Annotated in this window: 77 protein-coding genes and 1 tRNA gene; 10 read left to right on the forward strand and 68 right to left on the reverse strand. The window is 52.8% G+C overall.

Annotated elements, in window-relative coordinates:
- Positions 1 to 36 precede the first annotated feature (36 nt).
- From DI14_RS06285 to galU, 3 genes are read right to left on the reverse strand one after another with little or no spacing between them, the layout of a single operon-like run.
- Entirely contained in the window at positions 37 to 1,368 is a 1,332-nt protein-coding gene (locus tag DI14_RS06285) for a glycosyltransferase (RefSeq protein WP_034806705.1), read from the reverse strand.
- A complete protein-coding gene (locus DI14_RS06290; RefSeq protein ID WP_034806848.1) occupies positions 1,365 to 2,573 on the reverse strand; it encodes a glycosyltransferase family 4 protein in 1,209 nt (402 codons plus the stop codon). Before DI14_RS06290 ends, DI14_RS06285 begins: the two co-directional genes overlap by 4 nt.
- 21 nt (positions 2,574 to 2,594) lie before the next feature.
- Positions 2,595 to 3,476: a UTP--glucose-1-phosphate uridylyltransferase GalU gene (gene galU / locus DI14_RS06295; protein WP_034806708.1), complete on the reverse strand. Its 882-nt coding sequence runs from the start codon at positions 3,474 to 3,476 to the stop codon at positions 2,595 to 2,597.
- A 1,368-nt stretch (positions 3,477 to 4,844) separates the two neighbouring features.
- Here galU and DI14_RS15430 point away from each other — a divergent pair.
- The 5 genes from DI14_RS15430 to DI14_RS15435 are packed head-to-tail and all read left to right on the forward strand — an operon-like array spanning position 4,845 to position 6,095.
- Positions 4,845 to 5,006: a hypothetical protein gene (locus DI14_RS15430; protein WP_160165638.1), complete on the forward strand. Its 162-nt coding sequence runs from the start codon at positions 4,845 to 4,847 to the stop codon at positions 5,004 to 5,006.
- A gap of 43 nt (positions 5,007 to 5,049) precedes the next feature.
- Positions 5,050 to 5,322 carry a hypothetical protein gene (locus DI14_RS06305; protein ID WP_034806713.1) on the forward strand — a complete coding sequence of 91 codons (273 nt, stop codon included), beginning with the start codon at positions 5,050 to 5,052 and terminating at the stop codon, positions 5,320 to 5,322.
- Positions 5,319 to 5,594, forward strand: a complete 276-nt coding sequence (locus DI14_RS06310) for a hypothetical protein (RefSeq protein ID WP_034806716.1) — start codon at positions 5,319 to 5,321, stop codon at positions 5,592 to 5,594. The genes DI14_RS06305 and DI14_RS06310 overlap by 4 nt, the downstream gene beginning before the upstream one ends.
- A gap of 55 nt (positions 5,595 to 5,649) precedes the next feature.
- Positions 5,650 to 5,895, forward strand: a complete 246-nt coding sequence (locus tag DI14_RS06315) for a hypothetical protein (protein ID WP_034806718.1) — start codon at positions 5,650 to 5,652, stop codon at positions 5,893 to 5,895.
- A gap of 35 nt (positions 5,896 to 5,930) precedes the next feature.
- Entirely contained in the window at positions 5,931 to 6,095 is a 165-nt protein-coding gene (locus tag DI14_RS15435) for a hypothetical protein (protein WP_160165639.1), read from the forward strand.
- Between the two features lie 38 nt (positions 6,096 to 6,133).
- On the opposite strand, the gene DI14_RS15000 is transcribed toward DI14_RS15435, so the two are convergent.
- The 57 genes from DI14_RS15000 to DI14_RS06570 form a co-directional block, all read right to left on the reverse strand.
- On the reverse strand, positions 6,134 to 7,042 hold the full coding sequence (locus tag DI14_RS15000) for an N-acetylmuramoyl-L-alanine amidase family protein (RefSeq protein WP_051622607.1): 909 nt from the start codon (positions 7,040 to 7,042) through the stop codon (positions 6,134 to 6,136).
- Positions 7,039 to 7,314 carry an SPP1 phage holin family protein gene (locus tag DI14_RS06325; protein ID WP_034806720.1) on the reverse strand — a complete coding sequence of 92 codons (276 nt, stop codon included), beginning with the start codon at positions 7,312 to 7,314 and terminating at the stop codon, positions 7,039 to 7,041. The genes DI14_RS15000 and DI14_RS06325 overlap by 4 nt, the downstream gene beginning before the upstream one ends.
- A 12-nt stretch (positions 7,315 to 7,326) precedes the next feature.
- Complete coding sequence (locus tag DI14_RS06330; protein ID WP_034806723.1) at positions 7,327 to 7,707, reverse strand: hypothetical protein; 381 nt, start codon at positions 7,705 to 7,707, stop codon at positions 7,327 to 7,329.
- Between the two features lie 267 nt (positions 7,708 to 7,974).
- Positions 7,975 to 8,625 (reverse strand): GDSL-type esterase/lipase family protein, encoded by a 651-nt coding sequence (locus DI14_RS06335; protein WP_160165640.1) that lies wholly within the window; start codon positions 8,623 to 8,625, stop codon positions 7,975 to 7,977.
- 127 nt (positions 8,626 to 8,752) lie between these two features.
- Positions 8,753 to 11,158: an SGNH/GDSL hydrolase family protein gene (locus DI14_RS06340; RefSeq protein ID WP_034806729.1), complete on the reverse strand. Its 2,406-nt coding sequence runs from the start codon at positions 11,156 to 11,158 to the stop codon at positions 8,753 to 8,755.
- Complete coding sequence (locus DI14_RS06345) at positions 11,155 to 11,463, reverse strand: hypothetical protein (protein ID WP_034806732.1); 309 nt, start codon at positions 11,461 to 11,463, stop codon at positions 11,155 to 11,157. The genes DI14_RS06340 and DI14_RS06345 overlap by 4 nt, the downstream gene beginning before the upstream one ends.
- Entirely contained in the window at positions 11,460 to 12,062 is a 603-nt protein-coding gene (locus DI14_RS15005) for a hypothetical protein (RefSeq protein WP_051622611.1), read from the reverse strand. The genes DI14_RS06345 and DI14_RS15005 overlap by 4 nt, the downstream gene beginning before the upstream one ends.
- Complete coding sequence (locus tag DI14_RS06355) at positions 12,059 to 13,243, reverse strand: baseplate J/gp47 family protein (RefSeq protein WP_034806735.1); 1,185 nt, start codon at positions 13,241 to 13,243, stop codon at positions 12,059 to 12,061. The genes DI14_RS15005 and DI14_RS06355 overlap by 4 nt, the downstream gene beginning before the upstream one ends.
- The gene (locus tag DI14_RS06360) at positions 13,233 to 13,595 is read right to left on the reverse strand and encodes a hypothetical protein (protein ID WP_034806738.1); all 363 of its coding nucleotides are present in this window, start codon (positions 13,593 to 13,595) and stop codon (positions 13,233 to 13,235) included. The genes DI14_RS06355 and DI14_RS06360 overlap by 11 nt, the downstream gene beginning before the upstream one ends.
- Positions 13,592 to 14,047 (reverse strand): hypothetical protein, encoded by a 456-nt coding sequence (locus tag DI14_RS06365; RefSeq protein WP_034806741.1) that lies wholly within the window; start codon positions 14,045 to 14,047, stop codon positions 13,592 to 13,594. The genes DI14_RS06360 and DI14_RS06365 overlap by 4 nt, the downstream gene beginning before the upstream one ends.
- Positions 14,047 to 14,907: a hypothetical protein gene (locus DI14_RS06370; RefSeq protein WP_034806744.1), complete on the reverse strand. Its 861-nt coding sequence runs from the start codon at positions 14,905 to 14,907 to the stop codon at positions 14,047 to 14,049. Before DI14_RS06370 ends, DI14_RS06365 begins: the two co-directional genes overlap by 1 nt.
- Positions 14,900 to 15,262, reverse strand: coding sequence for a hypothetical protein (locus tag DI14_RS06375; protein WP_034806746.1), 363 nt, complete (start codon positions 15,260 to 15,262; stop codon positions 14,900 to 14,902). The genes DI14_RS06370 and DI14_RS06375 overlap by 8 nt, the downstream gene beginning before the upstream one ends.
- Positions 15,263 to 15,272: 10 nt before the next feature.
- Positions 15,273 to 15,854 carry a phage baseplate protein gene (locus tag DI14_RS06380; RefSeq protein WP_034806748.1) on the reverse strand — a complete coding sequence of 194 codons (582 nt, stop codon included), beginning with the start codon at positions 15,852 to 15,854 and terminating at the stop codon, positions 15,273 to 15,275.
- On the reverse strand, positions 15,854 to 18,181 hold the full coding sequence (locus DI14_RS15010; RefSeq protein ID WP_051622613.1) for a phage tail tape measure protein: 2,328 nt from the start codon (positions 18,179 to 18,181) through the stop codon (positions 15,854 to 15,856). The genes DI14_RS06380 and DI14_RS15010 overlap by 1 nt, the downstream gene beginning before the upstream one ends.
- 4 nt (positions 18,182 to 18,185) lie before the next feature.
- Positions 18,186 to 18,320: a hypothetical protein gene (locus tag DI14_RS15675; RefSeq protein WP_255344263.1), complete on the reverse strand. Its 135-nt coding sequence runs from the start codon at positions 18,318 to 18,320 to the stop codon at positions 18,186 to 18,188.
- A 58-nt stretch (positions 18,321 to 18,378) separates the two neighbouring features.
- Positions 18,379 to 18,648, reverse strand: a complete 270-nt coding sequence (locus tag DI14_RS06390) for a hypothetical protein (RefSeq protein WP_034806750.1) — start codon at positions 18,646 to 18,648, stop codon at positions 18,379 to 18,381.
- A 65-nt stretch (positions 18,649 to 18,713) separates the two neighbouring features.
- A complete protein-coding gene (locus DI14_RS06395; protein ID WP_034806752.1) occupies positions 18,714 to 19,121 on the reverse strand; it encodes a hypothetical protein in 408 nt (135 codons plus the stop codon).
- A gap of 13 nt (positions 19,122 to 19,134) precedes the next feature.
- Positions 19,135 to 20,127, reverse strand: a complete 993-nt coding sequence (locus DI14_RS06400; RefSeq protein ID WP_034806754.1) for a DUF3383 family protein — start codon at positions 20,125 to 20,127, stop codon at positions 19,135 to 19,137.
- 14 nt (positions 20,128 to 20,141) lie between these two features.
- Positions 20,142 to 20,606, reverse strand: a complete 465-nt coding sequence (locus tag DI14_RS06405; protein ID WP_051622615.1) for a hypothetical protein — start codon at positions 20,604 to 20,606, stop codon at positions 20,142 to 20,144.
- Positions 20,603 to 20,965: a hypothetical protein gene (locus tag DI14_RS06410; RefSeq protein ID WP_034806755.1), complete on the reverse strand. Its 363-nt coding sequence runs from the start codon at positions 20,963 to 20,965 to the stop codon at positions 20,603 to 20,605. The genes DI14_RS06405 and DI14_RS06410 overlap by 4 nt, the downstream gene beginning before the upstream one ends.
- Positions 20,966 to 20,977: 12 nt before the next feature.
- A complete protein-coding gene (locus DI14_RS06415) occupies positions 20,978 to 21,472 on the reverse strand; it encodes a hypothetical protein (RefSeq protein ID WP_235193415.1) in 495 nt (164 codons plus the stop codon).
- Positions 21,473 to 21,578: 106 nt separating this feature from the next.
- The gene (locus DI14_RS06420) at positions 21,579 to 21,962 is read right to left on the reverse strand and encodes a phage head-tail connector protein (protein ID WP_051622617.1); all 384 of its coding nucleotides are present in this window, start codon (positions 21,960 to 21,962) and stop codon (positions 21,579 to 21,581) included.
- A complete protein-coding gene (locus tag DI14_RS15440; RefSeq protein WP_160165641.1) occupies positions 21,959 to 22,111 on the reverse strand; it encodes a hypothetical protein in 153 nt (50 codons plus the stop codon). The genes DI14_RS06420 and DI14_RS15440 overlap by 4 nt, the downstream gene beginning before the upstream one ends.
- A gap of 36 nt (positions 22,112 to 22,147) precedes the next feature.
- Positions 22,148 to 22,963 carry a N4-gp56 family major capsid protein gene (locus DI14_RS06425; protein WP_034806758.1) on the reverse strand — a complete coding sequence of 272 codons (816 nt, stop codon included), beginning with the start codon at positions 22,961 to 22,963 and terminating at the stop codon, positions 22,148 to 22,150.
- Positions 22,964 to 22,989: 26 nt separating this feature from the next.
- Positions 22,990 to 23,577 carry a DUF4355 domain-containing protein gene (locus tag DI14_RS06430; RefSeq protein WP_034806760.1) on the reverse strand — a complete coding sequence of 196 codons (588 nt, stop codon included), beginning with the start codon at positions 23,575 to 23,577 and terminating at the stop codon, positions 22,990 to 22,992.
- 72 nt (positions 23,578 to 23,649) lie between these two features.
- Entirely contained in the window at positions 23,650 to 23,802 is a 153-nt protein-coding gene (locus tag DI14_RS15445; protein WP_160165642.1) for a hypothetical protein, read from the reverse strand.
- A 32-nt stretch (positions 23,803 to 23,834) separates the two neighbouring features.
- Positions 23,835 to 24,047 (reverse strand): hypothetical protein, encoded by a 213-nt coding sequence (locus DI14_RS06435; protein WP_034806762.1) that lies wholly within the window; start codon positions 24,045 to 24,047, stop codon positions 23,835 to 23,837.
- A gap of 1 nt (position 24,048) precedes the next feature.
- A complete protein-coding gene (locus tag DI14_RS15015; protein WP_051622619.1) occupies positions 24,049 to 24,960 on the reverse strand; it encodes a phage minor head protein in 912 nt (303 codons plus the stop codon).
- Complete coding sequence (locus tag DI14_RS06445) at positions 24,957 to 26,288, reverse strand: phage portal protein (protein WP_051622621.1); 1,332 nt, start codon at positions 26,286 to 26,288, stop codon at positions 24,957 to 24,959. Before DI14_RS06445 ends, DI14_RS15015 begins: the two co-directional genes overlap by 4 nt.
- Before the next feature lie 12 nt (positions 26,289 to 26,300).
- Positions 26,301 to 27,578 (reverse strand): PBSX family phage terminase large subunit, encoded by a 1,278-nt coding sequence (locus DI14_RS06450; RefSeq protein WP_034806763.1) that lies wholly within the window; start codon positions 27,576 to 27,578, stop codon positions 26,301 to 26,303.
- Positions 27,575 to 28,066, reverse strand: a complete 492-nt coding sequence (locus DI14_RS06455; protein WP_034806765.1) for a terminase small subunit — start codon at positions 28,064 to 28,066, stop codon at positions 27,575 to 27,577. The genes DI14_RS06450 and DI14_RS06455 overlap by 4 nt, the downstream gene beginning before the upstream one ends.
- 483 nt (positions 28,067 to 28,549) lie before the next feature.
- Positions 28,550 to 28,729 (reverse strand): hypothetical protein, encoded by a 180-nt coding sequence (locus DI14_RS06460; RefSeq protein WP_034806767.1) that lies wholly within the window; start codon positions 28,727 to 28,729, stop codon positions 28,550 to 28,552.
- Positions 28,729 to 29,286: a dUTP diphosphatase gene (locus DI14_RS06465; RefSeq protein WP_034806769.1), complete on the reverse strand. Its 558-nt coding sequence runs from the start codon at positions 29,284 to 29,286 to the stop codon at positions 28,729 to 28,731. The genes DI14_RS06460 and DI14_RS06465 overlap by 1 nt, the downstream gene beginning before the upstream one ends.
- Positions 29,283 to 29,435 (reverse strand): hypothetical protein, encoded by a 153-nt coding sequence (locus tag DI14_RS15450; protein WP_160165643.1) that lies wholly within the window; start codon positions 29,433 to 29,435, stop codon positions 29,283 to 29,285. The genes DI14_RS06465 and DI14_RS15450 overlap by 4 nt, the downstream gene beginning before the upstream one ends.
- Positions 29,436 to 29,533: 98 nt before the next feature.
- The gene (locus DI14_RS06470) at positions 29,534 to 29,737 is read right to left on the reverse strand and encodes a hypothetical protein (protein ID WP_034806771.1); all 204 of its coding nucleotides are present in this window, start codon (positions 29,735 to 29,737) and stop codon (positions 29,534 to 29,536) included.
- Entirely contained in the window at positions 29,734 to 30,141 is a 408-nt protein-coding gene (locus tag DI14_RS06475; RefSeq protein WP_034806772.1) for a hypothetical protein, read from the reverse strand. The genes DI14_RS06470 and DI14_RS06475 overlap by 4 nt, the downstream gene beginning before the upstream one ends.
- An 89-nt stretch (positions 30,142 to 30,230) precedes the next feature.
- Positions 30,231 to 30,734 (reverse strand): Holliday junction resolvase RecU, encoded by a 504-nt coding sequence (locus DI14_RS06480; RefSeq protein ID WP_051622623.1) that lies wholly within the window; start codon positions 30,732 to 30,734, stop codon positions 30,231 to 30,233.
- Complete coding sequence (locus DI14_RS15455) at positions 30,734 to 30,904, reverse strand: hypothetical protein (protein ID WP_160165644.1); 171 nt, start codon at positions 30,902 to 30,904, stop codon at positions 30,734 to 30,736. The genes DI14_RS06480 and DI14_RS15455 overlap by 1 nt, the downstream gene beginning before the upstream one ends.
- Positions 30,901 to 31,314: a DUF3310 domain-containing protein gene (locus DI14_RS15205; protein WP_235193416.1), complete on the reverse strand. Its 414-nt coding sequence runs from the start codon at positions 31,312 to 31,314 to the stop codon at positions 30,901 to 30,903. The genes DI14_RS15455 and DI14_RS15205 overlap by 4 nt, the downstream gene beginning before the upstream one ends.
- On the reverse strand, positions 31,311 to 32,300 hold the full coding sequence (locus DI14_RS06490; RefSeq protein WP_034806775.1) for a helix-turn-helix domain-containing protein: 990 nt from the start codon (positions 32,298 to 32,300) through the stop codon (positions 31,311 to 31,313). The genes DI14_RS15205 and DI14_RS06490 overlap by 4 nt, the downstream gene beginning before the upstream one ends.
- Complete coding sequence (locus DI14_RS06495) at positions 32,297 to 32,944, reverse strand: helix-turn-helix domain-containing protein (RefSeq protein WP_034806777.1); 648 nt, start codon at positions 32,942 to 32,944, stop codon at positions 32,297 to 32,299. Before DI14_RS06495 ends, DI14_RS06490 begins: the two co-directional genes overlap by 4 nt.
- On the reverse strand, positions 32,925 to 33,371 hold the full coding sequence (locus DI14_RS06500; protein WP_034806779.1) for a hypothetical protein: 447 nt from the start codon (positions 33,369 to 33,371) through the stop codon (positions 32,925 to 32,927). Before DI14_RS06500 ends, DI14_RS06495 begins: the two co-directional genes overlap by 20 nt.
- Positions 33,368 to 33,856 carry a hypothetical protein gene (locus tag DI14_RS06505; RefSeq protein ID WP_034806781.1) on the reverse strand — a complete coding sequence of 163 codons (489 nt, stop codon included), beginning with the start codon at positions 33,854 to 33,856 and terminating at the stop codon, positions 33,368 to 33,370. The genes DI14_RS06500 and DI14_RS06505 overlap by 4 nt, the downstream gene beginning before the upstream one ends.
- Positions 33,841 to 34,020, reverse strand: coding sequence for a hypothetical protein (locus tag DI14_RS06510; RefSeq protein ID WP_152545878.1), 180 nt, complete (start codon positions 34,018 to 34,020; stop codon positions 33,841 to 33,843). The genes DI14_RS06505 and DI14_RS06510 overlap by 16 nt, the downstream gene beginning before the upstream one ends.
- Positions 34,017 to 34,175, reverse strand: coding sequence for a hypothetical protein (locus tag DI14_RS15460; RefSeq protein ID WP_160165645.1), 159 nt, complete (start codon positions 34,173 to 34,175; stop codon positions 34,017 to 34,019). The genes DI14_RS06510 and DI14_RS15460 overlap by 4 nt, the downstream gene beginning before the upstream one ends.
- Positions 34,176 to 34,189: 14 nt before the next feature.
- On the reverse strand, positions 34,190 to 34,396 hold the full coding sequence (locus tag DI14_RS06515; protein ID WP_034806785.1) for a hypothetical protein: 207 nt from the start codon (positions 34,394 to 34,396) through the stop codon (positions 34,190 to 34,192).
- 23 nt (positions 34,397 to 34,419) lie between these two features.
- Positions 34,420 to 35,430, reverse strand: a complete 1,011-nt coding sequence (locus DI14_RS15020) for a DnaD domain-containing protein (protein ID WP_051622625.1) — start codon at positions 35,428 to 35,430, stop codon at positions 34,420 to 34,422.
- A gap of 19 nt (positions 35,431 to 35,449) precedes the next feature.
- On the reverse strand, positions 35,450 to 35,875 hold the full coding sequence (locus DI14_RS06525; protein ID WP_034806787.1) for a single-stranded DNA-binding protein: 426 nt from the start codon (positions 35,873 to 35,875) through the stop codon (positions 35,450 to 35,452).
- The gene (locus DI14_RS06530; protein WP_034806790.1) at positions 35,872 to 36,060 is read right to left on the reverse strand and encodes a hypothetical protein; all 189 of its coding nucleotides are present in this window, start codon (positions 36,058 to 36,060) and stop codon (positions 35,872 to 35,874) included. The genes DI14_RS06525 and DI14_RS06530 overlap by 4 nt, the downstream gene beginning before the upstream one ends.
- Positions 36,047 to 36,697 carry an ERF family protein gene (locus DI14_RS06535; protein ID WP_034806792.1) on the reverse strand — a complete coding sequence of 217 codons (651 nt, stop codon included), beginning with the start codon at positions 36,695 to 36,697 and terminating at the stop codon, positions 36,047 to 36,049. Before DI14_RS06535 ends, DI14_RS06530 begins: the two co-directional genes overlap by 14 nt.
- A 12-nt stretch (positions 36,698 to 36,709) precedes the next feature.
- Positions 36,710 to 37,201, reverse strand: a complete 492-nt coding sequence (locus tag DI14_RS06540) for a siphovirus Gp157 family protein (protein WP_034806793.1) — start codon at positions 37,199 to 37,201, stop codon at positions 36,710 to 36,712.
- A complete protein-coding gene (locus DI14_RS06545) occupies positions 37,198 to 37,494 on the reverse strand; it encodes a hypothetical protein (RefSeq protein ID WP_034806794.1) in 297 nt (98 codons plus the stop codon). The genes DI14_RS06540 and DI14_RS06545 overlap by 4 nt, the downstream gene beginning before the upstream one ends.
- 1 nt (position 37,495) lies before the next feature.
- Positions 37,496 to 37,675 carry a hypothetical protein gene (locus DI14_RS06550; protein WP_034806795.1) on the reverse strand — a complete coding sequence of 60 codons (180 nt, stop codon included), beginning with the start codon at positions 37,673 to 37,675 and terminating at the stop codon, positions 37,496 to 37,498.
- Entirely contained in the window at positions 37,672 to 37,857 is a 186-nt protein-coding gene (locus DI14_RS06555) for a hypothetical protein (protein WP_034806796.1), read from the reverse strand. The genes DI14_RS06550 and DI14_RS06555 overlap by 4 nt, the downstream gene beginning before the upstream one ends.
- Positions 37,858 to 37,946: 89 nt before the next feature.
- On the reverse strand, positions 37,947 to 38,204 hold the full coding sequence (locus DI14_RS06560; protein ID WP_034806797.1) for a helix-turn-helix domain-containing protein: 258 nt from the start codon (positions 38,202 to 38,204) through the stop codon (positions 37,947 to 37,949).
- A gap of 13 nt (positions 38,205 to 38,217) precedes the next feature.
- Positions 38,218 to 38,922, reverse strand: a complete 705-nt coding sequence (locus DI14_RS15210) for a BRO family protein (protein ID WP_081825837.1) — start codon at positions 38,920 to 38,922, stop codon at positions 38,218 to 38,220.
- 16 nt (positions 38,923 to 38,938) lie between these two features.
- On the reverse strand, positions 38,939 to 39,190 hold the full coding sequence (locus DI14_RS06570) for a helix-turn-helix transcriptional regulator (protein ID WP_051622628.1): 252 nt from the start codon (positions 39,188 to 39,190) through the stop codon (positions 38,939 to 38,941).
- 122 nt (positions 39,191 to 39,312) lie between these two features.
- Here DI14_RS06570 and DI14_RS15025 point away from each other — a divergent pair, with 122 nt between their 5' ends.
- From DI14_RS15025 to DI14_RS06585, 3 genes are all read left to right on the forward strand, one after another.
- Positions 39,313 to 39,744, forward strand: coding sequence for a helix-turn-helix domain-containing protein (locus tag DI14_RS15025; protein ID WP_051622629.1), 432 nt, complete (start codon positions 39,313 to 39,315; stop codon positions 39,742 to 39,744).
- A 445-nt stretch (positions 39,745 to 40,189) separates the two neighbouring features.
- Positions 40,190 to 40,648, forward strand: coding sequence for an SHOCT domain-containing protein (locus tag DI14_RS06580; RefSeq protein ID WP_034806798.1), 459 nt, complete (start codon positions 40,190 to 40,192; stop codon positions 40,646 to 40,648).
- Between the two features lie 80 nt (positions 40,649 to 40,728).
- Positions 40,729 to 41,898: a site-specific integrase gene (locus tag DI14_RS06585; RefSeq protein WP_034806800.1), complete on the forward strand. Its 1,170-nt coding sequence runs from the start codon at positions 40,729 to 40,731 to the stop codon at positions 41,896 to 41,898.
- 66 nt (positions 41,899 to 41,964) lie between these two features.
- Here the strand turns inward: DI14_RS06585 and eno are convergent, their stop codons facing one another.
- The 8 genes from eno to DI14_RS06625 form a co-directional block, all read right to left on the reverse strand.
- Positions 41,965 to 43,257, reverse strand: a complete 1,293-nt coding sequence (eno, locus tag DI14_RS06590) for a phosphopyruvate hydratase (RefSeq protein WP_024370414.1) — start codon at positions 43,255 to 43,257, stop codon at positions 41,965 to 41,967.
- On the reverse strand, positions 43,248 to 44,825 hold the full coding sequence (gene gpmI, locus DI14_RS06595) for a 2,3-bisphosphoglycerate-independent phosphoglycerate mutase (protein WP_051622630.1): 1,578 nt from the start codon (positions 44,823 to 44,825) through the stop codon (positions 43,248 to 43,250). The genes eno and gpmI overlap by 10 nt, the downstream gene beginning before the upstream one ends.
- On the reverse strand, positions 44,826 to 45,578 hold the full coding sequence (gene tpiA / locus DI14_RS06600) for a triose-phosphate isomerase (RefSeq protein WP_034806802.1): 753 nt from the start codon (positions 45,576 to 45,578) through the stop codon (positions 44,826 to 44,828).
- Between the two features lie 18 nt (positions 45,579 to 45,596).
- Positions 45,597 to 46,781 carry a phosphoglycerate kinase gene (pgk, locus tag DI14_RS06605; RefSeq protein WP_034806805.1) on the reverse strand — a complete coding sequence of 395 codons (1,185 nt, stop codon included), beginning with the start codon at positions 46,779 to 46,781 and terminating at the stop codon, positions 45,597 to 45,599.
- A gap of 98 nt (positions 46,782 to 46,879) precedes the next feature.
- Positions 46,880 to 47,887: a type I glyceraldehyde-3-phosphate dehydrogenase gene (gap, locus tag DI14_RS06610; RefSeq protein WP_034806807.1), complete on the reverse strand. Its 1,008-nt coding sequence runs from the start codon at positions 47,885 to 47,887 to the stop codon at positions 46,880 to 46,882.
- Between the two features lie 58 nt (positions 47,888 to 47,945).
- Complete coding sequence (locus DI14_RS06615; RefSeq protein ID WP_081825840.1) at positions 47,946 to 48,974, reverse strand: sugar-binding transcriptional regulator; 1,029 nt, start codon at positions 48,972 to 48,974, stop codon at positions 47,946 to 47,948.
- A 110-nt stretch (positions 48,975 to 49,084) separates the two neighbouring features.
- A complete protein-coding gene (locus tag DI14_RS06620; RefSeq protein WP_034806809.1) occupies positions 49,085 to 49,342 on the reverse strand; it encodes a glutaredoxin family protein in 258 nt (85 codons plus the stop codon).
- On the reverse strand, positions 49,343 to 50,479 hold the full coding sequence (locus DI14_RS06625) for a Fis family transcriptional regulator (protein WP_034806877.1): 1,137 nt from the start codon (positions 50,477 to 50,479) through the stop codon (positions 49,343 to 49,345).
- A 123-nt stretch (positions 50,480 to 50,602) separates the two neighbouring features.
- Between DI14_RS06625 and DI14_RS06630 the strand changes: the two genes are divergently transcribed.
- Together DI14_RS06630 and clpP are read left to right on the forward strand one after the other, a co-directional pair.
- Positions 50,603 to 50,675: transfer RNA gene (locus DI14_RS06630), tRNA-Arg, on the forward strand.
- 152 nt (positions 50,676 to 50,827) lie between these two features.
- Positions 50,828 to 51,403, forward strand: coding sequence for an ATP-dependent Clp endopeptidase proteolytic subunit ClpP (gene clpP / locus DI14_RS06635; RefSeq protein ID WP_024370422.1), 576 nt, complete (start codon positions 50,828 to 50,830; stop codon positions 51,401 to 51,403).
- Positions 51,404 to 51,433 lie beyond the last annotated feature (30 nt).

The following is a 51,433-nucleotide window of genomic DNA, read 5'->3' on the forward strand; positions in this document are numbered from 1 at the left end:
TAAAAAAAGACCGCGGCCAAAACCGCAGTCTTCTCGTTATGCTGGTTTTGGCGCACCGTCTTTCATAATCGGCAACTTGCGGTCTGCGACGTTTGCGTAGACGTCCAAGAGTGCCTCTTTTTCCAAATCCCAGTTATATTGTTCACGCGCCGTCTTCGTGTTCGCTTTGACGCGTGCGTAGAGCGCTTCATCTTCGAGCAGGCGGTTGACACCGTCCGCGATCGACTGCGGGTCGTGCGAGTCGACGACGACCCCGACATCGTTCCCGGCGACGACCCGTTCGATTTCAGGGAAATCGCACGAGACGACCGGCACTTCGGCCATCAAATATTCGAACAACTTGTTCGACGAGGCCGAATAATGGTTGAAACAGACGTTATTCAACACTTGGAAGCCGAGATACGCGTTCATCGTATAATACGGTAACACCTCGACCGGTACTTTGTCAATCATCTTGACGCGGTCCGCCACGCCTTCGTCCTCAATCATCTGCTTGATTGTCGGCTTCAGTCTCCCGTCCCCGATCATGACGAGCGTCCCTTCCTTGAAATCTTTCGCCGCGAGGATGAGTTGCTCGAGACCGCGACCGGCTTGGATACCGCCTTGGTACAACAAGATTTTCTCATCGCTTGGCAAGCCGAGCAACGCGTGCAAGTCTTTCCGGAGCGAGAAGTCGAGCGGACGATAGAACGGATAGTTGTGGAGCACGTACGGATAGAAACCGTAAAGCGTCTCGTTATGCGCCGCGCGCGTATGGTTCTCGACCATCATCGTGTCGACGTACGGCAGGAGCCAGCCTTCGAGGTTACTTTGGATGTAGCCGTAACCGGTCCGGTCCGTCTGGACTTCGTGCGAGTCGTAGACGATCTTCCCTTTGTTGACGAGCTTCCCGGCGATCAACGCTTGCGGGAGCGTGTTCAAGTCGTTGGCATGATAGAAGTCATACGACTTCTTCGTCGAGGCGAACACCATCTCGAGCATCGCGCTCAAGTTGACGATGTTTTTCCGGACCGGTGGGAGCAGAATCGCGCCTGCCGCGGCACCGAGGCCGAGCATCGTGAACGGCGCGAGGACGAACAGTCCGGCTCCGATGAGTCCGGCTCCGATTTTACGCGTCGTCTTCTGTGTGACCCACGTCCGGGCCGATTTGAGCGCCTTCATCCCGTTGACGAGAATCGACGGTTGGCGCTTCACGCGGATGACACGGAATCCTTCCGGACGCATCTCTTCAGCCGGGAGCTCTTTATTCTTCGGGTCTTGGAGGGCAATCAAATCGACCTCGTAGCCCGCCTCGGCGAGCGCCGAGCATTCGCGAAGGACGCGGGCGTCATTCGTAAAATGGTTCCATACAAACATACATACCTTCATCGTGTTTCCTCCATCGTTACTTTTTCTATCACGTCTTCGAGGACGTGTATGTTGTTTTCCCAACACAGATTGTCTTTCACATAACGGACGCCGTTTCGGCCGTACTTCTCGCGCAAGTCGGGACGTTCGAGCAGTTTCCGGAGCATGAGCTCGATCTCGTTAATGTCACGCTTCCGTGACACGTAACCGACCTCCGCCGCTTCGATGACATTCGCCGCATGGCCTGACACCGCCGCGACGATCGGTTTGCCGACCGCCATATAATCGATCAGTTTGCCCGGGATGACCGTATCGAACACTTCTTGCTCGATCAAGCTGACGAACGCGACGTCCGCATTTTTAATCGCCTGGAACGCCTCCGTCCGTGGCATCGCTTCGAGGAACAGGAAGTTTTTGAAGCCGCGAGCCTTAATCGTCTCCTTCAACTCGTTCTTCCGGTAGCCGTAGCCGATCAATTTGAAATGGACTCGCGGCTCGTCACGGAACCGCTCCGCGAGCTCGAGCAAGAGCGACACGTCTTGGGCGAGGCCCATGTTTCCGGCGTATAGAATCTCCATACGGTCGTCCTCGGGGACGGTCCGCTCGAGGTTGCGCTCGCTCTCGCGAATCGAGTTCGGCATGTAGTGCATGCGCTCGTTGTCGACGCCACGTTGGCGCAAATAGCTACGGAACCCTTCCGAGTTGATGATGATTTCATCGGCCGCCTTATACAACCGCTTCTCAAACCAAAACGCCGGGGCGAGCATCCAGTCGTGTTTGAACACGCCGACGCCTTTCACCGACTCCGGCCAGAGGTCACGGACGTCCAAGATGAACGGGACGCCATACTTCCGTTTCGCATACACACCGACGAACGCCATAAAAAAAGACGGGGTCGTCGCAAAGACGACATCCGGTTTCGAGTCGAGCTTTTGGACGGCAGCGACGCCTTTAATCATCTGTTCCAAAAACAAAGCGAGCCGGCTCACCATGTTCGACGTATGTTTGCGCTTCTTCGTGATGAGCCGCTTGATGAACGGCTGATTGTTGAGCGCGTGATCGTTCCAGAACCGGTCGTCTTGATACAAGTTGAAGTTCGGATACGACGGCGCGGCCGTGATGACCTCGACGTCGTAGCCACGTTCTTTCATGAGATGCGTAATATTTTGCATCCGGTTGCCAGCACTGCCGATCTCCGGATAATAGTTTTGACAGACCATTAACATTGTTTTCAAAAGTAACACACCTTACTGTTGTTCGAGTTCGTCCACGAAACGCTTCAAGAGCGTGTGGACGTTAGGTTTCAATTCCGGGTCGCACAAGGCGTGGGCGATCGTCGCCTCGATGAAGCCGATCGGTTCCCCGACGTCATAGCGACGGCCCTCAAATTCATAGGCGTACACCGTCTTCGCCTCGTTCAATCGGGCGATGGCGTCCGTCAGTTGAATCTCGCCCCCGGCACCGACTTCTTGGGCCGCGAGCGTCTCGAAGACGTCCGGCGTCAAGATGTAGCGACCGAGGATGGCGAGGTTCGAAGGGGCCTCCTCGACCGGCGGTTTCTCAACGAACGTCCGGACCGGGATCAGCTTCCCTTCGACGGCAAGCGGGTCAATTATACCATATCGTTTCGTCATTTCATACGGGACGCGCTGCACGCCGATGATGGCACGTTCGTGGCGTTCGTATTGCTCAATCAACTGCTGTGTCGCCGGTACGTCCGACTCGATGATGTCGTCCCCGAGCAGGACGGCGAACGGCTCGTCGCCGATGAACTTCCGGGCACACCAAATCGCATGGCCGAGTCCCTTCGGCTCTTGTTGGCGTATGTAGTGGATGTTCGCGAGGTTCGACGAGTGACGGACCGACTCGAGGAGCTCCGTCTTCCCTTTCGCTTCCAAGTTTTGTTCGAGTTCGATGGCGCGGTCGAAATGGTCCTCGATGGCGCGCTTGTTCTTCCCGGTTACGATGATGATGTCCTCGATGCCCGAGGCGACCGCTTCCTCCACGATGAATTGGATCGTCGGCTTGTTGACGATGGGGAGCATCTCTTTTGGCATCGCCTTCGTCGCCGGCAAGAAACGGGTGCCGAGCCCCGCGGCCGGGATGATGGCTTTCCGTACACGTGTCATAAGCATTCGCTCCTTTATTCGTTATGTAGAGAGTATACCCAAAATTTGTTCAAACCGACACAAATGAGAGGTCATGACAAGGAAATCATGACCTCTCTAATTTAAATTAGTATTAAAGAAGATATATAAAGTTTAGACTATACTCTTTGAAGTGATATTTTTGTCTTCCTCACCCATTGTATTAGATTGGTTATTAGCTTTCGTTTTTACAATTTGAATCAGAGTATCTACAGCTACAAATGTAACGAAAACTTCTTTTATAACATTAAAATTTTCCAATGATTGTCCAAAAATTTCAGTCATGTTATTAAAGGTTGAATAATTATATATTGCATAAATTAGAATCATTATGGAGTAGGCGTATATTCGGATAAGTCTTTTAGTCATAGCAACGGTCAATATTTTTTCTTTGAATACGTCTACTTCAAAAAGGTTGAAAGAGTAATGCATAATTTTATCGCCATAATATGCGTATAAAAGAACAGTTAACACGTTGAGAAAATACAATAGCCCGTCGCTCTGCAGAAAATCGATGTCAAAATACTCACCTACTAATTTTGAAAAGAGTGTTGGGGAAAGATAAAATAAGAAAAATGTTAGAACTGGCAAAAGAAATGAAGTTAAGTGATTTATGTAAAATACTAATATGACAGGCTTACATAACAAGTTCACTACTTTTTCCATAGCTGATATGGAATAGATTTGGTTCAACGCATTTAATAATAAAACTACAAAAAAGTATATGAAGAAAATTAGGATTGTTTTTTCAAATATACCTGATGAATTATTTAAGAAATCAAATAAAAAATAATTAAAACCATAAATATAATAAAAGATATATAATCCATTTTATTTTTTGACACTTTTAAATGCACACCTCCTATTTTAATTTTCAACTTATTCTTTATCTTATTCAATACAACCATTGTTCCAATAACTGTACTAGAATCTACCTCTTAACTTCAACAAATTTACAACCGTAAAGTTTAAATACTTAAATAAACTTTTAATTTCTTATATCGTAAATAATTATTTTGGAGACATCCTTATCACTCCAGGATAACGTCTCATCGTCTGATGGACGTCACCTCTCCTCACAACAAAAAACAGGCCCGCCACAAGGCGGACCTGAAAATAATCAATTATTTTTTGAGGTTGTAGGGAACGTGTAGGAGTGGTCGGGATGGGCATGAACAAAACGCGGTACCGTTGAAATCACCTTACGAAACAACAAGGATAATGAGGGATGAAAACGTGCAATCCGATGTGCAATGTGCAATAAGTGTGCAATTTTCGAAAGTTTCCCTTCCTTATATAGGGGGTAAAATACTTATGTCGGTCGGCTAGTCAACTAGATAGGAGGTATCTATGAAAATCGCGGTCATCGGTGGGACCCAAGCAGCGATCAAGGGCACGGCGGAAGAAATTCAGGAATTATTACGAAAGTTGAGAGCGGAAACGGTGGAATCCAACGGTTCTGTGACCAAATATGTGAGCCACAAGGAGAATCGATTGAACGTGGCGAAGTGAGCTCTCGACAGAGGGCTTTTTATTATGTATAGGGGGAATCATCATGTGGACCATCATCGACAAACAAATCGTGCCGGGCCATTTCTGGGGCGAGTACAAGGCAACGCGACAATTATATGCCTCCTTCGGGGAGACGGACGTCTTTCTAAGAGGCCCTCACGATCCGCTCGTGGTGCTGACACCGCTCGATGAGCATACATATCAACTCACGGCCGTCGGCTTCGACCCGTCCCATCACGAGGATATGTGGCAAATGGACCGCGGGGACAAGAAAGTCTCGCTTCAAGCATTTCTCGAGCATGAGGGTGTACTATGAGGCCGCGTGTTAAACCGGTGCGGCGTGCGAGCGTGGAGGAGTTGCTGTGGATCCAAGGGCGACTGGTGTCCGCACTCGAGACGAAGGACGTCATCTTTAGCGTCCAGAAACTGTTGAAGGAGCGCGTCCTGCTACACGTATCGCATGAAGGGAATCGGTACGCCGTGTACCTCAACTTTCGGACGGGCCGGTTCTCGACGCCAAAAGATTTAAAAAACAAAATTATTTTACATAAAAGTGTTTACAAAGTTATCGTTTATGGTAATATATAAGTAACAAGAGATAACAAAGTTATCACTTAACCCAAACTCAAAGGAGACGATACACATGGCAACTTACACAATCAACTACCACACAGGCGTGACAGAGGAATTTGAGGGCACACTCGAAGGAGCGAAGCAGTCGGCACTCGAAGGTATCAGCTACACGCAAGAACACGTCAGCATCGAGCAGGACGGCGAGCAAGTGACCATCGCACGTTGGGTCGGTGTCGAAGCGGACGAGGACGACGAAGTGTTGGTCCACGTCGGCGACGGCTTTTACCAGAACTGGAGCGACGAGTTGGGGGAGTAATCCCCCCGCTCGTTGGGATCAAGGAATTCGCGGAGTTGCTCGGCTGGGACAAGGCCCGGCTCTCCACGAAGTACAATCGACAACGGACGGGGGCAAACGTGCGGCCCCTCTTGCCGGAACCGGTGCAGGTGTTGGCGGCGACGCCAATCTGGACACTAAGGCAAGCACAAGCGTATAAACGCCTCGTAGACGGCAAATAAAAAAAGGCCCCACTCGATTGAGTGGGGCTTCGTCGTGGTTATACGTCTTCGATACGGATGTTCTTCGCCTTGCCGTCCAATGCCTCAGAGACGCCGCGGAGGACACTGTCTTGTTGGCTGAACGCGCCGACCTGTTTGCCGTCGACGATGACGCGTTTGAGGGACGGCTTCACGTCCGGTGGTTCCGCCCTCGGTGGCTCAGACTTTTTTACGGGCACATAGTCGAAGTTCGCGCCCGATTGCGATGGGAGCCACTCGCCCGAGAAGAGTTGATACCATCCGTTCTTGACGGCATAGACGTGACGGGTCTGCCCCTTTCGGACGACTTGACCGGTCTGCGTGCCCCATTCGGGACGAGCATAGGCAGGGACGTCCTGCTTCGTGATGAGTGAGCCGATCTTGACGGCGCTTGCCGGTGGCTTGACGACTTGCGGTACGATTGGTTTCGGGTTCTTCAATTCCTCGTAGCGTTCAGCAATCGCTCGTTTAAAGGCAGCGCCTCGTTTTTCGTCCAAGATGCGGTGCGGGCAGTTCTTGCCGCTCCATTCTTGGTGATACTTCACGGCGGAAGGTGGCAATCCCAATTGGACCAACACGTGTGCGGTGTATTCAATCGCATTTGCCTCCGCCTCCTCGTAACGTTTCCCGCCCGACTTCGAGTAACAAATCTCAATCCCGATTGATTCACGGTTACCTTTCCCTTCGAGCCCGTCGCCAGCATGCCACGCGTTACGGTTGAACGGGATGAGTTCGACGACCTCAACATCATCGACGGCGACGTGGAAGCCGGTCTCCTTCGGGTTGCTCAACATGAAATTGGCTTCGTTCTTCGCTGGTGCATCGTTCCACGTGTTGTGGATCGTGACGTATTTCGGGGTCATCGCATACGGCGCTTTCAGAGGATATTTGCTTTTCGGCAGCCATTGTTGGCGGATATCATAACTCATTCATCTCCCTCCTTCGCTACCGTGATTTCTTCTTTGACACGTTTCACTTGGTCATACAGGAGTTGCGCTTCTTGCGCCTCTTTTGTCACGTTGTTGTTTTTGTACCAGACATAAAGCGTCCCGACCGCTCCGATGACCGTGTTCACGGCGGCTGTGACCTCTTCGTCCGAAAAGGGCATGGGATTGTAGCCGAGCGAGAGCAAGAATGCGTTTAAGAGCGCGTAGAACGGGACGACGAGCCGGGCGAAAGCGGCGATGCGTTGGTTATCCATTGATATTCCTCCTTATTGAAAGAGCCTGACGATTTCTTGGAATCCGAGGGATCCGGCGAGAATGGTACCCGTCGCGGCGAATAGGCCGACCATGATTTCTTTGAAAATTTGCAACTTTGTCTTGCGAAGTTCGTCGCCTCGTTCGGCCGCCGCTTGGTCATACGCTTCCATCTTCTCGATGTGCGACCAGAGTCGGTCGGTGACCTTCGACATCTCTTCGCGCGACTTCGACCCTTCGGCCTGCACCGTGTTCTTCAACTCGGAAAATTGAAGGTTCATGCCATCGACTTTTGCCGTGAGCAAATCAATCTTGTGGTCGCGCTGTAAGGCATCCATTTTGAGTTGCGTAATCTCGACACTGTGCTGCTGTACCGTCTCATGTAAGCGATCCATTTCTGTGTTCACCTCCACTCTGATACCTCCCTCATCATTTACCGCAGCTGTTTAGACCTAGTTCATCCAAACGTCGCTTGACGCCAGTGCGATATGCAGTAGGGACGTCCGACAGGCAGATTGATGTGAAGCGTACGCGCATGTACCAGTAGTATTCCATTGATAATTGACCCCTTTGGCTGTGTTTTTAGTGTGTGCGGGTAAAAGAAAAGCGCCCCAAGAGGAGCGCTTGTTTTATGGCGTATAATCATCCGACTGCGTTATAGATTAGTTTATATAAAATTTAATCATCTCTTTCCATTTGGCGTACCCCTCACCATTCAAGTGGATGCCGTCTAATGTGAAATTTTTGTTTAGTTGACCGTTTTCCGAGAAGCCATCGTGCAAATCAATATACTTATAGTCGAATTCAGCAGCAAGTCGTTTTATAACCACATTAAGGTCATTAACAGCACCGTTATCAATCGCTTCGCCATAAATATCACTATTAACGTGTAGAACACTCTGAACATAAACCTGCGTTTGTGGCGAATTTGTTTTTATGGCGGTAAGTATACCTCTGTAATCATCGCTGATTTCAGACAGCTCCCGTTTTGCGTATAAATCATTTATCCCGATCATCAGAAACACTTTTTTTGGACTTTTTTCTGCCACGCTTTTAATCCGGTTCAGAACACCTTCTGACGTATCACTGTTGATACCACGATTGTATATCTTTACTTCTGGGAACATTTCTCCAAAGAGCCCTCTTTGTGTGATGCTGTCGCCAACAAAAACAACTCCATCCGCAGATGTTGATATTGGTTTAAACAAACTCATTCTTTCTGTGTAATATGGATTATCGAAATAATCCTGCTCTTCATTTTTTATTTTTGATAGGACGTACTTACCTCCTGTACCAAACAAGCCAATACTCAAAACTGCCGCCATTATTATGTTTAAACCGAGTGATAAAAAAGTATTTTTTTCACAATTAAACCCTCCAAAACGTTCTTATTCTATACATATAATAACATTTTTAGAGGGTATTTGGTCATATTACATGCTAAGCTATACTGATTTGGAATTTTGAAGGTCGAGACGTATCGCCACCCCAAGTCAAAATCAATTCTTTCGAAGTCCAATCAACGTTGATGGCGGCCAACGTCCGCTCCGTCGGGCTCGCGGTAATGTTGATGCGGTTTGGCGCACTGACAAACCTAGATGACGTGTTAAGACCCATAACGAACGTATACGTTAAAATACTATGTTGCGTGTTATAGATGGTCAGTTTCAGCGGGGTGTCGTTCCACGTCATACCGAGTTGTGGTTGCGAGTAATCAATGTTCAACAACTTTTTCAAATCATCTAATTTCACTCTCGTCTCGGTTACGGAGGGTTGGCTTGCTTGATAGGTAGGGTAAAACACGCCGTCATAAAAACTTGATTCCAACGTCGTTTTGTTTGTCACCAATAAGCTTTTAAGAATATCAAAGTGGGTGAACTCGATGCCATGAAGATATAGGTTCTTAGACCCGGTGTTGATATTCTTGATTTTTAGGGTGTGCCACCCTTTTGTTGCGATTTGCAAAGAGATCGCGTCGGCTCCGGCTAACGATGACTTGTTGATGGTTTTCCACGCGCCAGTCAAATCTTTCGAAACAGTTGGTGGCATGACTTTTTGTGCATTCGTTCGTCCCACCGCCGTCGCAATGCTCGTTTTGGCTTGCTCGATTCCAAAGTCAAGTTCGAACGATGCTGTCAAGTCTCCGCTGATCTGGAAGTATGGTAAGACGATTAAGTCGTCCGTATCCGCATAAAATGAATAGATTACTTCTCCACCTTGTGAAAGGTTAGCCACCCATCCGTCAGTTTCTACCGTCGTCGTCTCCGATGGGACAGGCGTTCCGCCGGCGACTTCTAAGTTCGCGCTTGTGATTGTGTAAATGTTATCGCGTTGTAAACTCGTCAAAAGTTTCGAACCGATGGTCATCTTGAGCGGCGCATAAACGTTCGGACTCAATACCGCAGCCGCGATTCGTGTTCCGAGAATGTTATACCCCTTGCCATTAAGGTGTACGGTGTCCGTGTAAATGCTACGGTCGTAGTTTCGCAACATCTCATCCCCGTCAAGTACAGGCAGGTCAAATTTTTCCGCAAAGGCATCCAATGCTTTGCGGAAAGTGCTGATATCTAGTCCAACGTTACCTGACGCAATGATTTTGGTTGGAGATAGCAACAAAACGGCGCTCCCTTGCAAAATTGTCTTTATGACCAATTGTTCGTACCAGTAAAAATAAGCACTCAAGTCTCCGTTGATGTTGGAGTAACTTTGCGCGTCGTTGATGCCGTAGTCGATGATCGTCAGGTCTGCGTTACTTTTACTTTTCCAACGGTTAAAACCATCTTGCACCGAATCACCGCTATATCCGCGGTTTTCGACAGTAGTTGACGGGTTCACTACTGAAAGTCGTGATAATAACGCTTCGGGGTAAGTGACGCTTGCTCTTGTCTGCGTGTGGACCACATTATCTACATTAGTTGATGTGTCGGCAGGACGTTTGTCTGCGCTTACCGTGTCGTGGCCATATGTCAAACTATCGCCTTGCGCCACAATTTTGACAGCTTCTTTCCGTCGGAACTTCTTCATGAAATTCCCGTATAGAACGATTTGTCTCTGTCTGATGTGTTCAAGATCAATTTTTTGATTAGCGACGTATGATGTGCCTAGAATGTTAACTGCTAATTGTACTGTCGCAATATCCGCCAACTGCGACGTAAGGCGAGTGTCGAGCGCATTGATTGCGTTCGGGTCCATCGTCTGGATGAGCACCCATGCCGTCCCGTCGTAACGGTAGACGTTGCCCGTGTCTTTCGTTTGCCGCGTGTCGCGTGTTTGAGGGCTTTCGAGCGCATTGAGCGCCGTCAAGTTGTTCACCGGTTCCTTCCAGTTGAGGTTGGCCGTGAGCGCGCCCGTTGCAGCATCGTTCGCTTCGTCTGCCGCTTCGTTTGCTGCGAGCGTTGCCGCCTCAGCTGCCTGCACTTGTTCGATAAGGTCCTCAGACAACGCTTGAGACGCGCTGAAATAGACCGCCTCGACGACCGTTCCGACCTCCAATCCTTCCGAGAGCGTGAACCGCGTCGGGCTCGTCTCTGTAAAGTCGATTCCAGAGCGCTGTTTGATCCCTGAGATATAGACGTCGATGCGTCCTTGGTCGACGAGGTATGCTTTCGTCAAGTTAAAGACCGTCTGCCCCGCTGTCGCCGCGAACGTCTCCGAGCGTCGTGTCACGTTGGCTCGTAGCTTCTCGAACAGGTCGGCGTTCACCGGCGTGCCTTCTTCGATGATCTGCGCAGGATTTTCAATCCATGTCGGAATCAGGTCGACAATTCCTGGTGAGACTTGGACCTGTCGGAACCTGTTGGGATGCTCAACAATATGGTCCTTAAATTCGATATTGTAGTCCATCATTCAGACCCTACCTCCTCGATGACAAATTCAAAACGGGTATAGACGTTACGGGTCGTCGGCTTCGTGAGCGGAGCGTTCCGCTCGAGCATGACGGACCCATTTTTGTGGATGATTTGTAATTTGGTCAATGTGCGGATCCCCGTCGGAATGCGCGCCCAGATAAAGACCATGTTTGCATTGCGCTCGACCTTATAAATTGGCACGTCGATCGTTCCCTCGCCCTGCACATGGAGACGGGCGAAATCCGGCATGTCGGCAAAGAATTGTTGAATCTCGTCCATCGTGGACGGTGTAATGAGTATCATCCTTGAATCACCCCTGTCAGATTTTGATTACTAGCTGTATATAAACCGAGCATGACGCTGCGGGTTTGGATGTCTGTGATGTCCGACTTGAATTGAAGGCGTGAGCGCGGCTGATAGACCTCGATATAGAGGCGGACGCCGACCGCCATGACCCGTTTCAACAATTGAAAGTTGAGGTTCAAGCCCTCGTTCATGGTGCTCTCGACGACCATGACAAGGCCGGCCGGCTCATAATCATAGCGGTCGATATTCCACGTCTCTGCGATGGAGAGGACATCCTGGCCGTAGAGCGCCCGAGCCATCGAGATGACAGTGTTGAGGTCGCCTTTTGACAGGTTCGCCCGAAGCGCCACCTTGAGCGCCTCCCGATATTGCTCATCGTTCTGTCCGAGGCGCGGTTCCCCGACGTTCTTACCGATTTCATCAAGCGACCAACCGTACGCGTCGTCGATGATACGGGCCGACTCGATGGCAGCAAACACTTCATGCAAGCGATCAAACTGTTCCGCGACTAATGTGATGTATTTGTTGATGTTCGAGCCTTCCGTCTTTTTGTAGACGTCCGTGAGGAGACGGATCATGTCCTGCTTGATACTCATGATACCGTCACCTTCAATGCGTCTGTTTTGGCGACCTGGCGGCTACTGATGGCGATGTTGCTTGTCCCTGTCGGTGCCGGCGTAGTGCCGAGCTTGACGACGACATCTTCAATTCCATCGACCTGGTGGGCGGCTGCCACGATACGAGTGAGGATCACATCATCACCTAACCCAAGCCCCAGGTATCCATTGCCATCCGCATCCGTCCCGCCGATGTATTTAACGATGTTCGTCTCGACTTTGGCATAACCATCGGCCGGGAAAAACTCGTTCGTCACGAGCGTCACATCGACGTACACCTCAACCGTCTCCGGGCGGTCGAACCCGATGATGTGCGCCCCACCCATCGAGTCGGCGATGACCGTCTCAATTTCTCCAAAGGCACGGATGCCCGCCGGTTTGGTGTCGTAGATTGTCTGTGCGATGGCTGAATCGGTGCCGCCGAAGACGAATGTCGCGAATGATTTTGGCGGGACGCCGTTTAATTCGGTCATCGTATCATTTTCTTCGATGAGCACCGTCTGAACCCCCGGGAGGTCGAGCACGGATGCCCGTAATGCCTCGAGTGTCGACGCCCCACCTTGTGCGAGTGACTGGTCGTAACGAGCCCGGAAATCTTCGTCGGTCTCGTAGTTACGGCCGTTGAGCGCCGGGTTGCCGTTGGTCACGCTCGTGACGCCTGTGATCGGTGTCGTGATTACCGTCAACATGCCAGACCCGACGTTCCCGGAGATGCCTGGCTGATCGGCCGACGCTTCCACATCCACCGTGCCGCCCGTTCCGATTGCGACGTCATATGTCGTCTCGAACAGGATCCCGCTCTCGGTCTGTACGAGAAAACCGGCAGGCACTTCCGTCCCTGAGTCTCCGGTAATTGTGAGTGTGACATAGGCATATTGTTCACTCTGGCGTGTGATGCCGATGTTGTTGCCCAGACGGTCGAGCGAGACGCCGTCCGCCTTTGATACGAATGCCGAGTTGTAGACGTTCTCTGCGACTTCCCATAGTTTCGCGAAAAACCACCCGAACAGACCGTTGAGAATACCGAGGACTCCTTTATCGGACGTGTTGACGTCATCCCCGAACAACTCCTTAGCCCGGTTGTCCATGTCGCCCCGAACCTCTGAATAGTTCGGTCGTTTAAAACCAACTTCGGTGACGCCCTTGTTGTTATCCGCCATTCAAAGCCACCTCCTCTAATGCGATTGTATCCCCGTCCGACTTGAGCGCCACGAAACTGACGAGCAAGGTACGGGTCGATTTATTTAAAGCGAGATCGATCGTCTCTACGGATTCGATTTGTGGATGTGATGTGATGACGTCGATCAAGGCGGTTCGGATCGCTTCCTCATTGGTCGGCTTCGATTCGAACGGTTCTCGGTCGAGACCCATGTCGACGTCCAGGAACCACTCTCCCTTTGCCGTTTCCAATTCTGTCCGTAGCGTCTGGGCCAGTTCTGCGTCTCCGTCAACAAGCAGCACATCTCCCTTCGAAAGTAGAAAATCACCATCTTTCAGCAGTAGGTTCTTCATGTGAGCTGATACCCCCCTATAATGACCGCGTCGACGAGGCTGTGCGTGCGGTGCGAGTCTGGGTCAAATGGTTTGTTTTGTAGATTGTCGAGCGCCCGATCCGCAAAGGCGACGAACACGATGTCGTTCGGTTTGAAAGATGGAATCATGACGAACGGTTCGCGTGACGAAAGGGTTGCATTCGCCCCATTCACGTTCGTGCCATCCGCTAATAGACCGCTTATATTGACACCGCTTGACGCCAGCTCGTAACGCATACCAAGCACCGGCACTTTTTCGATAGGCGGGTATGATTCCGCGTTGCCATCCCGGTCGACCGACTTGAACAACAATTCAATGACCGCCTCCTGTTTGGCCTTGTCATACGAGAGGATGCGGGCAGGTGCGAACGTATGAATGGATAGTTTGATATGACGGGCGAACCCGTCGAAGAATCTTGTCTCTTTCGCCATCAGACCACCTCAAATTCTGTGTGGAAGTTGTTTCCGTCCGCGACGTGGCGACCCTTCCTCGCACGATACTTCCCATTTGCTGTTCGTGACTTGATTCGGATAGCTGAACCCGTCGTGATGCGATGTTGGAGCAGACAAGAACCTTTATAACCGCGTATCCCGTCCTCTTCAAATGGTTCCGGGCTACCGATCATTCCGGTTTCGTCGGACAGTTCGAACCGCTCGTCCGTCCCTTCGTTGAGCGGACGAATGACAAGCTTTCCGCGCCGATGGTACATCACGGACCCGCAATCCCGAATGACCTCCTCTAAATTGTTGAGCACCAGCCCCGTGACGACGTAGCCCTTCTTGTATTCTTTGTTCTTCTTGAGTTTTGGGGGAGCCGCCAACTTGATACCAAGCACCGAAATCAATTTCTTCACGATGACATCCGCCTTTGTGCCTGGTTTGAAGGTGATCTGTAGCTTTTGCTTCTTCCCTTTTGCCGCCGGATCAGCGGACGAGGCGTTCACTTTGATACGAGAAAAGTCCTCGCCTTCCAAAACATAGATTGATGTGATTTTGTCAACGCCATCACGCCGCGTCAGAACTCGCGACACTTTACCGGAAGCGATGACCCCGACGTCGCCTCGATAGCCCGCCTCGAGCGTGCAGGATACGCCACGTTTGATTTTAGAGACACTATCTTTCGATAGGTTTAATATTTCAATCTTCGTCTCGTTCGGTTTCGGGTCGTCGTCGAACGGCACCTCGAATCGAATCTCAAGGCCCTCGTCTCCTTCGTTTGTAAAGGTCCCTTTATAGGAACCGGTGTCGATTTTGACGCGCTTTATTCGACCAAACAGCATCTTGTTACTCATCGGCGTCCACTTCCTCTGGTGGTCCGTCATCGACGTATAAGAACACCGTCTCCCCAAAGTTGTCGAAGGAGATGCGACGTTCCTGACCACCTAGGTCGAGTGGGACGAGTGTAGGTGCCGGCAATTCCTTCATGACGAGGTCTTTCCAAAGCGGTGCGCCTAGCGACATCTTCTCGCCGAGCACAACGGGTACTTCATTCCCCTCGTCGTCTGATTTGTAGATGTCGACAGTAAAAAAATCACCCGTCTCGTTATAATCAAAGCCGAGAATGAAGGTCTCAACCCCAAGTACGACGTCGAAAGAGACCGGAAGTCCCTCTTTGTCCACGTCGATGATGTCATATACACTTCTCATTTCGACCACCTCATTTCACTCGTAGCTTTACGTTGATTGGTATGGATCTGTCCGGGTACTTATTCCATGTTCGCAATTGTTGGATGGATGAGCCGTAGCGTTTCGAAAGTCCCCAGTATGTGTCGCCTGGCTTCACCGTATGATAGGTAGCGGGGGATGGTCGCGTCTTCTTCTGCGTTGGTTTCTTCTCCCCGCCTTTAGTCGGTGGTTTGACCGACGGTTTTTTCTTTGGCGGGGCTTTGACCCATGGACTTTTGGCGATTCGGACCTTTCGGAGCACGACACTAACCGCCACACCATTCATGATTTCCGCTGTGTAATCCCGAGAGATATCGAGAATCACGACGTTATCGACCGCCGAACGACCGACATATTTGACGAGTTTTCCGATGCGTTGATAGCCTTTCAGCTTTTCCATACGGGTCTTGTGGTCTTCCCCAATCAGATAGACCGAGAGGGACACGATATCCGGTTTCTTTTCAATATGGTCGGTGAATGGTTCACCTTGCTCAACACCGTACTCGGTGGCGTTGACGGATGACTGTAGATTTTCTTTCTCGACGTGAATGATTACGTCTCCTAGTTTTGCCATTAGTACGCCACCTCCGTGTCATAGAGTTCTGTGAGACGGGAGAACATATCCTCGAGCACGTCGGAGATGTCCTGTGTTTGCCCATTATTGCCACCCTGTACCGTGATGTGTGGAGAGAAGGTGATGCTCCGGCTCGTTTGCGTCCGTGAGTTGTTGACGCTCTGCTCCGGCGTGTAAGACGCCGCTCCCGCAATATTCTCAGACGACTCAGACACCATTGGAATGTTCTTCTCCATCCCGATTGCCATCCCCTCACTCGTCCACGCCCCGATTTCCATCATGACGCGAGACGGAGAAGCAACGCCGAGGAATCCGGCCACCGTGTCTTTGATACCCGTCGCAATCTCTTGGGCTTTCTTCAACACGCTCTCGCCCATGTCCGCAATCCCGTTCAAGAGACCGCTCATGATGTCCGAGCCGATGCTGTACAGGTCGATTCCGCCTAGGAATTCGGTGACGTTGTTCCAGATGTTCTGGAAGGTCTCATACACCGTATTTAGAACCGTCGTGACGATTTCGAGAATCGCATTGAGCGCCGCATCGATGACGGTCGTCCATAACGTGCGCCCGGCTTGGACAATCCCGGCCACGGCATCAAACGCCGCTGACCAGTTGCCAGTGAACACGGCCGCGAAGAAGGTAATGATGCCAGTGATGACGGCAATCGCGCCTTGGATGAGCGCCGTGATGAGTGACCACGCCAACTGCACGATGGTGGTGGCGATGGACCAAATCCCTTGGAAAATCGGAAGCCATGTCTGGAACAGCATAACGAGGTAGTTGGTGATATTTTGAGCGGCCGCCATAATCATGACGCCGTTCGTCTGCCACCACGCGAGCAATTGCGTACCGATACCTTGGAAGAACGTGACGACGGCCGTGAGCGCTGCCGTGAGCTGTACTTGAAGCGCCGACCACAACGTCATGACGGCGTTTCGGAACATCTCGGACTTCGCCCAGAGGACACCAAACGCGACACCGAGCGCCGCGATTCCTGCGATGGTCAAGGTGATTGGAGAAGTGAGAACTGCCAAAGCTGTCGAAAGGATAGCTGCGACGCCGCCCATTGTAGCGATTGCGGTGACGACCCCGCCTGCTGCCATGAGTAAGACACCGAGCCCTGCAATCAATAAGAAGACGACGGCGGTAAGGGCCGCCCCGATTGCAATCGTGCTCTGTATGCTCGGCGGCAACGAGTTGAACGCGCCGACGAGATTTCCGACGACACCCGCTACGACAATGAGCGCCGGAGCCAATGCGCTACCGATTGAGATTTGAGCGGTCTCGATGGACCCCTTCATCTCATCAACCGCACCCTTCAAGTTGTCTTTCATGGCAGTAGCCGCCTTATCCGACGCCCCTGCGCTATTCTCGAGCGACTTGGTGAATTTGTCGATTTCTGTCGGACCCGCTGCCATCAAGGCAAGGAAACCGGATGATGCTTCCGTCCCGACGAGACTCGCGAGGGTCGCTGTCTTCTGGGCGTCGGTCATACCTTCCATGGACACACCTAGGCTTTCGATGACACCGGACAACCCGATAAACTTGCCGTTGGCGTCTGTCATTTCGATGCCCATCGCTTGCATCATCTTCGAGTTTTCTTCAGACGGATTGAGGAGGGCCAAGAGTCCTGCGCGTAAAGCGGTACCGGCAGATGATCCATCTAATCCTGCGTTGGTCATGATCCCGATGCTCGCCGATAATTCTTCCATCGAGACGCCAAGGTTTGCCGCGACGGGTCCTGCATACTTGAGCGCATAACCCATGTCATTGATATCCGCCGCCGAGCGGTTTGCTGTCTCGGCTAAGATGTCCGCGACGCGTGCGGCTTCTGTTGCCTCTAAACCGAAGATGTTGATGGCTGATGCCATTGTCTCGGCTGTGAGTGCCATGTCCGCACCTGATGCCTCGGCCGCACTGATAACACCAGGCATCGCACCCAAGATGTCGTCGACTGTAAACCCAAGTGCGGCGAGTCCCTCCTGTGCCACGGCGACTTCGCTCGCTGATTTCGATGTGCTCGCCCCCAAATCAAGAGCGGAGTCCCGTAAGGTGTCGAGTTCACTACTTGTCGCACCAGCAATCGCACCTGTCCGCGACATTTGGGCATCGAAATCCATCGCCGTATTGACGGCAACACCAAGACCGGCGACAATCGCACCGCCCGCCACACCAAATCCAGCTGCCATCATCTGACCGGCTTGCGTGAGACTTGCGCCCATGTTTTGGGCATTGCCTGTAATGTCGTCAATCTCGCGGTTCAAATTGCGGAGCGGGTCGGCGTCCGCCATGATGTCGATAATGACTTCCGTGTCACGTAACGCCATGCTGTCACCCCTTTTTCTTCCTAGATTTCTTCTGCGCCTTGTTCTCAGCTTCTCGATAGATATCGAGAGCGGCGTTGGCTTCCATCATCGTGTCCGTGTCCATTGCCATCGCTTCGGAATAGGTGAACTTCTCAGACATGACGAGACGCCAGAGCGCCCATTGCGAGTGCGCCTGCTTGCGGTAATAGGCTTTGGGCTTAGGCTTTTCCGTTAAGAAAGAGTGACGCCTCTTTAATCAATTCGTTAAAGTCGGATGCCCCCAAGTCTTCAGCCGTCTCCCAAGTCACTTTCGGTTGGACGATGACGTGCTTCATGAGTTCTTCGTAATACTTCTCCTCATCAAGTTGCCCTGTGTGGTCTTTCGCGCGACCGCGTAGTTTGATGGCTTCACGGACACCCGGATGTTGTAACGTAAATTCTTTCTCACCGATCGTGACGTTCTTCTGTTGATTTTGGTTTGCTGACATGTGCAAAAGCTCCTTTTTCGTTGGAATATAAAGAATGGCGGCCTTGCGACCGCCTTTGGTTGCCATTATTGACCGCCGACCGTGTAGTCGAAGACTTGGAACTCGAACTCGCGTTCAGAAATCTCGTCCGAGAACTCGACGTCTGCCGGCTTCTTGACCATGGCGCGGGTGCCGCCGACTTTCTCGGCGTTCTCCCCGTTCGACTGTGCCCAGACCGCAACTTCTTTCCCGCTGTTTGCGAGTGAGTTGAGGTACAGGACGTCCGGTGAGCCTTGCATGAGCATGACCGTGATGGTACCGAGCGAGTTGTTTCGTTTCGCGACGCCAACATCTCCTTGAGCGGAGACTTTCGTGTCGAAGTTGTCCTCGTCTTTCTCGGCCTCGACCATCGACCCTTCGGCAAAGCCCGTGATAAAGCGCCCGTCGACGACAAGCGTCACGAGTGCGGCGTCATATGTGTACGTGTTAGCCATGTGTGGACCTCCCTTAGATTAGAATCTCGCCTTTGATCGGGTCGACGCGATGAATCGCCCCAGCCAATGCGAATTGGAATGATAGACCCTTGTAGACACGTGCCGCTCGGTCCTGTGCGCTCGATTGGTCGCGTGTGAGCGCTTGAATCGTGTAGTCCGGTTGCCCGTCCTCACGTTGCGCGATGATGCCTTGACCGAACGCCCGTTGAAGCGTCGTCGTCGCGGATGCCTCGATAAGCGAGATGCCCCGTGCGTCATACGGCACTTTCGGTGCGTTCTGGAGCGCGTTCTGCACCTCGTTCTCCATGTCCACCTTGACGAAGTCTTGCCCGTGAAGCGCGTCGATGTATTCACCGGCCGCGTCGATGCCATCTGAGAGTTGCGCTTTACCCGCTTTAAAGACGTAGGCGATCGCGTTATCTTCTTCGATGAGCGTCAACTGGTCTTCCGTGAGATAACGGGCCGTGATGCCGGCGAATCCACCTTTGAACTTCCATGTGATGCTACCGACTTCGAGTGAGCCGAGCGCACCGACTGCTGCCGCATCCAGATGCTCCCCGACGACGTTGTGGTCGAAGATGATGGTACGAAGCTTGCCAGCGAGGGCTTCACGCCCGGCGTTGTCCGATACCTGCGCGGCGAAGAACTTGAAGTCTTTACCTGCAACGAGTGTCGCCACATCGAGTTGATCCGCTGCCAAGTCGTTGGCCAAGAGTACGAAGTGCCACGCTCGGTTATAGTGCTGTTCCAACGCAATCGCAGGTTCACCCGCTTCATACGTAGCGACCGCGACTTTAGCTGGGCGGTCTTGTTGTGCGAAGATAGCTTGCGCTTTCTTGTATGCGTCCGTCGTATTGGCGAAATCAGCCGCCAACAATGTGAGGGATGCATACTCTTTATACGTGCTCGCACCTACCTTCTCCGCAAGGATGAGTGGTGTGCCCAATCCGATACGCGGCGCCGGTTGTGCGACGTCGATTTGTACGACGACATCTTGTAATGGCATGTGAGTGCCTCCTTTTAGTTGATGGTGTTTATGTCAACCGTCTCGATTGCGTCGAGCGGTCGTGTCGAACTGACGTGCGTCCGTAATCGGACGTCGAAGCCGTAACGCCGCTCCGTGTCGATCGTGAGGAACGTGTCGCGGTTCGTGAAGCCGTCGATACGGACGACTGTTAGCCCGGCATCACCGAGCGTCTGGCGTCCCCCGATAGCTTTGAGCAATTGCACGGACTGTTGGGCCAGTGTCATCGCTTCGATATTGCTCTTGGAGTGCCATGTGAGCGATACGACGAATTCGACCACCTCGTCCATCGCGTCCCCGATGTAGTCCGTCCGCTGTGGCAGATACGGACTAGGCACCGAGTACGTGCAGAATGGATAGGCGGGCTGTGTCGCGCTTTGGTTCTCTAAGACAATAACTTTGCCTGTTCCTTGTTTGAGATGTCCTGTGAGCGCTGTGAGCGCCGCAGTGTAATCAATCATGGCGTCACCTCGTCAAAGTTCGACATGCTCTTCAGTAGATAGGCGTCAAAGTCGGCATAGTCCCCGTGGTTGGTCCACGACTCGACTTTGTAGCGATGCCCCTTGTACACGACCGTGCTACCTTCCGGGATGATGTCACCCGTCTTATACAGTTGTCTGTCACGCTGCGTAAGACGTCCGCCCGATTGGTAGACCGCTCGAGCAGGGAGTGGCACAAGTGCGCCGGTCAGTTCGGTTTCCGTTGGGACACCGTCCACCCATTCGCCCAAGTCGTCATAGTAGCCCGATGAAGACGAGACGAGCGTGAACGGGACGGCATAGCGATTAATCAAACGTTTGAATCCATAATGCTGTGGCATGACGCCCCTCCTTTACTCGACTTCGTAATCAATGGAGCCGATGAGATTCCCTGAGTCGACGAGCGGGTTACTTGAACCTTTCTGCTCGACGGTGAACGGGCTGTTCGGCGGGTTCGATAGGTCACGGGCAAACTCTTGCATCTTGCCTTTCGCCTCGAGTCCGAGCGCATCGAGCAACGCATCGGCTGGGACGCCGTTCTCGATGGCCTTGCCGATCAGTTCTTTATACTTCGTGATGATCTTCCGCTCGTTCTGGTCCCATCCCGCCCGAATGAACGAACGTTCTGGGATGCGGATATGTGTGGTCGTTTTTTTGAGGTACAACCCTTGTGACGCCAAATAGCCGCGCATCCGTGGCGAGACGGGAATGTTCGCCCCGAACTCGTGGACAGCCGCGATCATGGCAGCCTGCCCCCCGCCGAGCACACCGACTCGTATCTTGCGCTTGTTCAGCCCATCGACGGTACGAATCGCTTCAGGCAATCGGTTCCGGTCACGTACTTTCACACGCGCTCTCATAACTTCACCGGTTTCCCCGTTAGGATGCGTACCTTCTGAATGTTCTCGTCATAGACTTCGAGTTTGCCGTCTCCGACTTCTCGTTTCACCGCCATCAGACGCCACCACCTTGCGTATGGGCATAGCGAGCGGCACGGAACGGGCTAGGTGGTCGATGATACGCCCCCCATAAATCAAATACGTCCGCATAGAGCGCCTGTTGGCTGGTGTTAGTCACGAACGTCTGCGACATGCCACCGACGGACTCGGCTTGCACACCGACGGAGCGTCCGTTCAAATCGCGCTTGATTTGCACGAATCGGACGATGCCTTCCTCGATACTCGCAGGGAGCACGAGCGGTTCTGCCGTCCAGTCGAAACGATTCGCGTATTCCACCGCTTTCTCCATCGCGGACTCAAGATAGAGTTGCAGGATGGCGTCCTCTGACGTGTCGAGCGGGTCGATGCCGAGGTACACTTTCAGTTCAGCGAGTGTCATGCGTCCTCACCGTCCTTTTTCGTGGCACGTTTCTTGGCTGGCGCTTTCGTTTTCTCGTTTGACTTGTCTTCCTGTTCGAACAATTCCTTGGCGCTCAGTGACTTCCCTGGCGCTTCACCACGCCAGCGGCGGATTGCTGTCATTCCCATGCGTCCCACCTCCTTCTAAACGACAAAACCACCCGCTTATGCGAGTGGCTTGTGTGTGATCTTGACGAGTTTCGAGTCGTCCTTGACGTATGCCCCGTAGTGCTCGTCCCCTGTGATGATCGTCGACTTGTGCACGATGTCGCGGTCTGACTCGACTTCGACGTCTCGTTTCATCAAAAGCCCGAACGCACCCTGTTTGACGAGGAATGCTTCGCCGTCTGCGAGTTTACGCGAGAGAACGACCTGTGCACCGAGGTATTGACCGACTTGACCAGTGATGAGGATGCCGTCCTTGATTGTTGTGTTATCGAACAATGGATCACGACGGAGAGCCGCGTGTCCTTTTGGCGACACCATGAGTACGACCGATGTGCCGAACTCTTCCTCGTTGAACGCAACGAGCGCTTCATCAACCGCTGCACCGAGCTCAGTCGTTGCATTCCCTGCAACAAGCGCCGTCACCGCACGAGCGGCAGCCAAGATGTCGTTGTCAATCTTGTCCGCGATGGAGAGGCGGAGTTGGTTGTTCGCTTCTCCTACCGGATCACCGTATCCCGACAAGACCGCTTCGTCCGAGATTTCAACCCCTTTACCAGCCTTCTTGATTGTGACTTGAGCAGTCGTCGTCGACATGCGCTCGATTGGAATTGCCCCGTATTCCGCTACGTCAACCGCTGGACCGATGTAGGCGAACTTCGGAGTCGTCACCGTGTTCCCCGGACGTCCTACCAAAGTGTTGTCCACCTCTGCGAGTGGTGCGAACTTGATTGCCGCCGGAAGCGACGCTGAAATCATCTGTGCCATTACCTCAGGTACGACGAGGTCTTGCACACGTGTTTGTCCTAATGCCATGTAAAAACACTCCTTCTATTTTGGGTTTAGTTGCCCGCGCTCAACGTGTTGTAAAGCGCAGGGTCGTTCTTGTACAGCTCGACACGCTGTTGATACGTCATCTTCTCGAAGTCTTGCGCTGTGACTGCCCCGCCTGTCCCTTTGGCGACCGTGCGCCCCTTGTTTTTGAATGCGGCGTCCACTGCCTTCTGGACCTCTGAGTCGAATGTCGTCTTGAGCGTCTCGATCTTGCTAGTGGTGACCTCTTCCGAGTCGCTGGTCACAAACTCGAGGAACGTGAGCGGCATCTCGGCTTTATTGAGCGCGTCTACCGCGAAGAGTTTGTTTTCTCGTTCGAGTAAGTCGCGTTCTTTCTGTGTGATTTCGTTCCGCGCGTCCTCTAACGCCTGTGCTTGTTTCTCGGCCTCGGTCATGTTGGACGTCTTGATCGTCTGTAATTCTTGCTCTTTCGTTTTCAACTTCTTGCCATACTCATTGCGGACACGGTCAAGTTCCTTGTCCTTCTCAGCGAGTGCAGCGGCAATCATCTCTTGGACTGCTTCTTGCGTGAGTGCGTTCGGTGTCTCCGTATTCGTCTCCACCGTTCCGACTGTCTCATTCGTGTTGTTTTCCATGTGTATGCTCCTTTTCGCGTTCCGCTCGCCACCCCGTCATGCGTTGTGAGGATACGACCCGCAAGTTTATTGTCACTTACCTACTTTGAACTTAAACTCAAACTTCTCCATTGCTTCCAACGCCTTCTGCAACTCTTTCAGCGCTTTCTCAGCGTTAGCCGCTACCTTCTTCCATTCACGGGCGTTCTCTAGTTCTACGTTCACTTTAATATCCTTGCTCGCCATTATCGTCCCCTCCATTCTTTGCGCTCGCGTAATCAATCTTCCGTAAACGCTTTCTTCATCTGAGCGTCAGCGGCACCGACGAGGAAGAACAAGTCCTTGTTCGTCATGTCACTGTGGTCCATATACACCTTCTCACCGTCGTCCCAGATGATGACGACGCTCTGAGCGGTCTTGATGTGTCCCTCGACGAATGACTTGATGATTTGCGTCGGGGTATCTTGTTTCGGGTTACCAGGTCGCTTCATGTCACTCCGCCTTCCATGCTTCGTAATCTCTTAGCAACGCCTGTTCGTTGTCCGCAATACTTAACTCACGGATGCCCTCGACCTCGTATGAAGCGAAGCACCGGCAACGGATGTCATTCTGGGGCGTGCCACTACTGCCCGGGTATTGCGCGGTGATGCCGAACCCGAGGTCAAACGGCTCTTTCAAGCCACGTTCTTGCCCTTGCAACGTACGATGGTTCGCTTTGTTCGAGCGACGGACCCGTTCATCCCCGACGTTGTTCCATCGTTTCTTCATGACGATGCCTTGACGCAGTGCGTCCTGCGCCTTGTCGTTCGTCCCTTTCTCACGAATGCGATGCACTTCCGTCTCCGTGATCGCGACGGCTCGGTTGTAATCCATCTCGAACACCCGTTGAACGGACGCCGCAGTCTGCTGAAACGTCGCCCCGTCGGTCAATCCCTGTTGAATCGCTTGCTGGATGCCTTTCGTCACCTTGTCCCGCGACTTCTCGAGCGACTGATTGAGCCGTAACTTCTCGATGCCGTTCTCGTCATTCAGAGCCAACAGTTCCGGCAACCCCGGCGACTTGCCTTCAAGCGTCCGTTCCACCGCCATGTCGAGCGCATAGGCGAGCATGCCATATGACAACTCGTAGGATTCGTCGAGTAGCTTGCTGATGACCGTTCGGTTGTACTTACCTAGCCGGAGCGCCGAAGCCGTCAGACGTTGTTCTAAGCGTTGCAGGCGACGCACCGTCCGAACGTCCTGCATCGACAGCTTGCCGTCCGCTAAACGCGAAAAGATGGCGCCGAGCTCACTTGTGATGTCTCGCGCCACTTTCTCGTATTCACGCCGGATGTTCCGCAGTGCGTCCTTTTCTTTTCGGGTGAGCGCTTCGTACAACAGGTCGAAGAATTGAACCCACGTCATAGCGGCTCATCCACCAGTGCGGAGTCGAGCGGTTGCGTCCCCGCCATCTCCTCTTCGAAATCCACCACCATCTGAGCAGGGTTGTGGTCGCCGCTGAGTAACGCGAACCGGTACTCGTTCGGTACACGTCCTTGGAGTGCCGCTTGCACTTGTGCCTCATACAGATGGTCGACAGGTAAGTTGCGTGTGAACTTCATGCCAATCTTGTACGGATCAATCTCAATCCGCTTCAAGCGGTAGTAATCGGCGAGCACTTCCCACATCCGGACAGTCGCTGACTTGAACTTGCGCTCGAACGTCGCGGTCTTGTTCTCGAGCGCCGTCATCTTCAATCGGATGGCGATACCTGAGGACTGCGAAGCGAACCCTTCGCTCGTGAGGTCGGGCGTCCCGCTCAGTCGATAGATGTTCTCATGCAGACGGTTCAAGTGATTCTCGACCGCTGCGTCTTGGATGACCTTGGTGACGAACTTGGCGTCCTGTCCTTCGCCGAGATAGAGCGTCCCAGCCGTGGCGAACGATTCTTCCTCTTCCCCTTCCGCTGGTGGCAAGACGCCGTAGAGCGCAAGGTAAGCGGAGCGGAATGCTTCAATCTCACTGTTGACATCAGACAACGTCCGGTCATAGGCGTCGATGACGTCGAGCACCTTGACTGCATCCCCGAGCAATTCCTCGTTGTTCATGAAGCCGAACAGCGGACACTTCTCGAATCCGTGTTCCTGCACACCATCGAGCGGCTTGAGCGACTTCGCATCCTCGCCTTCGAACGTGGCGTAGGAAAACCCGTCATAGAACTCGGCTCGCACTTTCGGTTTGTCCGCTGTCTCAAACGTGTAGTAGCGGAGCGCATATTCAGGCTCGTCGATTCCGAGGTCGCCAAGGAAGATGACCTCCCACGGTGGCACGTTGACCGCTCGTGGTTCACCATCCAAGTCGAGATAGAGCAGCCGTGCCCCATATCCGGTGATGGCTGCCCACTTCGTCACCTCGGCGTCAAGATCGGCCACGCGGTTGCGGTTGATGAACGCTTGCATGGCGTCGTTGACGATGGGCGTGTCGTCCTCGTAGTTGTAGGTGACCGGCACCCCAGCGAAAAACCCGACTTTCGTGTCGACGATTTCGCCCATGAAGTCGTTCGCAATCTTGTTGTTGACCTTCATCGGGTCATCCAAGTCTCGCGACTGGATTGGCACGTTCTTTTGCATGTACCGCTCGTAGAGTCGTTTCATCTCAACGGCGCGGCCCTCATGTTTCTCGATGAGTCGCTTGATGATGTCGATCGTGATGCCGTCCTTTCGGATGGCGTCTAACTCGTATTGGTAGTCCACTCGACCACCTCCTTATCGTGTGATGGATTTGCCGACGACGAACGTTCTCGCCTTCATGTCGGCTTCTAATGCATAGCGGATTGCGTCGATGCTGTGATTATCCTTGTCCTCGAGCCGCGGCTTCGGGTTACCATCACGGTCGGTCTGATAGTCGATGTTCTCGAACTCTCGTGCCGTGTTCGGTGTCCGTCTCGGGTCGATGATGATTTCTTCTAAGTCGTCCAACCAACGCTCGCCATACTCGACGCTGTCGGGTCCTTTCTTGGCACCGCGTATCCGTTTGACACCGAGCGTTTTCAACTCGTCAATCGATTTCGGTTCAGCCGAGTCGGCGGTCGTGTCAGCCAGATGGTATCCCTTGGAATGCATCCATTCCGCTATCTCACGGTTACTGATCTTGACGCCGTACCGCTCATCCAAGACATAGACGCGACGCCTTGTCTTGTCATAGTGGAGACGGACGAATGCGAGCGGATCCGTCGCATACCCGAAGTCGAGCGCTTGACGGATATTGTCGAAGCTACGAACCTCGTCGTCGGTGATGGAGCGGAATGTAAGGTTGTTGAACGGCACGACGCCCGAGCCAATCGGTTCGCCTAGGTATTCCCAGCGATAGCGGAACAGATTCCGCGCCTGCATCGTCTCCGCCTCCTCGATGAACTGTTTCGATATGAACGGGTTGTCGAGGTACGTCGAGTGATGCACAAACGTGTTCGCGGGCTGTAAGACACTCTCGTACTTCTTGTTCACCCACGACTGTTTTCGTTTCGGTGGGTTGTAGGAGAAGAAGAACTTATAGAAAAGACCATCAGGCAACTCGCCGCGTAACAGGGAGTTGGTGATGGTCGTGACCTCATCTTCGGTTTTGAACTCGGCAAGCTCCTCGATCCATGCGAAGGCGAACGGGAAGTTAGCAGATTTGAGCGACTTGATGCGGTTCGGGTCCTGCGCACCGCGGAACACCATGTAATTCCCGCGCGGTTTGTAAGTGATGCGCATCGGGCTTTTGTTCACCTTGAACAGATGCGAGACACCCGACTCCTCGATGGCCCATTTCATTTGCTCAAAGATGGAGAGTTCAATCGTGTTGTCGACTTTCCGTATCCCGACCGCATTGACAGCGTACCGCATGAGCAATTGTGTCATGATGAGCGCGATGTCCGAAGACTTACCAGAGCCACGACCACCCTTTTCGACGACGTTGAGGACGTCAGGGTTGATGGACGCGCACCATGAGTTATGAAACGCCGGTGGTAGCAACTCGGACAAGCGGATTTGCTTTACGTTCATCCATCATCGCCACCGATGTCGTCAATGAATTGGACAGCACCTGAATGCTCCACCTCTTTACGGTCAGTGAACAACGCGTAATGACGCCCCAGCAATTCAAGCGCCTTGTTCCGATCGCTGTTCTTTGTAGGCAACGGAATCATCTCGGCATACTCGTTATAAACCATCGTCATCTTCTTGCCTTCTGGGTCGTTCTCGTTCGGAATGTATTCCGCTTTCCGAGTAACCACTTCTTTAATTTCAGGCACCTTACCAGCGGCGATATCAGAGAGGCGAGACAGCACTTCCTCTCGAGTCAACGTGTTCTCTAGAAAGGTTTCACGTTGCTTCCCCCCTATATATTTTCGAACATTAACATCTTTCAACAAACGACTTCCTTGCGCTCCGGCGGTCTTCTCACTGTAACCCGCTTTTATAGCGGCTTGAGTGGCATTCAAACTGACAAGATACTCATCACAAAAACGTTGTTGCTTAGGGTTAAGCCCCACTGTCTCACCTCCTTTCCTTATGTCTACAAGGCCGCGCGCGTTCGGGGACGTCTGGGGGAAATAGACACGCGAGCGGTATTCTAGGCACAAAAAAGACGCCCGATGAGGGGCGCCTGTCGTTTACCTGTAAGCTCCGATAGCAACTAAGTGCCGGCGGTAGCCAACCCCGAGGGCTTCTGGGGTTTTGCATCTAATCGGCTATGCAGCCAATGTGGGCGAGTCTGTCCCGCCTGCTTGGTGAATAACACGGGCAAGGATTTGCACCCTGCATACACGGGTTAATCGGGTCATCGGCGGTTCACATCCTACCCGAAACGTCTCGTGCTACCTTTTGCGTCTACCTATTCCGCCACCGTGCATATTGCGAGTCCTCGGAGCGTCCGTTTTCGTCGGTGGTTGGGAACGTCTCCGAGTCCTCTACTCTTTCATCTTACTTCATCTAATGCGCCGGATTGTTCCCATTTTGTTCCCGTTTTGTCCTCGTTATTCCCCGTCCCCTCCCAATTCGTCATAGCACGCCTGGCAATAGCCCTTGCTCCCTCCGAAGAGGTCCGGTTGCTCCACGGTCACCGCTCGTCCGCAGTCGCAGTTGTGCTCGTACCCCGCGATGCGTCGGTTGCGCTCGATCAAGACGTTGAGTGTCGCTTGTGTGTCCAGTTGCATCAGTACACCCCCGAGTCACTGCGTTCGTGGTTAATATCGTTCTTGCGCTTGTACGCGTCGATGATGTCCTGTTCTTTGATTCCATAACTTTCCGCAAGATAAAGTAGTTTCGCAAACGAACTGTAAAAATTCATGTCTGTAATGATTGAAATGGCGATTTCGTGTTTTGGCGTTTCTTTCAAACATCTCTCCTCGTCATCGAGCAGCACATCGACATAAAAGCGATACCCCTCTTCAAGATAACGATATTCCTCTTGATAATATCCGGGCATATCGTCTTGTGCATCGTAGCTTTCTGCCATATGATTCACATAACTCAAGTAAAAATGCAGCGCATCCACCAATTCCTCGATAAACGCCTCTCGTCGCATGGGCTTGTTGCTCCAGTGTTTGAAGTCTCCCTTCAACTCGTTCAAACACTCGGCCAACTCGATGCGGTAATATAATTCAATCCGCCGGAGCGGCAAATCCGTCACGTTGTTCGCCGCCTTGATCTTCGCGTCCAATACTTCCTGCTTGCCTGCCAACTCGATAAACGTCTGCTCTGATAAAATCATGCCCATCTCTCCTCTTCTTCTGCAATGTGCACGTCCTCTTCGAGCGTCTGGATCAAGTGCCACAGCTCGTCGTCCCCGTCGAATCCCTTGCGCTCCATATACGATTTCAGTTGCTTCTCCAACTCTTTCAACGTCTTCAACTCGTCCATGTCGTCATCTCCTCTTGTCGTTTTTTTAGTTAGAAATAAGTCAGAAGTTAGTTAGAAACTGCATCAAAATAAAATTTATCGTTTATGCCCCTTGCCCGTTAAAACGACTTCTCGCACAGCTCGCCGATCTGCTCCGCGTTCATCATCTTGTGCAAGCGGTCGAGCGGGTAGAAGTGCTTACGCCGAGGGCGCACCTCGTACCACCCGTTGCCGTAGTCGATGCCGTCTGCGATGACGACGCCCTTGTACTGGATGCGGACATGCCGTTTGCGGACGTCGTGTGGGATGAGTTCGTATTTCATAGCTTGGCGATATCCTTGACGAGCTGAACCTCGATTGTTGGCACTTGATGCGTGAGTTTAAACGTTTTTGAAAGTGCGTCGAACTCTCTCTCGATTTCACCGGACGTTATCTTCAAACGAACGCCCATGTCATAAAGTGACTTCAAGTTGTCGACCGTGTCGGAAGTTTGATTGAACTTGCCCTCTGCTTCCAATCCGTACAGGAGTTGCCCAATCTGATAAAGCCGAGAACGTTCTTCCAGTTCGTGTCGCGACGAATTTCCATCGCTATTTTCATACGTGTCGATAAGTTGCCGACCGATTTGTTGCAACTTTTGATAAATCACAATGTTCATCCAGTTGTCGTACTTTTCGACCATCCGCTCCACTGCTTCATCAATGCCTTTTTCGATTTCAAATGCCATTTTATCCACTCTCCTAGTCTCGTAGTCCCCACAGCCCCATCGCCCCGATCAGGCAGATGAGCAGCAGGGCCGTGCCCGTCTCCGTCCATTCAATCATCGCCGAGCTCCTCCCGGACCACGCTCAACCAATCGAGCGCCGCTGCACTCTGGCTCTTGACCACGCGGCAGTTGTCCTGAAACCACGCGTAGGGGATGCTCTTGCGTCCATCTTTCTGTTGTTCCCACCAGTGACGCGTCTGCTCTGCGCTCAAGTAATACGTCTCACCGAAATAGTTGAAGCGTACAAGGAAGAACGAGATGCCGTTCTGTTTGATGGTACGGATCATTGTGTCGTACTGGTGATGTTTGATGTTCTTTAGTGGGAAACTCGTCTTGTTCTCGGTTTCCTTCGTGTCGAACGTGATGTATTTGCCGTCATAGACGCCGTAGAAATCGAGTCCTGCCTTCTTGTCATAGAACCACTTGCCACCTTTTAGAGTCGTCACGGCCGCATGGGCTTGATGGATGACCGCCTCTTGACGCATAAGGTAGACGTGGTTCGATTGAAGGACCAATTTTTCAAGATATTTCCCAAGATTCGCTTTCCGTGCCATCAGTCACGCCCCTCCAGTTCCCGCGCCGCCGCTTGGGCGTCCGTGATGCGATACGTCTCGATGAGGTGCGTCGCCCCGTGCATGCCGTCCTCGTAGCCTCGTGCCTTGCCGACTGCATACCCCAAGAGGTACAGCGCCCACGCGCCGAAGATGTACGTTAGTGTAATCATTCGCGTCCCTCCACTTCTTCGATGAGCATGTCCAGGTAGTGACGGCATTTCTTCAAATCAGCCACCGCTTGCATTTTGCGGTCGTACCTCTGTAGGTACTTGAGCGCGTTCCCCCGCAGGAAGCCCTCCACCTGTTCCGGCGGGCAGTTGGCGCGTAGGAAGGCGATCGTGTCGATGCCCGTGTCGTAGTGGGCGGGTTTGGAAGGTTCATCTTGCGGTTCGTATAACTCGAAATATCTCAGAAATCGCTCGTGGGTGACCTTTTCAAACGTGAAACACCCTTCGTCGTCGAACGTGACAAGCACTCCATGTTTGTCGATTTCCTCAGCTGTTACTATGAGACCCTCTTGGAGGAAAGCAAAATCCGAATGGTCCATTAATCGGTACTGTCTTCCGAGTACGTTTTTCATCTCCCCAACTCCCTTTCCAGTGTGTACGTCAACGTCGTGCGCTCGATCAGTTTGCCGTTCTCGACCACCACGTCCACGTTGTGCGTCACGTCCTCGATTTCTTCGCTCCGTGCCGTGAGGTACTCGCCCCAGACCGCCTTGTCGCGGTTCAGGACACGTTGCTCGATGCGCTCAGCGCGTGCAATGTGCTCCATTTTGTCGTGGAGCATCCCGATTAGGTCTGGTTTCTCTTCTGCCTTGAACGAAGTCACGGCGCTTTCTAGGCTGGCTGTCGTCACGTCTGGCATCGTCGGTTCCTCCTTATGCTCTTCCGGGATGGCGGGTTGCGGTTGCGTTGACTTCCGTCGCCCTTGTTTCGCTTTCAAACCAAACTGTTTGCGGATCGCGTCGTACTGATTGTGGTCGAGCTCGAATTTCTTTCGAATCTCTTTGATCGGGGTGCGCTCATCGAGCAAAGCTTGAATCTGTTTCGCGAGTTCTTGCCGTTGTTCCATGGTGATCGGCTCCTTCTTTTTCGGTTTGAGGTCATCCCGCCCGAGATGTTCGATGGCATATCGGATGGCGTTTCGGACCGTAGAATACGAGACCGCCGTCCGGGACGCGACTTGCGATATCGTCAGCCCGGAGTCCAACAGCTCGATAAGGCGCTCATAGCGTTCGCGGCGGACATGGTCATCCGATTGGATGAGGTCGCTGAGTCCGTGCATGTCGAGGAGACTACGCACTTGCCGGACGTTCGCCAGACCGAGTTGCGTCTTGATCCCCGTGACCGTCTTGGCTTCCAGGCACAACTCGCGCAACTCTTCGGTCGTATAGCGCAGGCCGTCCACTTCTTTCCGTTTTTTCGGAACGATTTCGGCAACAAGGGGCTTCAACGTCTCCTCGTCCACTTCATACAACCGGGCCAATTCGTCGAGCTGCATACCGTTCTTGTACTGCTTCTGCACCACGTCGATGCGGATGGGCAGCTTTAGGTCGGTCGTCATGTCGTCTCCTCCTTTTTCGCTTTTCGGTTCATCGGGATGCCAAAGTCACGCTTGGCGTTGCGGACCGTCTCGACATGGATACCGAGCTTCTCCGCGATCTGTCGGGCGTTATAGCCTTCCTTGGCGAGTGCGGCGATTTCATTTGCGCGGGCCTGTCGTCCGTCCTTGTGGAGCTTCGGGGCGCGTTTCGACTTGAACCCGTACTTGGCGCAGACGTCGTAGACCGTGGTCCGATTGACGCCGAGGAGCTCCGAGATTTCGAGCGAGGTCCGTCCCTCTGCCACGAGCTCGCCGATCCGTTGGTTCCGCTCCTCCCTCCGCCGGTCGACCGCCTCGGCGCTGAACTTGTCGAGATGGCCGAACTGTTCGGCGACCGCGAGCACCTCGTCCTTCGTCGCGCCCTCGAGATAGGCGATGCGGGCCGGTGAGGCGCACTCTTCCATGTAGCGGAGCAACCGTTCCTCGGTCAGTGTGTCGGTGAGTGGTGCGATGCCGCCGGTCTCGTGACGTTTCTTCGGTGTGATGCCGGCCACGATGCGTTCGATGGTCGCCTCGTCCACCTCGTGTAGATTGGCGAGCTGTCGGATGGTCATGTGGTTATAAAACTGTTTGCGGATGATGGCGTCAGCGAACTTCGGGGTCATCTTTCCCATCCTCCCAGAGCCCGAACACGTCGGCGATGTAGCCGAGGAGCCGTGCCCGCAGTTTGTAGTACGCCTTCCGCTCGATGCCGAGCAGGAGCATCACCTGGCTGTCGTTGTAGTCATGGCGCGGGTTGTAGCGCATGTCCCAGATGTCGACGAGCTGTTGATGTAGTTTGTCGTCGCGGAGCGTGGCGAGCAGTTCGTATTCCTTCTCTTTCAGGCGGATGACGTCTCGCTTAAAAACGAGCGTCTCGACGGGCGAGGACGGAGCCGCGTGGCTCTGTCCCTCCCTCGGTTCGTATGACGCGGTCGACGGCGCGATTTCCGCCTGCATCTTCAAGTTTTCGATGGTCATCGGTAGTGTGTAGTAGGCGCGGAGCAACTTCTCGCATTGTCGTTGCTTCGGCTTGAGGTTCGTGTCGATCAATGGTGTTCCTCCTTCTTCTCGACGAGCGCCATGTACGTCTCGCCGTCGCAATAAAAGTCTGTCGAGATGCCGCCGATTTGCACATATCCCTTCTCGAGATATTCGACGATGCGGCGTTCGAGCTTGTGGCGGCTTCCGCTCTTGAGCAACTGGCGCCCGTTCTTCGAGACGCCGCACACGATTTCGTGCCACTCGCGCTGTTCGGCGGTCAGCTTGCGAATCGTCAGCTTCTGGCGTTTCTTTCGGCTCTCGTGTAATGGGACGAAACGCTTCGGCATGTCCGGCTGAATCTCCGGCTTTTGTGGGATGCGACGGGACGGGTCGGCCGCGCCCATCTCCCTAAGTACATCCTCGACCGTCATCGTGGTGAGGATAAAGTCCTTACGTTCTCGTCGTGTGTCCATCTCGAACCGCTTGGCGATGTCGCTCGCCGAGAGTCCGTTTGCGTGTAGCGTCATAATCATGCGTCTCATCCGTTTGTCCATGTACGATGTACCTCCCAGCCCTCTTTCAAGTGGCGTTGCAACTCTTGCTGGCTCATGTCGTGATACAGGGTGATCCGCGTGTCGCCCTCGTACCGGACGAGGAACACCTCACGCGTTCCCCGATACCGGACGAAGGTCTGCGGCTTCTTCTTACGTCGGTTCATCGGAGCGTCCATTCGCCCGATTCGAGCTCGGCGGCAATCTCTTCGCTGGTCAGCTTCTTGGTGTCGACAAGGCGGTTGTTTTCGATTGCATGGATCGTCAGTTGATTCGGGAACAGCAGGTAGTGGGTCGGGCCGTCGATGCGTTCGTAGACCATATTTTGCGTCCTCCTTATGCCCAGTAGTAACCTTGTTTCAACGTCGCTTCCCAATCATTTAATTCGTAGACACGCTTTGAACGTGTCTTGCTTCCGTAGCAGTTCGTCGTATGGTCCACTTCGACCCAGGTCTTATCTTTGGCCCAGTCTTCTTTCGTCCATTCAGCGTTATACGTTTCCACATCGTGAACTTCGACGATGTAGTTTTCAAGCATGTTCATTTCTGTGTCCCCCTTTTGTTCGTTCATGATCCACTCCGTATTTCAGCGAGCAACTTCTCGAGCTCGTGGTCGTCCGGGACACTCGCGGCGAGTTCGTCCTGACGGCGCTTGTCATGTTCGCGCTGTTTAGCTCCCTCTTCTTCGAGCCATTCCGGCGTCTTCTTCATGCCCGTCTCCTTGTTCGGTGACCACGACTTGCGGTTCTGATTGGCGCGCTTCTTCTGTTCGAAGGCGTCACGGTCTTGGATGAGCCCTTGCATGTTCGTGATACCTCTGTCGCGCCATGCGCCCAAGATGCCTCGGATATATTTGTAGTTCCGGATGTTGGCGAGCGCGGCCTCGTTGATGGCCTCGGTCAGAAGTTCGAGTCCGAACTCGTTTAGGTCGTCTTCGAGAAACTCGTACACGGCTTGAATGTTTTGATTGATTTTACTCGTGTATAAATCAGCTAACTGCTGGAATTCATTCTCGCCAGTAGTAGTAGAATTACTTGTAGATGTAATCCCTGTATTAGTAATCAATGTATTTGTCTCGTTTTCATACGATAGGGGTGTCGTTTCTATACGATAGCCCTCTCGTTTCTGTACGATAGGGTCTCGTTCTCCTACGACAGGGTACGTCAATTCGTTCCGCTTCGCGGGTATCAATTCGATGAATCGGACGTTGTTGAGCGTCATGATTTCTGTCTCAACATGGCGAAGGTGATTCTTAATCACCCCGAGCTCTTCGAGAAACTTGAGTGCCGTGTACGTCTGGTCTTTCGTGAGGCCGAACGTCTTTTCGAAACCCTTGCGGCTCTTCTGCAGCAAGTCTTGTTTGAATCGTTTCTTATAGCCGAGGAACTCGCCCGTGACCTCGTCCTTCATCTGGCTTGGTCGGTACCAGTACACAATCTCCGAGAGTAAGATGATCGCGTTGATGTTCGGCTTTCCTTTGTCGTTGACGATGGTCTTAAACCACGTGTGAGGGATGGCGATGGACGGCGGGGCGTACCCCACCATCGCATCGACAATCTCGTTTCCGGTCAGTTTCATACATGTTCACCCTTTCGCATCAAAACGGTAATGAGGATTCGTCAAAGTCTAGAGTCCCACCGCTTGAGAACGCGTCCGAATCTTTTGCTGTCTTCGGTGCGCCTTGTGACTGCGACTGTCCGCCCGCCTTCGGTTCGAGGAAGCGGACGCTGTCGGCTACGACCTCGGCCCGTTGACGTTTCGTGCCGTCCTGCGCCTCGTAGCTACTGATCTGCAAGCGACCGTCGACACCTGCCATGCTGCCCTTCTTCAAATACTGGGCGACGTTCTCGGCCTGTTTGCGCCAGACGGTGCAGTCGATGAAGTCCGCCTCTTTCTTGCCTTCCTGCCCGGTGAACGGGCGGTCGCACGCCAATGTGAACCGCGTGACAGCGATGCCGCTCTGTGTGTAACGCATTTCAGGATCCCGTGTAAGTCTGCCTACCAATACAACTCGGTTAATCATTGTGTTTGCTCCTTCTTCGTCCAAATTTTGTTGACGTGCGTGTCGATGCTCTTGATATACGCTTGCTCCTGCTCATAGGTCATGAAGTGCTCGTCGGCTTGGGTCGTAGCCATGAGGTCGAGGACGTGTGCCTCGTCGTGGTCCACTTCAATGCGTTCGTATTCGTCATATTCAGGCAGTTGCATCTTTGCGCGCCCCCTTCACCATTTCATTCAGTTTTCCGATGACGTAGTTCAACATATTGATGTCGTTCGTCTCGGGTTCAATTTTCAAGAACTCATAGAGTTTTTCGCGTGACCCCGTTTCACGGAGGGCGATATATTGATCCATGAGCTTGATGATGTTCGCGTGCGCCTCGTTCGCTTTCTTTTTCAGCTCTTCATCGAGTTTGGCGGAGTGAATTTTGTCCGTGTCTTCACCGCTCGCGATGGCGAATGAGCGGAGGAGCGCGTATTTATAGGCGTATGTCATGGCCTTTCCTGCCGCTTTGTCCTGCGAGTCAGCACCCTCACCCGTCGATACGATGTCGACGTAGTCGCCGCCGTCTGCGTTCACGAGACGGTATGTGACGTCGATTGTCGTCAGGTTGCCGACGCGGGTCGATGTTTGGTGAATCGGATACATGACCAGGCCGAGTTCGACGAAGGCTTGGCGGACGGTCGAGGTGACTTTTTCTTCGGATAATCCTTTGTAGCTCGTGTTCTTGAACTCCACCTTGTCGTCTTTCTTGAGGTACTCGACTTTCTTCATGACTTCGAGCATCTTTTGGTGGATGTTAAGCGGTTTTGGTTCGACCGCTTGTTCTTCGGTTTTGGTTGCCATTGGAGTTCCTCCTTATCGGATGCTTAGGTTCTTGTTCGTGGTGAGTGAGACGCCGTCAAAGGCCTGTCCTGCCTTGAGCGCTTCTTTCAAGGCTGTAAGGTTCGGCTCACGCTTGATGCGCAGGAAACACTCAGGGAGCGCGTCTAGATTCGTCACAGCCACCTTCTCCGACTTGCGGAAGCCGATGGTGTACTTCAATCCATTGATGCGGTCGATGTCCGCGTCCTCGAGCATGTCGGCGAGGTACGTCTTCATGCGCTCCACCTTGGCGTCGTTCAAGCGACGGCGTTCGGCGAGCCGTTGCTCTTCCTGTTTGAGTGCGGCGCTGTCGGCTTGGAGCGAGAAGATGAACGAGGCGACGGCCTCGGCTTTGTCTTGGATGGCTTCGTCGAGTGCTTCGAGCGTGTCGCCCACGGCGTCCGAGAGTTCGAGGTCCTCGCTGTCCATGGCGGCGATCAGGTCGAGCAGTTCTTGGCGTTTGCTTGTGAGTTCGTAGAGTTTCATACGGCTGTCCCTCCTTGCATTTCTTTGAGCATCGTGTCGTAGCAGATGTGATTGACGCGCTCAGCGCCGTATTCTTTAGCCATGCGCTCGTACCAGAGTTCAACGTCATTCTTTGGCTCATCCTGCGCGAGCGTGTTCTGCCAGTGGAGCGCCTGTTCGATTTGGTACAGCGCTTGATAGAGCGGCGTGTCGATGTCGGCGTTGAGGTTGCCGAGGCGGTGGAGCTTCTCGCGGATGTCGGTGAGGTCACCGGAGATGTCAGTGAGCGCGTTGATTTTGTCGTATGGGGTCATGTCAATATTCCTCCTTACCGAATACTTCGTCGATGTGGTCCAATAAATCACGGTAGATGATGACGGTACGTTCCGATTCGGGGCCGGTCGTCAATTCCGTGTAATTTCGAATCATGTTTTGGATATACGCGCGGTGAAACTTGATTTGCTCCTCGCGTTCCTGGAGTGTGTAGCGCTTCATGCGTCCTCCCCCTTTGTGCTGAGGTAGCTGATCCCTGCGAAGACTGTCGCGAGGGTGAGTGTGACGGCGGCGCCGACGAGGTAGTAGTCGGATTGACCGAGTAGCATCGTGAGTAAGAGTGATGCAAGAGCGGCGTAGCCTAGCGTCTGGAACAGGATGTCGGTCTGTCGTTCGGTGAGCATGTTATCCTCCATTTCTGAGGCGCCCCGTGGTATACTCAAGGTGTCGAATCATGAGCGGACGGGGTTTTTACCTCGTTCGTTTTCTGTGTTTACGAGCGTTCTAGCAAGGCGTCGAGGTCGCTTTTCAAGTAGCGGACCGTTTTGCCATCCCGATAAACGGGCAATCCTTTTGAATAGCTCCGTTCCGTCAAGGTAGAGCGGTCGATGCCGAGGTAGGCGCACGCCTCTTTCTGCGATAGCCACGTCTTCTGTGTGGCGCTTAGCGCGAGTTCGGCACCTTTCTGTGCGGCTTCGACGAGCATCGTGTTGAGTTCGCTCGTGGTGAGCGTGACGACTTGGACATTCATGTGCGTGCTCCTTTCACTGGAATGGCGGGCGCCATGCCTGTACATATTGCAATGCCTCTTCAAAGTCTTTCCGTAGAATCTCGCCGTAACGTGGCACGTTGAACGCTTTCTTCAAGTCGCTACCGCAACGGCTGTGGAATTTCGCTTTCGTGTCGAGAAACGGATGATCGTCGCCGTAGCGGTCGAACATATCGCGGACCCGACGACGTTTCGCTTCTTGGATGGCGAGTTCTTGGCCGTGCGTCAACGTGAGGCCGTTCTTCAATTCGTGAATATCCATCTGAACTTCATCGAGCGCAGCGACCGCAACTTCCTTCCAGTCGATTAGGTCGGCGACACCACGGAACAACTTCGGCATCGTTTCGACGACTTGCTGAGGCAGTTGTGGTTTCGGCATCTCGTAAGTCCCTGTTTTGCGAAGAGACGGGAGAACATCGCCTGTGATCCACTTGCGGAAACGTTTTGCTTGCGGCTTACGGCTGTCGAGGATGACGTCGTACAATCCGTCTTCATTGATTGCCGTGACCTGTTGCTCACGATCCATCACATCTAGGATGACCTCGATACTAACGACCCCACCTTCTAATCGCTTCTTCACGTCACTCGGGTTTCCGATTTCGAGCACCTTGCATACATCTGCTAATACGAACAGCGGCGTTTCCTTGTCGCCGAGGATGCGGACGCTTTGCCCTTCGAACACTTTCGTTAATTGGTTCATTCGTGTTACACTCTCCTTATAGATTATTCTCAAACTGTTGTACTCTTCTCAAAATGAGAAGCTTGTCCGTAAAAAAAATTTTCTCCAATGGCTCTTCCAACACTTCCGAGATGATTAGCGCTTCGCCGACTGTGACTTTACGCGTCCCTTCCTCAATTCGGAAGTATCCGTTCGGAACGATGCCGAGTTTGCTCGCGAGATGTTTCTGGGTAATTCCTTTAGAGACACGCAAGTCGCGGAGCGTCGTTCGGTCGATGGTTTGACTCATTCCCTCACCTCCTTGACTCCACTATAAACTTCTCAAAATGAGATGTCAATCACAATTTGAGATTTATTTTAATCAATTTGATACTTTTGTAATTCATTCGGTATACTTAAGGAGGTTACATCATGGTTGACACCACGATAATGGAGACTTTTAATGGGAGTAGAGGGAGCGAAACGGATATGACTACTATTGGCAAGCGGGCTTTTGCTCGTCGCAAAGATTTAGGTTTGACGCAAAAATTTATTGCCGAGCAATTAAAGGTGTCGCCGAACACCTATTCAAATTATGAAAGTGATAAACGTAAAATCGAGGCAGATATGATTCCGAAGCTTGCGAAGTTATTAAAAACGACGACAAGTTATCTTTTGGGGGAGTCGGACGATCCAGAGGAGACGAAGTTCGAAGCCGCCATGCGTTTCAGCGACATGGAGATCAAGATACTTCGTACCCTCAACTTGTCAGATGACGACACAAAAAATCTCACAGATGAACAGATCCGTGAGATTCGGGCGTTTATAGAATTTCAGATTTCCCGTCACCGGGAGCGGAAGTAAGGGAGCGGTCACGCTCTCTTTTTTTGTGGCAAGAATACCGCCGGCAGTTTGTGCTCACCCCAGCGCGTCCGATCGAACACGTCTTCGAGTGTGAACTGCAACACGGCGACTTGACCCGTCATTTCATCAAAAAAAGAAGCTCTCGGTTTAGTTGGTTCGATTCGGCTGCGTTGTCTAGCTTCGATGTAGGGGCTGAGACTTCTACCATTCGTATTCCTTCTTTCGTCCTATTTTTCACGAACGAGCGTTCGTGCTTGTGACTATAGTATGTGCGAAATCACCTTACTATTCAACCACAATTTTGACGAACCTTGTAAAATATTGTTCGACAGTTTGGGATTTAGTCATAACTTGTTTGTCGAACCGAAACTTTATTTAACAAAGATGGGTATAAGTAGATTAGATGCTATAATCGACGTGAAGAATGACCAAGGAGGAAGAACCAATGAACAACGTATTTGATTTCAAATCGAATGGGAAGACGACCGTGACTGTGGAGAATGGATTTATCAAGATTTCACGGCGCGGCATCATGAACCGGTTGAACAACGGCGGCGGCGATAAGAACATCCGAATCAGTTCGCTGTCTGGCGTGCAGGTCAAGAAGCCCGGACTCACGACAGGATACATTCAGTTTATTTTCTCGGGTAGCAAGGACACGTCCGGCGTGAAGGACGCGGTAAAAGATGAGAACTCGATCTTGTTCGCGAAACCGGAGTACGACCTTGCGTTAAAGCTACGCGATCACGTCGAAGAATTGTTAGCCCAACCGGCACAGCCACAAGTCGCGGTGAGCACAGCAAGCGCGGCCGACGAATTGCTCAAGCTCAAACAGTTGCTTGACGCGGGCGTCCTCTCACAAGACGAGTTCGACGCTCAGAAAGCTAAATTGCTCAACGCCTAAGACCCCGCGCGGGTCTTTTTTTGTTGTACCGTCTCGGGTGCGGGTTTGCTATGATGACAGTAGCAAGGAGGATTCGACACATGAACATGAAGAAAAACGATAAAGGCAAGTGGGAGGTCCGCCTCTCGCTCGGCATCGACGCCCGGGGCAAGCGTGTCCAGAAGTATCTGAGCGCGAGCACGAAACAAGAGCTCCGGGCCAAGGTGAGCGCCTTCGAACAGGCGTATGCGAACGGCGAGATTGCCACGAGCATCCACGAACGGCGCAAGACGTACACGGTCACCGATCTACTCGACGAATATTTTGAGGTACATACCCCGTCCCTCTCGATCAATACGCGACGGAACTACCGCTCGCTCATCACCTGCATCACGAAGCATCTGGGGACGCACGACATCAACCGATTGACCGCGCGCCACCTCGAAAGCTATCTCTCGATGCTCGAAAAAGAGAAAGGGATGAAGACGTCTTCTGTCAACCTGCGCATCGTCCTGTTCCGTGCCGCGTTCGATTATGCACGACAGGCGGGCTATACGAAGAACGACGCACCAATGTTTTTGAAACGGCGCAAGGAGACGAAGACCAAGCGGAACCTGTGGACCGTCGACGAACTGGTCCGTTTCCTCGACACGGCACGGGAGCACTCGCCCTACTGGGTCACGTTCGTGCTGCTCGCCATGACCGGCGCGCGGCGCAACGAGGTCAAGGCGTTGACGTGGGATTGTGTCCATCTCGACGAGGGTTACGTCCATATCAACAAGTCCATCGCCCAATTGACGGCCGCGCAGCGGCACGAGTCACGGACGGGCAAACTCCATCAGTTCACCCCACCGAAGACTAAGCGAAACCGTGACGTCTATTTGGATGCCGGTACGATGTCCGAGTTACGGCGTTGGCGCGTTGAACAGGCCGAGTTACTGCTACGGTTTGGGGAGAAGCCAGAGGACGATCTCGTCTGCACGACGCCGTTCGGGAAGTACCTCAACGACACGTTGCTCCGGACCGAGTACCGACGCATCTGCACACGGGTCGGACTGACGCCGATGCGCATCCATGACTTCCGGCATATGCACGCGACCATCCTACTCAACAATGACACGAACATCAAGGTCATCCAGGAACGGCTCGGGCATACGTCGATTGCCACGACGATGAACATCTATTCGCACGTCACCGAGGCGAAACAAAAGGACGCCGCAAACGCCTTCCGTCTCCAAATCGACCGAGAAAAAAAGCGAAATGTGCAATAAATGTGCAATTCCAGAAACAAAAAGACCCACGAACGGCTACATAGAGCCATCCGTGGGTTGTTTTAATTATTTTTTGAGGTTGTAGAACGACTTGATACCGTCGTATTTCGCTACATCGCCGAGCATGTCTTCGATGCGGAGAAGTTGGTTGTACTTCGCGATACGGTCTGTACGCGAGAGCGAACCAGTCTTGATTTGACCAGCGTTTGTCGCAACCGCGATGTCCGCGATTGTCGCATCTTCTGTTTCACCAGAACGGTGCGAGATAACAGCTGTGTAACCAGCTTTTTTAGCCATTTCGATCGCGTCGAATGTTTCTGTAAGCGTACCGATTTGGTTAACTTTGATGAGGATCGAGTTCGAGATGCCTTTCTCGATACCTTCAGCGAGTTTCTCCGTGTTCGTTACGAAGAGGTCATCCCCAACGAGTTGAACTTTGTGGCCGATCTTGTCAGTAAGAAGCTTGAAGCCATCCCAGTCGTTCTCGTCGCAACCGTCTTCGATTGAGATGATTGGGTACTTGTCAACGAGCTCAGCGTAGAAGTCTACGAGCTCAGCAGTCGTCATCGACTTGCCTTCGCCAGCGAGTTCGTACTTGCCAGTCGACTTGTCGTAGAACTCAGAAGACGCAACGTCCATTGCGAGGTAGATGTCTTCGCCAGCTTTGTAACCAGCTTTTTCGATCGCTTCAAGGATAACCGTGATCGCTTCTTCGTTTGACTTAAGGTTTGGTGCGAAACCACCTTCGTCACCGACAGCTGTGTTGAGACCCATACCAGAAAGAACTGATTTGAGGGCGTGGAATACTTCTGCACCCATGCGGAGCGCTTCGCGGAACGATGGCGCGCCGACAGGCATGATCATGAACTCTTGGAAGTCAACGTTGTTGTCCGCGTGCGAACCACCGTTGATGATGTTCATCATTGGCGTTGGGAGCGTCTTCGCGTTGAATCCGCCGAGGTACGTGTAAAGTGGAAGGCCGAGCTCGTCTGCTGCTGCGTGTGCTGCTGCCATCGAGACACCGAGGATCGCGTTCGCGCCGAGTTTGCCTTTGTTTTTCGTACCGTCGAGCTCGATCATTTTAGCGTCGAGTGCGTTTTGGTCGAAGACATCGTAGCCGATGAGTTCTGGTGCGATTGTGTCGTTTACGTTCGCAACGGCTTTAAGTACGCCTTTACCAAGGTAACGTGACTTGTCGCCATCGCGGAGTTCGACTGCTTCGTGCTCACCAGTTGATGCGCCTGATGGGACGAGGGCACGGCCGAAACCGCCGTCTTCTGTGAAGACTTCTACTTCGATTGTTGGGTTACCGCGTGAATCCAAAATTTCGCGTGCGTAAATTTCTGTAATCATTGACATATTAAATCTCTCCTTTTTGGTTGGAAATTATTTTTTGTAACGATTGACGTACCGGTCATTTCAGCCGGTTGATCGGCACCGAGAAGGTCGATCAACGTCGGCGCGAGGTCGCAAAGCGAGCCTTTTAGAACAGGTTTCAGTTCAACGCCTGGCTTCGTGATGATACATGGGACAGGTTCTGTCGTATGCGCCGTCATCGGTGAGCCGTCCGGGTTCGTGACGAGGTCAGCGTTCCCGTGGTCCGCCGTGATGATCGCCGCGCCGCCTTTGGCAATGAGTGCGTCCACTACTTTACCGAGGCATTCGTCGACGACTTCGACCGCTTTTTTCGTCGGTTCGAGCATACCGGAGTGACCGACCATGTCCGGGTTCGCGTAGTTGATGATATACGCATCGTATTGATCTGACTCGATACGCTCCAAGAGACCTTCTGTGAGCTCGTATGCGCTCATTTCCGGTTTCAAGTCGTACGTCGCGACTTTCGGCGACGGCACGAGGAAGCGATCTTCGCCTTCGAACGGTGTTTCTTGTTGTCCGTTCAAGAAGAACGTGACGTGCGGGTATTTCTCAGTTTCCGCGGCGCGGAGCTGTTTGTACCCTTGCGCGGCGAGCGTTTCGCCGAGCGTGTTCTTCAAATCTTCCGGTGGGAAGACGATATCTGTGTCGATTTCATCCGAGAACTTCGTCATCGAGACGAGCAAGATGTTCTGTGGATGTGTGTTCGAAAGTTCGAAGCCTTTGAAGCCGGTCTTCTCTTTAAACACTTTCGCAAGTTCGATCGCCCGGTCCGGACGGAAGTTGAAGAACATGATCGCGTCGTTGTCTTTGATCGTCGCGATCGGTTGACCGTCTTTCTCGATGACCGTCGGGTTGACGAACTCATCCGTGAGCCCTGCTTCATACGACTGGTTCAAGACGTCGACGGCGTTCGTGCCGACTTCGCCTTTGCCGTGGACGAGGACGTCGTATACTTTCTCGACGCGCTCCCAACGGTTGTCGCGGTCCATGGCATAATAGCGTCCAGACACGCTAGCGACTTGACCGACACCGAGTTCAGCGAGCTTCGCTTCCGTCTGTTCGAGGAAGCTTGCGCCTGATTTCGGATCACAGTCACGGCCGTCCGTGAAAGCGTGAATGTAGACTTTTTCAATGCCATGAAGTTTAGCGAACTCAACGACAGCGAACATGTGTTGAATGTGCGAGTGAATCCCGCCGTCCGAGACGAGGCCCATGATATGGAGGCTCGAATCGTACTTTTTCACATGTCCCGCCAAATGGTTCATCGCTTGACGGTCGAAGAACGAACGGTCTTTGATGGCGTTGTTGACGCGCGAGAGTGACTGATAGACGACCCGGCCGGCACCGATGTTCAAGTGACCGACTTCCGAGTTGCCCATCTGTCCTTCCGGAAGGCCGACGTACTCGCCTTGCGCGTTGAGAAGCGTATGCGGATACGTCTCCCAGAAACGGTCGAAGTTCGGTTTGTTCGCCGCAGCGACCGCGTTACCGAACGTCTCGTCCCGCATGCCAAAACCATCTAAGATGATGAGGGCGACTGGTCTTGCCATTTAAATCGCCTCCAACAACTTGAGGAACGAAGCAGCTTCAAGTGAAGCACCGCCGACGAGTGCGCCGTCGATGTCTTCTTGCGCCATATACTCCTTGATGTTCTCAGGTTTTACAGAACCGCCGTATTGGATGCGTACTGCAGCCGCCACGTCTTCACCGTAAAGGCCTTTCACCACGTCACGAACATATTTGCATGAGCTTTGCGCGTCTGCTTCGTCCGCTGATTTACCAGTACCGATTGCCCAGACTGGCTCATAGGCGATGACGAGTTGTTTCACTTGGTCAGCTGAGAGGTCCGCGAGGCCACCTTCGACTTGCGTCTTGATGACTTCTTCGAACTTGCCGCCTTCGCGCTCCTCGAGTGTTTCACCGACACAAACGATTGGCGTAAGACCGTGTTCGAACGCTTTTTTCGTTTTGCTGTTGATGAACGCATCCGACTCGCCGAAGTATTCGCGACGCTCTGAGTGTCCAAGGATGACGTATGTCACGCCGAGGTCAGCGACCATGGCCGGGCTGATTTCGCCTGTGTATGCCCCGCTGTCTTTGTCGTACATGTTTTGGGCACCAAGCTTCAAGTCTGACCCTTTCGCTGCTTCTACCATTGGAGCTAGGAAGACAGCTGGTGCGCCGATTGCCGCGTCAACTTTGTCTGTTGACGGGACGTTGTTTTTGACTTCCTCGACGAAAGCGACTGCTTCCGAGAGTGTTTTGTTCATTTTCCAGTTACCTGCAATAATCGGTTTACGCATCGATAACCCTCCTCTATTTTACTTGTCGTTAAGCGCCTCGACGCCTGGAAGTTTTTTGCCTTCCATGAACTCGAGTGACGCGCCGCCACCCGTCGAGATGTGGCTCATTTGGTCTGCAAGGCCAAACTTGGCAGCTGCTGCAGCTGAGTCCCCACCGCCGATGATCGAGTAAGCATCGCTATCCGCGAGTGCCTGAGCGACACCTTTCGTTCCGTTTGCGTATTTATCAAGTTCGAATACGCCCATCGGTCCGTTCCAAACGACAAGTTTCGATTCGCGAATCGCTTCCGCGTAAAGTTCGACTGTCTTCGGTCCGATATCAAGACCCATGTGATCCGCAGGGATCGAGTCGATATCGACTGGTCCGACGTATGTCTCTTCGCCGAATTCTTTCGCAATGACACAGTCGACCGGCATCAAGAACTTCACGCCTTTGTCTTCTGCTTTTTTCATGAACTGACGAGCGAGGTCGAGCTTGTCTTCTTCAAGGAGTGACGTTCCGACTTCGTGCCCGAGTGCTTTCGAGAACGTGTACGAGAGACCGCCACCGATGATGAGTGTGTCAACGATGTCAAGAAGGTGGTCGATGACCCCAATCTTGTCAGCAACTTTCGATCCGCCGATAATCGCCGTGAACGGACGATCTGGGTTCGAGAGCGCCTTGCCGAGCACTTCAAGTTCTTTTTCCATCAAAAGACCGGCGACTGCCGTGTCGACGTTTTGCGCGATGCCTTCCGTCGAAGCGTGGGCCCGGTGCGCCGCACCGAACGCGTCGTTGACGAAGACGTCAGCAAGTGATGCGAAGCCTTTTGCGAGTTCCGGGTCGTTTTTCGTTTCACCTGGGTAGAAACGAACGTTCTCAAGCACGACGACGTCACCTTCACCAAGTTTTGAAACGGCTTCTTCTGCGACTGGACCGTACGCCTCTTCAACGAGGGGTACATCTTTGCCGAGAAGTTCAGCGAGACGTTTAGCGACCGGTGCGAGTGAGAACTCAGGGTTCTTCTCGCCTTTTGGACGGCCGAGGTGGCTCGCCAAGATGACTTTCGCGCCGCCGTCGATCAAGTGCTTGATCGTCGGAAGAGCCGCTTGGATGCGCGTCTCGTCTTGGATGACGCCATCTTTGAGTGGAACGTTGAAGTCAACGCGGCAGAAGACGCGTTTTCCTTTTACATCGATGTCACGAATAGACTGTTTGTTCATAACCTTCGCCTCCATGTGTCGTGCATTTCAATTTCATAAATAGAGCGGAGAACAATCTCTTGTTTCCGCTCCTATTTGATTCTATTTAGTTCACGAACTTACTTCGCGATTTCAGCGAAGTGCTTGAGTGTGCGAACCAATTGTGCAGTGTAAGACATTTCGTTGTCGTACCATGCAACTGTCTTAACGAGTTGCTTGTCGCCAACTGTCATGACTTTCGTTTGTGTCGCGTCGAAGAGTGAACCGTACGTGATGCCGACGATGTCAGAAGAAACAATTTCGTCTTCCGTGTAACCGTAAGACTCGTTTGCTGCTGCTTTCATCGCTGCATTGATTTCGTCAACCGATACAGTCTTCTCAAGAACTGTTACGAGCTCTGTGAGTGAACCTGTCGCAACTGGTACACGTTGTGCCGCACCGTCAAGTTTACCTTGAAGTTCTGGGATAACGAGGCCGATTGCCTTCGCCGCACCAGTCGTGTTCGGTACGATGTTCGCTGCTGCCGCACGCGCACGACGGAAGTCACCTTTCGGGTGTGGCGCGTCAAGCGTGTTTTGGTCGCCTGTGTAAGCGTGGATCGTCGTCATGAGACCTTCAACGATTCCGAACTGATCTTGGAGAACTTTCGCCATTGGCGCCAAGCAGTTTGTCGTACATGAAGCACCAGAGATAACTGTCTCTGTACCGTCGAGGATTTCGTGGTTCGTGTTGTAAACGACAGTCTTCATGTCACCTGTAGCTGGTGCCGAGATGACAACTTTTTTCGCGCCAGCTTTCAAGTGAAGCTCTGCTTTCTCTTTGTCTGTGAAGAATCCAGTACATTCGAGAACGATGTCAACACCGAGCTCGCCCCATGGGAGTTCTTCTGGGTTGCGGTTTGCAAGTGTAAGAACTTTCTCGCCGTTTACGAGGAAGTGATCGTCGTGTACTTCAACGTCTCCGTCGAAACGACCTTGCGTCGTGTCGTACTTGAGAAGGTGAGCAAGCATCTTCGTGTCAGTCAAGTCGTTGATTGCAACAACTTCGATTCCTTCGTTTTTGATGATCTCGCGGAATGCCAAACGACCGATACGTCCAAATCCGTTAATACCAACTTTTACTGCCATGTTAATTTCCTCCTTAGGGTAGAAGCTATTTATTGAAGAGCCAACGGGGGTCAACTCTTTAATAACACGTTAATAATTCTGTTGCCGCACCTTCGTCCGTGACGAGAATGATGTTCGGCGTATGTTTCGCATATGCGGCAATCGCCTGCGCCTTCGATTTCCCTCCAGCGACCGCGATGACGGTGTCCATGTTGTCGAGCTCTTCTAATTGAATGCCGACCGTCTTGACCCGATGCACGATTTCACCTTCCGCGTTGAAATAATAGCCAAACGCTTCGGCGACGGCTTCATGCCGTTCGATCATCCGCAAATGCTCCGGTGTGGCGCGACGGCGCTTCGCCATCGTTTCGGCCTCACCAATTCCATGTACCACTATTCGCGCCGCTCTAATCATTTCCAGCACATTTTTTATGCTAGGTTCCTCCACCATCCGCTCGAACGTCTCTTGCGACACTTCGTCTGGAATGTGGAGCAAATGATAGTCTGCGTTGGCCCGGTCCGCCATCCTTGAACAGACGGTGTTCGCCTGAAGTTCAAGCGTCTCACCGAGTCCGCCGCGCGCTGGTACGAAATGCATCGGCCGTTCTTTCTTGTCGGGCGACATCATCGCCGCGACAGATGCCATCGTCGTCCCGCCTGTGACCGCGATGATATTGTCGTCCGGTGCCAGTCGCGCTTTTAACTGCGTGACGGCGGCCCGTCCGATATCCCGCTGGACCCAGAACGTCTCGTCCGAGTCTCCCGGTACGATGACGACTTGGCGAACGCCGAGCTTTTGCTCGAGTTCTCGTGCGACTTCTGAGATACCTAGGATCTCTCCCATGACCTCATGCAAGTCTCGAAGAACGTTTCGGCCCGATTCTGTAAGGGAAATACCTTGAGTGGCGACTGCGAGCAGACCTTGGTCTTTCAAGAAGTCGACCTCTCGCCTTAAGATTCGTTCCGTTAGCCCGAGGCTCGTGGCTAATGTCCTGCGGCCGATCGGCTGCATCAAACGGACATAGTGTAAGATGTCGTAACGATGTCGGAGCGTGTCGAGCAGGTCTGGGACGATTTGCTTCTGAACGTGAATCAGTTGCTGGATCATGCCTCATTCCCCCTCGACCTCAAGTGTGGACATTTTTTGTCCCACTTTTATTTTTACGTCCCACCGCTACGAGTTCATCTTATCAATCACTTTTCCGTCTTGCAACCCCTCTAAACGTTTTTTTTCGATGTAAGCGTATACTTAACAAAATCTTCAACTTTGCTGTCATCATATCGCCCTTGACTAATGACGTGCCCTTCATATATAACGACCGGAATCTCGAACAAGTACTTGGCCTCGAGCGCCTCGTCCGTCGTGATGTCGATTTGCTCGAGCTCGAACGGATAGTCCTCTCGCAACCATTCGAGCATGACGAGCGCCTCCTCGCATAACGAACAGTTGTCACGCCGATAAAGTGTCAGCTTCATTCAACTCTCTCCTTTCCATAGTTGCCGCTCCCGTTCCCGCGAGTTGCCGAAACCGAGCGCTTCCCGATAGTTGGCGACCGTCCGTCGCGTCACGTGATACCCTTCGTTCGCGAGCGCCTCGGTCAACGCCTGATCACTAAGCGGTGCCGTCTCGGAACGAATCAGCTCGGCGATGATGCGTTTGATCATGAACGGCGACTGTCCCCGCACGGTCGCCCGCACGAACAAATCACGCCATGCCATCGTGCCGCCCTCGGTGCGGACAAACTTCTGTTGAATCGCCCGCCCGACCGTCGACTCATGTTTACCGATGCGCGCGGCGACTTCTTTTCGTGTCAACGGGTGTAATACGAGCTCCCCGTTCAACCAGTCCGCCTGCCTTTCCGCGATGACGTCCCAAATCGACTGCAACGTCTTCGCCCGCATCGCGAGCGTGTCGTGCCACCACGTCAGCTCTGCGTCCGCCTCGATGTCGAGCGCCGGCGTGAACCACGTCGTGACGAGCTGTCCGTCCTCCCGTCTCACTTCGAGCTCTGGGAAAATTTGTTCGGTTTCTTCATATAATAGGGGCACTTTCGGCAACGTCGCGATGAGGCGCGTGACGCGATCGAATTCGGACGCACTCAACCCGAGACGGCCCGGGACATCGTCGAAGCCCGCCTCCATCGCCTCGAACACGTCCAAGACGAGCGGGTCGTCGTGTTCGATCGCGTGTCGATATTGGCATTCGTGTTCGTTTTTCGCTCCGACGCCCGTCGGTTCTAGAAACAAGAGCGCCCGGCGCGCTGACTCGATGGCGCTCTCCTCGACACCGAATTGGTCCGCGAGCATCGCATCCGTCTCGGGCAACAGCCCCCGATGGTCGAGCGCGAGGACGAGCTGTCGTTGGAGCGCCTTCTCCGCTTCCGTCCCGCTCCCTTCCTCGATCTGCTCGAACAGACGCGCCTCGAAACCGGCCCCCGCGTCGGCAATCCACTCGACCATGCCGTTCCCTTTGGCGACCTGTCCGCTTCGAGCCGCGAGCCGTCCGAGTTGGAACACGATGGCGGCCCGGTCCGCCTCTAACACAGGCAGGCGCCGCAACATGTCTTGCGTCAATTGTTGTCGTTGTACTTGATGCTGCTCTTGCCGTTGCATCTCGGTCACTCCCCTCGCCTCCTATTGTAGCGGAAGCGACTCCACGCCGCTTCAAAAAAAGGTCATGAAACAGGATTGCTTTTTTAAAAAAACAAATGTATAATAAATCGTGTCAGAGAACATGCACCCGTAGCTCAGGGGATAGAGCACTGGTTTCCGGTGCCAGGTGTCGGGAGTTCGAATCTCTCCGGGTGTATCATATGTAAGAGGTCAGGCACACGCCTGGCCTCTTTTTTCGTTTCATCGCCAAAGAATGGTGGAATAGGTGAAAAACGATGACTATCGTTTGACCAACATTGACTATAACGGTATGATATGTTTACAACCTACATAAAGGAGGCAGATTCAATGTTAATTCCAACAGTTATCGAACAAACAGGTCGTGGGGAACGCGCATATGACATTTACTCACGCTTGCTCAAAGACCGGATCATCTTGCTCGGAAGTGCGATTGACGACAACGTCGCCAACTCGATCGTCGCGCAGCTCCTCTTCCTTGCAGCCGAGGACCCAGATAAGGACATCTCGCTTTACATCAACAGCCCGGGTGGTTCGATCACTTCCGGAATGGCGATTTATGACACGATGAACTTCATCAAGCCGAACGTGTCGACGATTTGTATCGGAATGGCCGCATCGATGGGTGCCTTCTTGCTCCAAGCCGGTGAAAAAGGGAAACGCTTCGCATTGCCGAACGCGGAGATCATGATTCACCAACCACTCGGCGGCACGCAAGGTCAAGCGTCGGACATAAAAATCCACGCCGAGCGGATCATCAAGATGCGTGAGAAGTTGAACCAAATCATGGCCGACAACACAGGCCAGCCGCTTGAAGTCATCGAGCGCGACACAGAGCGCGACTACTTCATGTCTGCTGACCAAGCGAAAGACTACGGTCTCATCGACAAGGTCATGACGCGTTAACACATCAATCCCTTCTCGTCTGAGAAGGGA

The organism is Exiguobacterium sp. AB2 (assembly GCF_000696055.1).
Classification (GTDB): Bacteria; Bacillota; Bacilli; order Exiguobacteriales; family Exiguobacteriaceae; genus Exiguobacterium; species Exiguobacterium alkaliphilum.

What these genes read in the sequence shown, in the direction of transcription:
- DI14_RS06285 (WP_034806705.1), bottom strand. Translation starts at nt 1,368, where the DNA reads ATGAAGGTATGTATGTTTGTATGGAACCATTTTACGAATGACGCCCGC.
- DI14_RS06290 (WP_034806848.1), bottom strand. Translation starts at nt 2,573, where the DNA reads ATGTTAATGGTCTGTCAAAACTATTATCCGGAGATCGGCAGTGCTGGC.
- galU (WP_034806708.1), bottom strand. Translation starts at nt 3,476, where the DNA reads ATGACACGTGTACGGAAAGCCATCATCCCGGCCGCGGGGCTCGGCACC.
- DI14_RS15430 (WP_160165638.1), top strand. Translation starts at nt 4,845, where the DNA reads ATGAAAATCGCGGTCATCGGTGGGACCCAAGCAGCGATCAAGGGCACG.
- DI14_RS06305 (WP_034806713.1), top strand. Translation starts at nt 5,050, where the DNA reads ATGTGGACCATCATCGACAAACAAATCGTGCCGGGCCATTTCTGGGGC.
- DI14_RS06310 (WP_034806716.1), top strand. Translation starts at nt 5,319, where the DNA reads ATGAGGCCGCGTGTTAAACCGGTGCGGCGTGCGAGCGTGGAGGAGTTG.
- DI14_RS06315 (WP_034806718.1), top strand. Translation starts at nt 5,650, where the DNA reads ATGGCAACTTACACAATCAACTACCACACAGGCGTGACAGAGGAATTT.
- DI14_RS15000 (WP_051622607.1), bottom strand. Translation starts at nt 7,042, where the DNA reads ATGAGTTATGATATCCGCCAACAATGGCTGCCGAAAAGCAAATATCCT.
- DI14_RS06325 (WP_034806720.1), bottom strand. Translation starts at nt 7,314, where the DNA reads ATGGATAACCAACGCATCGCCGCTTTCGCCCGGCTCGTCGTCCCGTTC.
- DI14_RS06330 (WP_034806723.1), bottom strand. Translation starts at nt 7,707, where the DNA reads ATGGATCGCTTACATGAGACGGTACAGCAGCACAGTGTCGAGATTACG.
- DI14_RS06340 (WP_034806729.1), bottom strand. Translation starts at nt 11,158, where the DNA reads ATGATGGACTACAATATCGAATTTAAGGACCATATTGTTGAGCATCCC.
- DI14_RS06345 (WP_034806732.1), bottom strand. Translation starts at nt 11,463, where the DNA reads ATGATACTCATTACACCGTCCACGATGGACGAGATTCAACAATTCTTT.
- DI14_RS15005 (WP_051622611.1), bottom strand. Translation starts at nt 12,062, where the DNA reads ATGAGTATCAAGCAGGACATGATCCGTCTCCTCACGGACGTCTACAAA.
- DI14_RS06355 (WP_034806735.1), bottom strand. Translation starts at nt 13,243, where the DNA reads ATGGCGGATAACAACAAGGGCGTCACCGAAGTTGGTTTTAAACGACCG.
- DI14_RS06360 (WP_034806738.1), bottom strand. Translation starts at nt 13,595, where the DNA reads ATGAAGAACCTACTGCTGAAAGATGGTGATTTTCTACTTTCGAAGGGA.
- DI14_RS06365 (WP_034806741.1), bottom strand. Translation starts at nt 14,047, where the DNA reads ATGGCGAAAGAGACAAGATTCTTCGACGGGTTCGCCCGTCATATCAAA.
- DI14_RS06370 (WP_034806744.1), bottom strand. Translation starts at nt 14,907, where the DNA reads ATGAGTAACAAGATGCTGTTTGGTCGAATAAAGCGCGTCAAAATCGAC.
- DI14_RS06375 (WP_034806746.1), bottom strand. Translation starts at nt 15,262, where the DNA reads ATGAGAAGTGTATATGACATCATCGACGTGGACAAAGAGGGACTTCCG.
- DI14_RS06380 (WP_034806748.1), bottom strand. Translation starts at nt 15,854, where the DNA reads ATGGCAAAACTAGGAGACGTAATCATTCACGTCGAGAAAGAAAATCTA.
- DI14_RS15010 (WP_051622613.1), bottom strand. Translation starts at nt 18,181, where the DNA reads ATGGCGTTACGTGACACGGAAGTCATTATCGACATCATGGCGGACGCC.
- DI14_RS15675 (WP_255344263.1), bottom strand. Translation starts at nt 18,320, where the DNA reads ATGTCTGAGAAGTTCACCTATTCCGAAGCGATGGCAATGGACACGGAC.
- DI14_RS06390 (WP_034806750.1), bottom strand. Translation starts at nt 18,648, where the DNA reads ATGTCAGCAAACCAAAATCAACAGAAGAACGTCACGATCGGTGAGAAA.
- DI14_RS06395 (WP_034806752.1), bottom strand. Translation starts at nt 19,121, where the DNA reads ATGGCTAACACGTACACATATGACGCCGCACTCGTGACGCTTGTCGTC.
- DI14_RS06400 (WP_034806754.1), bottom strand. Translation starts at nt 20,127, where the DNA reads ATGCCATTACAAGATGTCGTCGTACAAATCGACGTCGCACAACCGGCG.
- DI14_RS06405 (WP_051622615.1), bottom strand. Translation starts at nt 20,606, where the DNA reads ATGATTGATTACACTGCGGCGCTCACAGCGCTCACAGGACATCTCAAA.
- DI14_RS06410 (WP_034806755.1), bottom strand. Translation starts at nt 20,965, where the DNA reads ATGCCACAGCATTATGGATTCAAACGTTTGATTAATCGCTATGCCGTC.
- DI14_RS06420 (WP_051622617.1), bottom strand. Translation starts at nt 21,962, where the DNA reads ATGACACTCGCTGAACTGAAAGTGTACCTCGGCATCGACCCGCTCGAC.
- DI14_RS15440 (WP_160165641.1), bottom strand. Translation starts at nt 22,111, where the DNA reads ATGGGAATGACAGCAATCCGCCGCTGGCGTGGTGAAGCGCCAGGGAAG.
- DI14_RS06425 (WP_034806758.1), bottom strand. Translation starts at nt 22,963, where the DNA reads ATGGCATTAGGACAAACACGTGTGCAAGACCTCGTCGTACCTGAGGTA.
- DI14_RS06430 (WP_034806760.1), bottom strand. Translation starts at nt 23,577, where the DNA reads ATGGAAAACAACACGAATGAGACAGTCGGAACGGTGGAGACGAATACG.
- DI14_RS15445 (WP_160165642.1), bottom strand. Translation starts at nt 23,802, where the DNA reads ATGGCGAGCAAGGATATTAAAGTGAACGTAGAACTAGAGAACGCCCGT.
- DI14_RS06435 (WP_034806762.1), bottom strand. Translation starts at nt 24,047, where the DNA reads ATGAAGCGACCTGGTAACCCGAAACAAGATACCCCGACGCAAATCATC.
- DI14_RS15015 (WP_051622619.1), bottom strand. Translation starts at nt 24,960, where the DNA reads ATGACGTGGGTTCAATTCTTCGACCTGTTGTACGAAGCGCTCACCCGA.
- DI14_RS06450 (WP_034806763.1), bottom strand. Translation starts at nt 27,578, where the DNA reads ATGAACGTAAAGCAAATCCGCTTGTCCGAGTTGCTACCACCGGCGTTT.
- DI14_RS06460 (WP_034806767.1), bottom strand. Translation starts at nt 28,729, where the DNA reads ATGCAACTGGACACACAAGCGACACTCAACGTCTTGATCGAGCGCAAC.
- DI14_RS06465 (WP_034806769.1), bottom strand. Translation starts at nt 29,286, where the DNA reads ATGATTTTATCAGAGCAGACGTTTATCGAGTTGGCAGGCAAGCAGGAA.
- DI14_RS15450 (WP_160165643.1), bottom strand. Translation starts at nt 29,435, where the DNA reads ATGGACGAGTTGAAGACGTTGAAAGAGTTGGAGAAGCAACTGAAATCG.
- DI14_RS06470 (WP_034806771.1), bottom strand. Translation starts at nt 29,737, where the DNA reads ATGAAATACGAACTCATCCCACACGACGTCCGCAAACGGCATGTCCGC.
- DI14_RS06475 (WP_034806772.1), bottom strand. Translation starts at nt 30,141, where the DNA reads ATGGCATTTGAAATCGAAAAAGGCATTGATGAAGCAGTGGAGCGGATG.
- DI14_RS06480 (WP_051622623.1), bottom strand. Translation starts at nt 30,734, where the DNA reads ATGGCACGGAAAGCGAATCTTGGGAAATATCTTGAAAAATTGGTCCTT.
- DI14_RS15455 (WP_160165644.1), bottom strand. Translation starts at nt 30,904, where the DNA reads ATGATTACACTAACGTACATCTTCGGCGCGTGGGCGCTGTACCTCTTG.
- DI14_RS15205 (WP_235193416.1), bottom strand. Translation starts at nt 31,314, where the DNA reads ATGAAAAACGTACTCGGAAGACAGTACCGATTAATGGACCATTCGGAT.
- DI14_RS06490 (WP_034806775.1), bottom strand. Translation starts at nt 32,300, where the DNA reads ATGACGACCGACCTAAAGCTGCCCATCCGCATCGACGTGGTGCAGAAG.
- DI14_RS06495 (WP_034806777.1), bottom strand. Translation starts at nt 32,944, where the DNA reads ATGACCCCGAAGTTCGCTGACGCCATCATCCGCAAACAGTTTTATAAC.
- DI14_RS06505 (WP_034806781.1), bottom strand. Translation starts at nt 33,856, where the DNA reads ATGGACAAACGGATGAGACGCATGATTATGACGCTACACGCAAACGGA.
- DI14_RS06510 (WP_152545878.1), bottom strand. Translation starts at nt 34,020, where the DNA reads ATGAACCGACGTAAGAAGAAGCCGCAGACCTTCGTCCGGTATCGGGGA.
- DI14_RS15460 (WP_160165645.1), bottom strand. Translation starts at nt 34,175, where the DNA reads ATGGTCTACGAACGCATCGACGGCCCGACCCACTACCTGCTGTTCCCG.
- DI14_RS06515 (WP_034806785.1), bottom strand. Translation starts at nt 34,396, where the DNA reads ATGAACATGCTTGAAAACTACATCGTCGAAGTTCACGATGTGGAAACG.
- DI14_RS15020 (WP_051622625.1), bottom strand. Translation starts at nt 35,430, where the DNA reads ATGAAACTGACCGGAAACGAGATTGTCGATGCGATGGTGGGGTACGCC.
- DI14_RS06525 (WP_034806787.1), bottom strand. Translation starts at nt 35,875, where the DNA reads ATGATTAACCGAGTTGTATTGGTAGGCAGACTTACACGGGATCCTGAA.
- DI14_RS06530 (WP_034806790.1), bottom strand. Translation starts at nt 36,060, where the DNA reads ATGCAACTGCCTGAATATGACGAATACGAACGCATTGAAGTGGACCAC.
- DI14_RS06535 (WP_034806792.1), bottom strand. Translation starts at nt 36,697, where the DNA reads ATGGCAACCAAAACCGAAGAACAAGCGGTCGAACCAAAACCGCTTAAC.
- DI14_RS06540 (WP_034806793.1), bottom strand. Translation starts at nt 37,201, where the DNA reads ATGAAACTCTACGAACTCACAAGCAAACGCCAAGAACTGCTCGACCTG.
- DI14_RS06545 (WP_034806794.1), bottom strand. Translation starts at nt 37,494, where the DNA reads ATGACCCCATACGACAAAATCAACGCGCTCACTGACATCTCCGGTGAC.
- DI14_RS06550 (WP_034806795.1), bottom strand. Translation starts at nt 37,675, where the DNA reads ATGAAGCGCTACACACTCCAGGAACGCGAGGAGCAAATCAAGTTTCAC.
- DI14_RS06555 (WP_034806796.1), bottom strand. Translation starts at nt 37,857, where the DNA reads ATGCTCACCGAACGACAGACCGACATCCTGTTCCAGACGCTAGGCTAC.
- DI14_RS06560 (WP_034806797.1), bottom strand. Translation starts at nt 38,204, where the DNA reads ATGAATGTCCAAGTCGTCACGCTCACCACGAGCGAACTCAACACGATG.
- DI14_RS15210 (WP_081825837.1), bottom strand. Translation starts at nt 38,922, where the DNA reads ATGAACCAATTAACGAAAGTGTTCGAAGGGCAAAGCGTCCGCATCCTC.
- DI14_RS06570 (WP_051622628.1), bottom strand. Translation starts at nt 39,190, where the DNA reads ATGAGTCAAACCATCGACCGAACGACGCTCCGCGACTTGCGTGTCTCT.
- DI14_RS15025 (WP_051622629.1), top strand. Translation starts at nt 39,313, where the DNA reads ATGGTTGACACCACGATAATGGAGACTTTTAATGGGAGTAGAGGGAGC.
- DI14_RS06580 (WP_034806798.1), top strand. Translation starts at nt 40,190, where the DNA reads ATGAACAACGTATTTGATTTCAAATCGAATGGGAAGACGACCGTGACT.
- DI14_RS06585 (WP_034806800.1), top strand. Translation starts at nt 40,729, where the DNA reads ATGAACATGAAGAAAAACGATAAAGGCAAGTGGGAGGTCCGCCTCTCG.
- eno (WP_024370414.1), bottom strand. Translation starts at nt 43,257, where the DNA reads ATGTCAATGATTACAGAAATTTACGCACGCGAAATTTTGGATTCACGC.
- gpmI (WP_051622630.1), bottom strand. Translation starts at nt 44,825, where the DNA reads ATGGCAAGACCAGTCGCCCTCATCATCTTAGATGGTTTTGGCATGCGG.
- tpiA (WP_034806802.1), bottom strand. Translation starts at nt 45,578, where the DNA reads ATGCGTAAACCGATTATTGCAGGTAACTGGAAAATGAACAAAACACTC.
- pgk (WP_034806805.1), bottom strand. Translation starts at nt 46,781, where the DNA reads ATGAACAAACAGTCTATTCGTGACATCGATGTAAAAGGAAAACGCGTC.
- gap (WP_034806807.1), bottom strand. Translation starts at nt 47,887, where the DNA reads ATGGCAGTAAAAGTTGGTATTAACGGATTTGGACGTATCGGTCGTTTG.
- DI14_RS06615 (WP_081825840.1), bottom strand. Translation starts at nt 48,974, where the DNA reads ATGATCCAGCAACTGATTCACGTTCAGAAGCAAATCGTCCCAGACCTG.
- DI14_RS06620 (WP_034806809.1), bottom strand. Translation starts at nt 49,342, where the DNA reads ATGAAGCTGACACTTTATCGGCGTGACAACTGTTCGTTATGCGAGGAG.
- DI14_RS06625 (WP_034806877.1), bottom strand. Translation starts at nt 50,479, where the DNA reads ATGCAACGGCAAGAGCAGCATCAAGTACAACGACAACAATTGACGCAA.
- clpP (WP_024370422.1), top strand. Translation starts at nt 50,828, where the DNA reads ATGTTAATTCCAACAGTTATCGAACAAACAGGTCGTGGGGAACGCGCA.